This is a genomic window from Komarekiella delphini-convector SJRDD-AB1 (genome assembly GCF_014831675.1).
Classification (GTDB): Bacteria; Cyanobacteriota; Cyanobacteriia; order Cyanobacteriales; family Nostocaceae; genus Komarekiella.
This window is the reverse complement of the sequence record NZ_VJXY01000054.1, coordinates 1-42,560: the sequence shown is the minus strand read 5'-3', so window position 1 is coordinate 42,560 and position 42,560 is coordinate 1. Positions and strand designations below refer to the sequence as shown.

The 42,560-nt window shown below is 42.4% G+C and carries 38 protein-coding genes, 1 tRNA gene and 3 pseudogenes; 20 read left to right on the top strand and 22 right to left on the bottom strand.

The genetic code is table 11. The features are described 5' to 3' along the window. Positions 1–574: 574 nt before the first annotated feature. The gene (locus FNW02_RS31135; RefSeq protein ID WP_191761311.1) at positions 575–1,837 is read right to left on the bottom strand and encodes an HhoA/HhoB/HtrA family serine endopeptidase; all 1,263 of its coding nucleotides are present in this window, start codon (positions 1,835–1,837) and stop codon (positions 575–577) included. Between the two features lie 190 nt (positions 1,838–2,027). On the opposite strand from FNW02_RS31135, the gene FNW02_RS31130 reads away from it, so the two are divergent. Beyond that, positions 2,028–4,115, top strand: coding sequence for a caspase, EACC1-associated type (locus FNW02_RS31130; protein ID WP_191761310.1), 2,088 nt, complete (start codon positions 2,028–2,030; stop codon positions 4,113–4,115). Between the two features lie 484 nt (positions 4,116–4,599). Beyond that, entirely contained in the window at positions 4,600–4,827 is a 228-nt protein-coding gene (locus FNW02_RS31125; protein ID WP_191761309.1) for a hypothetical protein, read from the top strand. A gap of 54 nt (positions 4,828–4,881) precedes the next feature. Here the strand turns inward: FNW02_RS31125 and FNW02_RS31120 are convergent, their stop codons facing one another. Together FNW02_RS31120 and FNW02_RS31115 are read right to left on the bottom strand one after the other, a co-directional pair. Beyond that, on the bottom strand, positions 4,882–5,469 hold the full coding sequence (locus tag FNW02_RS31120) for a Uma2 family endonuclease (protein WP_191761315.1): 588 nt from the start codon (positions 5,467–5,469) through the stop codon (positions 4,882–4,884). A gap of 61 nt (positions 5,470–5,530) precedes the next feature. Beyond that, the gene (locus FNW02_RS31115) at positions 5,531–6,370 is read right to left on the bottom strand and encodes a prephenate/arogenate dehydrogenase (protein WP_191761314.1); all 840 of its coding nucleotides are present in this window, start codon (positions 6,368–6,370) and stop codon (positions 5,531–5,533) included. 166 nt (positions 6,371–6,536) lie between these two features. Here FNW02_RS31115 and FNW02_RS31110 point away from each other — a divergent pair, with 166 nt between their 5' ends. The 3 genes from FNW02_RS31110 (at position 6,537) to FNW02_RS31100 (ending at position 9,707) form a co-directional block, all read left to right on the top strand. Further along, on the top strand, positions 6,537–8,102 hold the full coding sequence (locus FNW02_RS31110) for a pentapeptide repeat-containing protein (protein WP_191761308.1): 1,566 nt from the start codon (positions 6,537–6,539) through the stop codon (positions 8,100–8,102). Positions 8,103–8,158: 56 nt separating this feature from the next. Continuing rightward, positions 8,159–8,752, top strand: coding sequence for a DUF1517 domain-containing protein (locus tag FNW02_RS31105; RefSeq protein ID WP_191761307.1), 594 nt, complete (start codon positions 8,159–8,161; stop codon positions 8,750–8,752). A 70-nt stretch (positions 8,753–8,822) separates the two neighbouring features. Beyond that, on the top strand, positions 8,823–9,707 hold the full coding sequence (locus FNW02_RS31100; RefSeq protein WP_191761306.1) for a hypothetical protein: 885 nt from the start codon (positions 8,823–8,825) through the stop codon (positions 9,705–9,707). A gap of 284 nt (positions 9,708–9,991) precedes the next feature. Here the strand turns inward: FNW02_RS31100 and FNW02_RS31095 are convergent, their stop codons facing one another. Then, positions 9,992–10,321 (bottom strand): hypothetical protein, encoded by a 330-nt coding sequence (locus FNW02_RS31095; protein WP_191761305.1) that lies wholly within the window; start codon positions 10,319–10,321, stop codon positions 9,992–9,994. A 609-nt stretch (positions 10,322–10,930) separates the two neighbouring features. Between FNW02_RS31095 and FNW02_RS31090 the strand changes: the two genes are divergently transcribed. Beyond that, complete coding sequence (locus tag FNW02_RS31090) at positions 10,931–12,052, top strand: Gfo/Idh/MocA family protein (protein ID WP_191761304.1); 1,122 nt, start codon at positions 10,931–10,933, stop codon at positions 12,050–12,052. Between the two features lie 649 nt (positions 12,053–12,701). Here FNW02_RS31090 and FNW02_RS31085 read toward each other — a convergent pair. The 5 genes from FNW02_RS31085 to FNW02_RS31070 all read right to left on the bottom strand — a co-directional run bounded on the left by FNW02_RS31085 (position 12,702) and on the right by FNW02_RS31070 (position 15,222). After that, the gene (locus FNW02_RS31085; protein WP_191761303.1) at positions 12,702–13,220 is read right to left on the bottom strand and encodes a hypothetical protein; all 519 of its coding nucleotides are present in this window, start codon (positions 13,218–13,220) and stop codon (positions 12,702–12,704) included. An 80-nt stretch (positions 13,221–13,300) separates the two neighbouring features. Then, positions 13,301–13,504 (bottom strand): ChaB family protein, encoded by a 204-nt coding sequence (locus tag FNW02_RS31080; RefSeq protein WP_191761302.1) that lies wholly within the window; start codon positions 13,502–13,504, stop codon positions 13,301–13,303. A gap of 83 nt (positions 13,505–13,587) precedes the next feature. Further along, complete coding sequence (locus tag FNW02_RS31075) at positions 13,588–14,235, bottom strand: aldo/keto reductase (protein ID WP_263627840.1); 648 nt, start codon at positions 14,233–14,235, stop codon at positions 13,588–13,590. Next, the gene (locus FNW02_RS39705; protein WP_263627839.1) at positions 14,222–14,707 is read right to left on the bottom strand and encodes an aldo/keto reductase; all 486 of its coding nucleotides are present in this window, start codon (positions 14,705–14,707) and stop codon (positions 14,222–14,224) included. Before FNW02_RS39705 ends, FNW02_RS31075 begins: the two co-directional genes overlap by 14 nt. A gap of 53 nt (positions 14,708–14,760) precedes the next feature. Continuing rightward, positions 14,761–15,222, bottom strand: a complete 462-nt coding sequence (locus FNW02_RS31070) for a pyridoxamine 5'-phosphate oxidase family protein (RefSeq protein WP_191761301.1) — start codon at positions 15,220–15,222, stop codon at positions 14,761–14,763. Positions 15,223–15,504: 282 nt separating this feature from the next. Here FNW02_RS31070 and FNW02_RS31065 point away from each other — a divergent pair, with 282 nt between their 5' ends. Beyond that, complete coding sequence (locus FNW02_RS31065; RefSeq protein ID WP_191761300.1) at positions 15,505–15,969, top strand: M67 family metallopeptidase; 465 nt, start codon at positions 15,505–15,507, stop codon at positions 15,967–15,969. Positions 15,970–16,080: 111 nt separating this feature from the next. Beyond that, positions 16,081–17,253, top strand: coding sequence for a molybdopterin-synthase adenylyltransferase MoeB (gene moeB, locus FNW02_RS31060; protein ID WP_191761299.1), 1,173 nt, complete (start codon positions 16,081–16,083; stop codon positions 17,251–17,253). A gap of 313 nt (positions 17,254–17,566) precedes the next feature. Here moeB and FNW02_RS31055 read toward each other — a convergent pair whose 3' ends face one another. Next, entirely contained in the window at positions 17,567–20,308 is a 2,742-nt protein-coding gene (locus tag FNW02_RS31055; protein ID WP_191761298.1) for a DUF3536 domain-containing protein, read from the bottom strand. 668 nt (positions 20,309–20,976) lie between these two features. Here FNW02_RS31055 and cax point away from each other — a divergent pair. Together cax and FNW02_RS31045 are read left to right on the top strand one after the other, a co-directional pair. Beyond that, positions 20,977–22,068, top strand: coding sequence for a calcium/proton exchanger (gene cax, locus FNW02_RS31050; protein WP_191761297.1), 1,092 nt, complete (start codon positions 20,977–20,979; stop codon positions 22,066–22,068). A gap of 560 nt (positions 22,069–22,628) precedes the next feature. After that, on the top strand, positions 22,629–23,180 hold the full coding sequence (locus FNW02_RS31045) for a peptidoglycan-binding domain-containing protein (RefSeq protein ID WP_191761296.1): 552 nt from the start codon (positions 22,629–22,631) through the stop codon (positions 23,178–23,180). 73 nt (positions 23,181–23,253) lie between these two features. Here the strand turns inward: FNW02_RS31045 and FNW02_RS31040 are convergent, their stop codons facing one another. Then, the gene (locus tag FNW02_RS31040) at positions 23,254–25,674 is read right to left on the bottom strand and encodes a sucrose synthase (RefSeq protein WP_191761295.1); all 2,421 of its coding nucleotides are present in this window, start codon (positions 25,672–25,674) and stop codon (positions 23,254–23,256) included. Between the two features lie 1,002 nt (positions 25,675–26,676). Continuing rightward, positions 26,677–26,749: transfer RNA gene (locus FNW02_RS31035), tRNA-His, on the bottom strand. 56 nt (positions 26,750–26,805) lie between these two features. On the opposite strand from FNW02_RS31035, the gene FNW02_RS31030 reads away from it, so the two are divergent. From FNW02_RS31030 to cobA, 3 genes are all read left to right on the top strand, one after another. Further along, positions 26,806–27,180, top strand: coding sequence for a DUF4359 domain-containing protein (locus tag FNW02_RS31030; RefSeq protein WP_191761294.1), 375 nt, complete (start codon positions 26,806–26,808; stop codon positions 27,178–27,180). Positions 27,181–27,440: 260 nt separating this feature from the next. Beyond that, entirely contained in the window at positions 27,441–28,196 is a 756-nt protein-coding gene (locus FNW02_RS31025) for a sirohydrochlorin chelatase (RefSeq protein WP_191761293.1), read from the top strand. Further along, positions 28,193–28,972: a uroporphyrinogen-III C-methyltransferase gene (gene cobA, locus FNW02_RS31020; protein ID WP_191761313.1), complete on the top strand. Its 780-nt coding sequence runs from the start codon at positions 28,193–28,195 to the stop codon at positions 28,970–28,972. The genes FNW02_RS31025 and cobA overlap by 4 nt, the downstream gene beginning before the upstream one ends. Here cobA and FNW02_RS31015 read toward each other — a convergent pair. Continuing rightward, complete coding sequence (locus FNW02_RS31015; RefSeq protein ID WP_191761292.1) at positions 28,953–29,390, bottom strand: response regulator; 438 nt, start codon at positions 29,388–29,390, stop codon at positions 28,953–28,955. The two genes, cobA and FNW02_RS31015, sit on opposite strands and share 20 nt — an antisense overlap. Before the next feature lie 41 nt (positions 29,391–29,431). Further along, on the bottom strand, positions 29,432–30,511 hold the full coding sequence (locus FNW02_RS31010; RefSeq protein ID WP_191761291.1) for a response regulator: 1,080 nt from the start codon (positions 30,509–30,511) through the stop codon (positions 29,432–29,434). A gap of 1,469 nt (positions 30,512–31,980) precedes the next feature. Between FNW02_RS31010 and FNW02_RS31005 the strand changes: the two genes are divergently transcribed. The 3 genes from FNW02_RS31005 to FNW02_RS30995 all read left to right on the top strand — a co-directional run bounded on the left by FNW02_RS31005 (position 31,981) and on the right by FNW02_RS30995 (position 34,405). Next, positions 31,981–32,676, top strand: a complete 696-nt coding sequence (locus tag FNW02_RS31005) for a Uma2 family endonuclease (protein WP_191761290.1) — start codon at positions 31,981–31,983, stop codon at positions 32,674–32,676. A 77-nt stretch (positions 32,677–32,753) separates the two neighbouring features. After that, positions 32,754–33,473, top strand: coding sequence for a Uma2 family endonuclease (locus tag FNW02_RS31000; RefSeq protein WP_191761289.1), 720 nt, complete (start codon positions 32,754–32,756; stop codon positions 33,471–33,473). Continuing rightward, a complete protein-coding gene (locus FNW02_RS30995; protein ID WP_431356829.1) occupies positions 33,470–34,405 on the top strand; it encodes an RluA family pseudouridine synthase in 936 nt (311 codons plus the stop codon). Before FNW02_RS31000 ends, FNW02_RS30995 begins: the two co-directional genes overlap by 4 nt. A gap of 327 nt (positions 34,406–34,732) precedes the next feature. On the opposite strand, the gene FNW02_RS30990 is transcribed toward FNW02_RS30995, so the two are convergent. The 3 genes from FNW02_RS30990 to FNW02_RS30980 form a co-directional block, all read right to left on the bottom strand. After that, positions 34,733–35,500, bottom strand: coding sequence for a phycobilisome rod-core linker polypeptide (locus tag FNW02_RS30990; RefSeq protein ID WP_191761288.1), 768 nt, complete (start codon positions 35,498–35,500; stop codon positions 34,733–34,735). 553 nt (positions 35,501–36,053) lie between these two features. After that, entirely contained in the window at positions 36,054–36,605 is a 552-nt protein-coding gene (locus tag FNW02_RS30985; RefSeq protein WP_191761287.1) for a hypothetical protein, read from the bottom strand. Continuing rightward, the gene (locus FNW02_RS30980; RefSeq protein ID WP_191761286.1) at positions 36,602–37,219 is read right to left on the bottom strand and encodes a phycobiliprotein lyase; all 618 of its coding nucleotides are present in this window, start codon (positions 37,217–37,219) and stop codon (positions 36,602–36,604) included. Before FNW02_RS30980 ends, FNW02_RS30985 begins: the two co-directional genes overlap by 4 nt. 304 nt (positions 37,220–37,523) lie before the next feature. Here FNW02_RS30980 and FNW02_RS30975 point away from each other — a divergent pair, with 304 nt between their 5' ends. From FNW02_RS30975 to FNW02_RS30960, 4 genes are all read left to right on the top strand, one after another. Then, positions 37,524–37,691, top strand: a complete 168-nt coding sequence (locus tag FNW02_RS30975; RefSeq protein WP_191761285.1) for an NblA/ycf18 family protein — start codon at positions 37,524–37,526, stop codon at positions 37,689–37,691. 546 nt (positions 37,692–38,237) lie between these two features. Next, a complete protein-coding gene (locus tag FNW02_RS30970; protein WP_191761284.1) occupies positions 38,238–38,795 on the top strand; it encodes a globin family protein in 558 nt (185 codons plus the stop codon). Between the two features lie 78 nt (positions 38,796–38,873). Then, positions 38,874–39,368: a globin family protein gene (locus FNW02_RS30965; RefSeq protein ID WP_191761283.1), complete on the top strand. Its 495-nt coding sequence runs from the start codon at positions 38,874–38,876 to the stop codon at positions 39,366–39,368. A gap of 428 nt (positions 39,369–39,796) precedes the next feature. After that, complete coding sequence (locus FNW02_RS30960; protein ID WP_191761282.1) at positions 39,797–40,411, top strand: HEAT repeat domain-containing protein; 615 nt, start codon at positions 39,797–39,799, stop codon at positions 40,409–40,411. Between the two features lie 50 nt (positions 40,412–40,461). Here FNW02_RS30960 and FNW02_RS30955 read toward each other — a convergent pair. The 5 genes and pseudogenes from FNW02_RS30955 to FNW02_RS40250 all read right to left on the bottom strand — a co-directional run. Further along, positions 40,462–40,858 (bottom strand): annotated as a pseudogene (locus FNW02_RS30955) (helix-turn-helix domain-containing protein). Positions 40,859–40,881: 23 nt separating this feature from the next. Then, positions 40,882–41,802 carry a HEAT repeat domain-containing protein gene (locus FNW02_RS30950; RefSeq protein ID WP_191761281.1) on the bottom strand — a complete coding sequence of 307 codons (921 nt, stop codon included), beginning with the start codon at positions 41,800–41,802 and terminating at the stop codon, positions 40,882–40,884. 23 nt (positions 41,803–41,825) lie between these two features. Next, positions 41,826–42,065 carry a hypothetical protein gene (locus tag FNW02_RS30945; RefSeq protein WP_191761280.1) on the bottom strand — a complete coding sequence of 80 codons (240 nt, stop codon included), beginning with the start codon at positions 42,063–42,065 and terminating at the stop codon, positions 41,826–41,828. A 155-nt stretch (positions 42,066–42,220) separates the two neighbouring features. Then, a pseudogene (locus FNW02_RS30940) lies at positions 42,221–42,424 on the bottom strand (DUF1838 family protein); the annotation flags it as partial. A gap of 24 nt (positions 42,425–42,448) precedes the next feature. Next, positions 42,449–42,560, bottom strand: a pseudogene (locus FNW02_RS40250) (IS982 family transposase); the annotation flags it as partial.

Below are 42,560 nucleotides of genomic sequence, written 5' to 3'. Positions count from 1 at the left end.
TCGTTCGCGTAGCGTGTCGTAGACAGAGGCTTCGCCTTAAGCGAAGCCATGCCGCAGGCTTTACGGCATGGCTTCTCTACTTTGAGGCTGCGCCAACGCTGAGAGCGAGTCTTGTCTGCGACACGCTACGCGAACGAGCGTCGGCAACCTCCGCAAGGGAGTGGCTCCCCATGAGCGACTGGCGTGGGCTAGGGGGGATCTAGGTTTCAGCCTTCAGTGCGTAAGTCCTATAAATGTTTTTATTTCATCGCTTTTTCAAATTGTCAAAGTTAACTCTAATAAAAATTTAAACGCGATTTTTAGTAGCTAAATTAATTTCAGGTAAGAATTACCTTAAAACTTCTACTACTGTTTGCTCAGATCTTGCACTTCTTCCCACAACCTTCTCAGAATTCATTCTGAGGCTAATAGTTAAAGTCTTCTAAAGAAAACTGAGTAAAGGATGTAGGTTGGGTTGAGGTACGAAACCCAACGCCTCAAAGTCTTGTAGGGGAAAGGGGTAAGGGGGAAAGGGAAAAACCTTACCTTTTAACCACCTTTAACCTTTTCCCTTCTTAAGAGTCCCCAGTCCCCTTTACTGAACTTGAGTCGGGAAAGCGCCAGGTTGCACAGCTAAGTTAAGATTTTGTCCATTGCGACGCAACTGTAGGCGCAAATCTCCGCCGACTTGGGTCTTTTCGACTGCCCTTTGGACACCGCTAGCATCTGTGACTGATTGACCATTGAGTGTTTGGATCACATCACCAGGGCGTATTCCGGCTCTAGCAGCTGGTGAATCTGGCATAACTCTCACAACTAATACACCTTGATCTTCAGCCACATTTAAACCGCTACTAGGGTCTGAGTTGATATTTTGTTTTAACTCAGGTGTTAGTCCCACCATCTGAATCCCCAGATAAGGATGCTGTACTTTGCCTGTAGCTATCAGTTGATTGGAAATGCGTTGAGTTGTGTTGATGGGAATGGCAAAGCCTATTCCTTGTGCTCCCCGGATAATGGCTGTATTCATACCAATCACCTCGCCACGGGCATTTAGCAGAGGGCCGCCAGAGTTGCCAGGATTAATCGCTGCGTCTGTTTGAATAAATTCAACTCGCTTATCGGGAGCACCTATTTGATTGCTAGTGCGTCCGGTGGCGCTGATAATCCCTGTAGTAACACTATTATCTAAACCGAGGGGGTTGCCGATCGCGATCGCCCATTCTCCCGGTTGTAGTTGGTCTGAGTTACCCAATGCCACTGTCGGCAGATTGTTTCCCTCAATCTTCACAACAGCGACATCTGTTAATGAGTCTCTCCCCAACACTTTACCAGGTAAGGTGCGCCCATCTTTAAGTGTCACTGTCACTGTGTCAGCACCAGCAACTACGTGAGCGTTAGTTAGAATACGACCATCGTCACTGATGATAAAACCTGAGCCAGTACCCCGTTCTACCCTTTCTCGTGATTCTGGCAATTGCGAACCAAAAAAGCGGCGGAAAAACGGGTCGTTAAATTCTTCTGGTATCTGGCTTCTGACTGTTCGAGAAGAGTTAATCCGTACTACAGCCGGCCCAACCTTTTGCACAACCCCAATCACAAAGTTAGGATCTGTAGCCGCTGGTAAAGGAGGAGCTGCATTTACTGGACTCACTGCCAAATTAGAGGCACTCTCAGATACCTTCTGAGGATTAGAAGCCAGATAGCCGCCTGTCAATGTCATCCCTGATCCCAGCAGCACCAGCGATAGAGAGGCAGCAGCCTTTTTCCAGGGAGATTGATTACGGTATTTGGCATCAGAAGTGTTATTTGAAATACTATTTAATTTGTGTTCTCTGTCGCGAGATTCGTTTTGCATTGCTGTCTGGAAGAATATTTAGATTTACTATTAATTGTAGATATGATTTTTGACGTTTTTGTTGCGAAGGTATTGCGCTGGTGTGAAAAGTTTGGTATGTAAACCGCGTATTTACTTGATTGACTAAGAAATAACCTATACAATTCCTCAAAGAGACTCTTGATACTAAAAAATACACAAGACAGCAACAATGGCTAAGGTAGCACTACTGATCGGGATTAGTGAGTATGAGCCTGATTTAAACCCGCTACCAAGTGCTGTCAAAGATGTCGAAGCGATGCGGCGAGTTCTGGTAAACCCAGAAATGGGCGACTTTGCCGAGGCAAATATCACGGTACTAAAAAATCCTCAACGCCAGGAAATAGAAGACGCTATCTACAACCTTTTCACCAATCGCCAAAAAGACGACTTACTGCTATTTTACTTTTCTGGGCATGGGATTAAAGATGAAAGAGGCAAGCTTTACCTGTCAACTCGCGCTACTAAAAAACAAAATGGCAAGCTGGTAACACCCTCAGCAGTCGCGGCTAATGTTCTGCACGACAATATCAACGATAGTCGTTCTCAAAGACAAGTTGTAATTCTGGACTGTTGCTTTAGTGGTGCGATCGCTCAAGGTATGACCGTCAAGGATGATGGTAATGTAAATGTGCAAGAGCAGCTAGGTGGTAAAGGAAGGGCAATCCTCACATCTTCCACTTCTACTCAATATTCCTTTGAGCAACAAGACTCAGAACTCTCCATCTACACACGCTATTTGGTAGAAGGTATTGAAAAAGGTGCAGCCGATAAAGATGGCGATGGCTGGATTTCCGTTGATGAGCTTCATGAATATGCCAGTACTAAAGTTCAAGAAGCGGCTCCAGCCATGACTCCTAAGTTCTATCCAGTTGAAGAAGGTTATAGGATTTTTATAGCCAAGTCGTCCAAGGATGACCCCAGTCTGAAGTATCGCAAGGAAGCGGAAAGCCGCGCCAAGTCGGGTAAGGGTAAGTTTTCTGTCTTTGCTATTGAAATAATGGAATCCAAGCGGATTGAGTGGGAGCTATCTGAGGATGAGGCAAAGGCAATTCGAGAAGAAGTTCTGCAACCATATCTGGAGTATGAGCGTAAACGGGTTCAGTATGAACAAGCGCTGATTCGTGCAGTCAATGAGGAATATCCTTTTAACGAGGATGAACTGCAAGAATATCAGCAATATCTAGGACTAAGGGATGAGGATATAGCTGCAATTAAACAACGAGTGCTTGCGCCGAAACAAGCTGAGTATGAGCGCCAGCAACAGGAAGCAGAAAGATTACGCCAAGAGCAGGAACAAGCCGAATATCAAAGGCAACAAGCAGAATTACAAAAGCAACAAGAAAGGACATCATCTACACCTGTTTTTCAGCCGCAATTTCCCCCAAGCATTCAAACTCAGCCGTTTGAGTTCGAGTTTGCAACCTTAACTCTAAAATCGTCGGGATTTTTGGGCATGGGGAAAACTTGTGAAATTAATCGCAGTTGGGGCCAAGCCGAGTTTTTCTCAGAAAGCCTGGGTAATGGTGTCGTTCTGGAGATGATTGCAATTCCTGGCGGTCGGTTTTTGATGGGTTCTCCAGAGAATGAACCAGAACGAGACGACTCTGAAAGTCCACAGCACACCGTCACCATTCAACCCTTTTTCATGGGTAAATTTGCGGTTACACAGGCTCAATGGGCAGCTGTAGCCATCCTGCCCAAGGTTGAGATTGATTTAAAGCCAGATCCATCCAACTTCAAAGGTGCTAAACGACCTGTTGAGTGCGTGTCTTGGAATGATACCATTGAGTTTTGTGCCAGATTGTCTAACAAAACTGGGAAGACTTATCGCTTGCCTAGTGAGGCAGAGTGGGAATATGCTTGTCGGGCAAGAACGACTACCCCGTTTTTCTTTGGCGAAACCATTACGACAGATTTAGCGAATTACAACGGAAACTATACTTACGGCTCTAGATCAAAGGGGAAATATCGTCAGCAAGCAACAGATGTCGGAAATTTTCCACCCAATTCCTTTGGTTTATTTGATATGCATGGTAATACATCGGAATGGTGTCAAGATAGTTGGCACAAAAATTATGAAGGAGCACCAGCCGATGGTGGTGCTTGGATAAATGGAAATGATCAACGGCTGCTGCGCGGTGGTTCATGGTACAACGGGCCGGGGCGCTGCCGTTCTGCTTACCGCGTTAGGCTCACGCCGGGCGGTAGGAACGCCTACTTCGGTTTTCGGGTTGTGTGTTCCCCTGCGAGAACTTAATGAGCATTTAAGTTAAGTTGCATAAAAGCAGGACTAGAGCCGCTTGCTACAAGCGAATCATTCTAGAAAAATGAATGACAATTAGCTCATTCATTAATCCAAGTACTCAGAAATTCTACTTGATTTTGCATTTATTCTACTGACTTAGCTGCAATTAACCTCAAAATACCGCGCATTAGTTCTCCCACTGAGTAACGTTGCTGCTCTGAGCGGTTAGCAAGATATTCATCTGCTGATTTTAACAGTTATATTTTTGTCAAGCCCAAAGTCTTTAGATTGTATTTCAGGGCAAACCCATCTAAATTTCACGCTTGTAGGGTGCGGCGCAGCAATTGAATTTAAGCACTAAAGTGCTTGCAAAACAAGGACTAAAGTCCTTACTACAAACTTGCTTGAGTGATCTCAGATCCCCGACTTCTTGAAGAAGTCGGGGATCTAGCAATCCATCTTTGCCTACGCAGTCCATGTTCCACAACTTACGGGAGTGATTCGAGGACTTACGGGAACGGTTCCACAACTTATGGGAGCGGTTCCACAACTTATGGGAGCGGTTCCACAACTTACGGGAACAGTTTCAGGACTTACGGGAGCGGTTCCAGGACTTATGGGAACGGTTTCAGGACTTACGGGAACGGTTTCAAGACTTATGGGAACGGTTTCAGGACTTATGGGAGCGGTTCCAGGACTTATGGGAGCAATAGCTAGTGATTAAATATCGAAAAATTACCAGTACTACCTGAAAATTTTACATAATTTATCCGTTGCTTTATTCCTCAATTAACTCAAAATTAACCCGCTCATAAATATCACGCAAGGCAATTTGGAAATCGATGGAATTCAGTACTAAAACTGCATCTTCCTCTTCATACTCCTTGAAAATCCATTGCCCTTCTGCTTGTTTGATAAATTGTTCAACTGTAAAACTGTATTGATCAATCATAATATATTCTTGAAACTCAGGAATTGAACGGTAATATTTAAACTTATCTGTTTTGTCATAATTTTTAGTAGAGTTTGATAATACTTCAATAATTAACAAGGGATTGATAATAGTTGTCGTACCACTTCCTTCATAGATAGGCTTACCTTTGACAACCATCACATCAGGATAGGTATAGACACGATAGCGAGGTATCCATAACCTTACATCCCCAAAATAAATTTCATAATCTTGCCCTTCTACTGTCACAGGAAATTTTTTATAACAATTCCCTGCTATTTTATTGTCGTTAGTTGTTCCCCCTGTCATGGGTATAATTTCTCCATCTCTGTATTCATTTTTATATTCAGCCTTTTCTTCTAATTCCAGATATTCTTCGGGGGTGTAATAACGCTTCTCTGTTTGTAAAACCATATTAATTAACTCATTAAATGTATGAATTGGTGCGTTATTAATAGCGTAACGCACCCAATAACTACTCCACAAAGTCAGGTCGTGCCTTCCCCGTTGCGGTCAATTTTTCTTCTAAATCTGTCCATTTTTCTTGCTCAATTAAGTTAGTCAATTCATCAAGATTATGGCGATACTGTTGCAGCGATCGCAATAATGCTTGGCGATTATACTGAGCCATCATAACGCCCAACTCTGGATTACCACCACCCACGCGACTGGTATCTCGAAAACCAGAACTAGCTAGCTTTTGGGCTAATTGCAAAACATCGGGGTCAGTTTCGCTGATGCAAGCAGCAATCAACGAGGAACTAACCATTACAGGTAAATGAGAAATCCAACTTACAGCGCGGTCATGCTGCTCTGGCTGACAATGGTAGATATTCGCCCCAAGCGATCGTACTATTTCCTCTACAACGTTAATTGCGGCGGTTGCTGTTGTCGCATCCGGTGTTAATACATACGGTTTGCCGACAAATAAATGTCGATGTGCAGCTTCAATACCACTGTCTGTGATTCCTGCCATTGGATGACCGCCGACAAAATGATCCCAAAGAGGAGAAATCGCCTTGACTATCGGTGCTTTCACCGAACCCACATCAGTCACAACCGTAGTCGGAGACAAATAAGCGATCATTTGCTCAAATTGGGGAACAATGAGGGCGATAGGTGTACAAATAAATACCACTTCTGTGGTTGCCAATAGGCTCATATCAAGTGACGCCTGATCAACACTGCCAAGAGCAACAGCCTTTTGACAGGTTGATTCACGGCGACTCACTCCCAGGACATGATGTCCTTGCGATCGCAAATCAAAACCCAAAGATCCGCCTATCAGTCCAAGTCCTAAAATCCCAATATTCATTTTTGATTTTGACATTTCATCTCTTACATATTTTCTGCATACTTTACCAACTATTAAAATCGGCATCTGATATCAAATCAATTGTTTGAGTTTTCTGTCGTAGCCTGTTGCTAATGACTTTCAATCTAAAATCCAAAATCCAAAATTGGTGTGAGGGGTAGCATCCATGACTGTAGAGGAATTGCTGGAAAAATATGCGGCAGGAGTTTTAGACTTTAGTGGTGTTGACCTCTCTGAAGCCAACTTGAGCGGGGCCAAACTCATTGGCGTGAATTTTAGCCAAGCTAATTTGAGTGTAATCAACCTGAGTGGCGCAAATTTGAGCGAAGCCAACTTGAGCAATGTCAAGCTGAATGTTGCCAGACTCAGTGGCGTGAATCTAAGTAGCGCCATCTTAAATAATGCTAGTCTCAACGTCGCTAATTTGATTCGAGCGGATTTGAGTCGCGCTCAACTCAGAGGAGCAACGCTGATCCGCGCTGAGTTGATTCGCGCTGACGTTAGTCGCGCTGATCTGTTTGAGGCCAATCTCTCCAGTGCTGACTTGCGAGAAGCGACATTGCGACAAGTGAATCTCCGTCACGCCAACTTGAGCGAAGCAATTTTGAGAGGTAGTTCCTTGACGGGTGCAAACTTGGAGATGGCTAACTTAAACGCCACCGACTTGAGTCGCGCTGACATCAGCGGCGCAAATCTGCGAGATGCCGAACTTAGACAGGCAAATCTTAGCCATGCTAACCTCAGTGGAGCAGATTTGAGTGGGGCAAATCTTCGTTGGGCAGATTTAAGCGGGGCAAATCTTCGCTGGGCAGATTTGAGCGGGGCAAAATTGAGTGGAGCTAACTTAATTGGCGCAGACTTAAGCAATGCGAATTTAACGAACACAAGTTTAGTACACGCCGATTTAACTCAGGCAAAATTAATTAGAGCGGAATGGGTTGGCGCTGACTTAACGGGAGCAATTTTAACTGGGGCAAAACTTTACGGTACATCCAGATTTGGTTTAAAAACTGAAGGTATGAATTGTGAATGGGTTGATCTCAGTCCTACAGGCGATCGCTCCATCATTCAAAAGTTCCATTCGGAAGACTCACGAGACTTTTTTAATGAAACATCGCCAACAATTCGCATAGTTGTTGATGCAGCCCTAGAACATGAAGCTAATTTTGCTCTTGCTGGCGCTTACTACCAAATTGCTCAAGAATATAAAGAGTTAAGACAACCGCCAAGTATGGAAAGCGGCCGCCGCCGGACTGTTTTTACTTTCCGCGTAGATAGCGACGAAGCTTTACTTCCTACGGCTTATATCGCAATTCTTCCTTTTTATGATGCGGTATCTAACCAAAAAAATATTTCTAGTATGGTGGAAATGATTAAAAATGAAGTTATTGCTAACCAGGATTTAAAATCCCCCCAGATGGTGAAACAATTAATCATGCTTTTAGAGCAAGCTATGAGTAAAGCTACCACCATTAAACAGATGAAAAAAAATTTGGAAGTAGCAGCAAAACTAAACTTTTGTAAAGCGCCTACCCAGACAATCTTAACTAATTCCAGTGCCCATACTTTGATTGTGCATGACAATCCCAACTTTGGTAAAAGATTTATTAATCGCTCTGCTCTTAATGCTTCAGTTTATGATGATATATCCAATGAAGCGACCAACTCTACAATGCCTTCGTTAAATATGGTTGTAGATTTTGTTAAAGGATTTCATTACATTAGTCATTAGTCATTCCAGCTTAAAACAAATGACAAAGGACAAAAATAATTTCTAGGAGGATAAAGATGCGCGATTCTTTTAATAGAATGATCGGTCGGACTCGCTATGTAGTTTTTCGCCTATTTCTGCATTTAGGGGGAGGTGAAGTAGCACCAATTTTGGGAGTATTAAATAGTGCTGGACGGGATGCGATCGACTCTGAGGGAGACTTGGACGTTTTGGGAGAAGCATTAGTAGAAATCTGCCAAACCCTATTGCAATATGATGAATATTGGCTTTCTGCTGCCAATGAAGGCGATGTATTTTGGGATGAAGGCGAAGCGGGAGATTACGTGAATGAATTATTTACTGACTCCGCCCAAAGATATCTTAGTGAACCAGATTACAGCCCTGACTCAGAACTTAATGAACCTTTATCTATTCCTGTGACGCGCAACGTAGTTGTGATGATTACAGTAGCTTATGAAGGAGAAGTTCCAGACTTGGAAACTGACTTTTCTAGCGTTCAGGCACTAAAGGAAGGTTTGAAAGCTTTAATCAATTTGCATTACAAACATAAACTCAAGGCAATCCAAGTGCATTTTTCCCCAGCGCAGTTAGGCGATGAACTCACTAGCGATCAGCTATTACAACATTACCCAGAATTGATTCCTTTATAATTTGTTGGGTAGTCCGTACTGACTGTTCACATCGATCACTTGTTAAGCTCGGAGATAGGACAATAATGCAATGCTCATGACTATAGTGCGTAAATTTACAGCTGTTTTTTTAGCCCTGAGTTTGTGTGTGACAACTGTCGCTTGTGGGGGAGGAAACGAAACTACCTCTTCTCCTTCAGCTAAGAACGTTAGCCAGACTTCAGCTACCACCAAACTCAATGATGGTGAGTACCAAATACAACAAGCTACATACGACGATGCAACTGGGGAGTATACGCTGTTTTTGCTCAACAACACGCCCCCTAGGTTTACAACCGAAAATTTGCAAATGGCACGGCTGACTGATGACGAAGTCAAGCAAGGTAAGAAAAGTTACTTGAAGGTAGATAACGGACAGCCAAGTTTATATCTGACGGAAGACTTCAAAATTGAATATGTCCATAACGTTACTGAGAACAGAACAAATCCCCAAACAGGACAACAAGAAACGGTTGTAGTCCGCCGTGAAAATGGCTTCTGGGCACCCTTTGCCGGGTCTGTAGCTGGTGCTGTGGCTGGTCAGGCGCTTGGTAGTCTATTGTTTAGACCCCAGTATTATGTACCCCCTGTCTATCAGCCAGGAGGAGTGATGACTGGCTACGGTGGATATGGTAGAAGCTATGACCAAGCAGTTAGTAGCTATCGCTCTCGCTACAATGCGCCACCCGCAGCCGTGAGGAATCGCACTGCTTTCCGCAGTACAGGAACAATTAGAAGGTCATATCCTGGTAATTCAAATGTACGGACTTCACCACGCACCACTACAGGAAACCGTCCTTCTGGTTCCGGTTTTGGCAGCAGCGAACTCAGACCATCTGGCAGAACTGGCTCAACCAGACGCAATACGGGAACTGGTTTTGGCACTAACCGACGTTCTTCTGGTAGTCGCTCATTTGGTACTGGTAGACGCCGTTAATAAATTTCAAGTTCAAACAATTTAGTTGCTCTTAAATGCTTTGGTGCTGAGTAGTTTTCACTCAGCACTTTTTTGATGAGGCGATGTTATACCAATTTAAAAAAAGAATGTGACAGATAAACCATTTAGAGACGCTGCAATGCAACGTCTCTACCAAAGGATTTGTTGCAATTGAATAGATTAATTTACAGGATATAAAAATTCGCTGAATCTATACCGATTAAGTTAAAAGATGAATCTAGAGTAACTCAAATTCCTCTAGAAGCTGGTTTTAACTAATCCAATCATGAGGCATAAGGGCAAAGTAAACCAGTGTAGCAAATACCATGTGCATGTAGATAAGTCAGATAGTAGGAAATACTAAAAGCAAACATTGCCAAGAGAACAGGAATCACCGTACTATACTCCAACTGCTGTTTTTTTAACATTCCTAAACAAGATATCGGAACTACTAAAGGCCAAAAAATAGTTGTGATCAAAAACATTACAAATGACAAGAATTTATCTTCTGGAGAAGAACTAGGATGACGCAGGGAAAATATTAACCAATTGCCCAAAAAATAGCATGTCATTAATAGATAACCAATAATTAAAGCCACTTGTATTTGATTCATTGTAAACGCTCCTTAAGTTTTATGAGATTCTTCAAATATCTGCATGAAGTTATACAGAGTTGGCTCAGGGTAAATTCAGGTGCTTGAACGACGAGAGTTTTCACATTGAATAACGCTGATGCTAATAGGATATTTCGCAATCATATAAATGTTAGTCGAAGCTTGAAAACACAAAAATCAGTACTTGCACCCAATTTAAAATCAAAACGATCAGGCTAGCAATTATACTCATTAATTGCAGTTAGTCTGTTCTTGGTATAGCGCAAATTTTAAAGCGTTTCAAAATCAAATGCATACACTACTAGCTGGATATAGGAATTTGCACCGCTGTATATTTTTAACAACGGCTGTAAATAAATATAAAAGACTTTACACCTATACCAAAAAAATTTCAAGATAAATGCATTCGCTTTAGTTCACCGTTGACACATAAAATTTGATGCACCCAACAGAGGGCCTATTTTTCAAATATGTTGGCGGATGCGATCGCTTCATTCACACTTAAGCATGATTAGAGCTTATCTCATTAGTAGGATTGAATATTTAATAAACTCCATCAAGCTAAAAGAGGGTTTTTTGAAATCAACTTATTCATTGAGAGGTCTAAAAATGACAGCTACAAACGGAAAGGGCAAAATTCGTTACGCCGTTGTTGGTTTGGGTTGGTTTGCTCAAGAAGCTGCTTTACCTGCGTTTACTCATGCTCATAACTCTGAATTAGTTGCTCTAGTTTCAGATGATCCCACTAAACGTGAAGAAGTTAGCAAACAGTATGGCATTCAACGTACTTATTCCTATGAAGAGTACGAGGACTGCCTTACAAGTGGTGAGATTGATGCAGTTTATATTGCATTACCCAATCACTTGCATCGCGATTACACTGTGCGGGCGGCTAATCAAGCAATTCATGTACTGTGCGAAAAACCAATGGCAGTCACCGAAGAAGATTGTGAGGCAATGATTAAAGCTGCCAAAGACAACAATGTGAAGTTAATGATTGCATACCGCTTACATCTAGATGAAGCAAATTTGCAAGCAGTTGAAATTGTACGATCAAAGCAAATCGGTGAAGCACGCATATTCAATTCAGTCTTCACTCAACAAGTGGAGGAGGGCAATACTCGTTTACGAAATGTAACTGGGGGTGGTACGCTTAACGACATTGGCATCTATTGCATTAATGCTGCACGTTATTTATTTCAAGATGAACCAATAGAAGTCTTTGCTGTAGCTGCCAACAAGGGAGAACAACGCTTCAGTGAAGTGGAAGAAATGACTAGTGCTATCTTGCGCTTTCCGAATGAACGACTGGCGACATTTACCTGTAGCTTTGGGGCAGCAAAAGTTTCGACCTATCAAATTGTGGGTACAAAAGGCGATTTACGAGTAGAATCCGCCTATGCTTGGCAGGGAGAATTGAAGCACTACCTCACAGTTAATGGTGAAACCCAAGAGCGCACCTTTGCTCCTCACGACCAGCTAGCGGCTGAATTCACATACTTCTCAGATTGCATTTTACAAGATAAAGACCCAGAGCCATCTGGGATGGAAGGATTAAATGATGTTCGGATTATTCAGGCGTTATATCACTCAATTGAGACAGGTCAACCTGTACAGTTAAAATCTTTTGAGCCGCATCAACGTCCCACATTAGACCAAGCTATTGAGCATCCTCCTCTTGAAGAGAAGCCAGACCTAATTAATGCTGCTCCACCTGCTGGCAAGTCGTAAGATAATTTTAAGTATTAATTAGAAATTAGCCTAATCGTTGCCAACTATCTAGAACACCGATTCAGTATTCAAGATAAAGGCGAAAAAAACCGATTATTTCGTAGAGACGTTGCATTGCAACGTCTCTACTGAATTGTGGTTATAGAACTGTGAAAAGTTATTAGGACTTACGCACTGAAGGCTGAAACCTAGATCCCCCCTAGCCCACGCCAGTCGCTCATGGGGAGCCACCCCCTTGCGGAGGTTCCCGACGCTCGAGGACTCGCTCTAAGCGTTGGCGAAGCCTCTCGAAGAGAAGCCATGCCGTAAAGCCTGCGGCATGGCTTCGCTTAAGGCGAAGCCTCTCGTTCACGAAGTGTCTCCGATAGGAGAAGAGAAGGCTTTACGCTGCGCTATCCGTTGTGGGGAGTGGCGTGGAAACCCCCTTGGCGCTAGCCTCTCCCTTTGGGAGAAGACCGCGCTGGCTCCCCTTCAAAAGGGGGGAATTTATAAAGCCCCCTTTTTAAGGGGGTTGGGGGATCTGAGTGCGTAAGTTCTGGTTATTTTGATATTTGGCTATCCTGCCTATTCCGTAGTTTTGAACAAAAGAATTTTTCACCATTTATAAATCTGCAATAACTTCTGGCAGTGAGGCTTCATTTAATCAAAGTTACGTACCGCTTGGTTCTTCTATATAGCCTTGAATATTTTCCGGTTCAAATTGACGAAGTAAGCGAGTTGCTTCGCGGATTAAATCTTCATTTCCGTTCACTACAATTAGGTACTTGCCAGCATTCAAACGGTTACGATAGGGTAAGGCATCGCCACTACCAACTGTTAAACCGACTCCTCGACCGATTAAAACAGCACCTAATGCACCGGATGCTGCTCCCATAAGACCAGCAATAATTTCATTACCGAAGGCAGTAGCTTGGGGAAAAATCTCAATTTGTGTGAGGAAATTGAAGGTATAGCCTGCTATAAATCCGAAGGGAACAAGCCAGTATAACAGCCGATTTGTCTGTTTATGAGCTTGCTTTTCGGGGTCAATTAATCCAAATTCATCGGCACTCTTATAACCCTTGCCCAAGATATTAACTTGTGACATTTGCATACCCGCTTCTTCTAGAGCAGAGTAGGCGGCTTCTGTTTGTCTTTTATCTGGTAAGACTGCAACAAGGTAATTCATAATGATAAAGTTTGAAATATACAGATCTACATCTAAATTTTGTCAAGCCAAACTCAGTTTTAGAAGTAATTTTGTCTTAGTTATTCTGGCTTTTTGTGCCATTGTTCATCATCGCCTTTTTCGTAATCGCGCTTGACTGCACTCCAAGCAACACGAAAAGCCCGTTCTTCTTCGCCATATTGTTCTTCAGCGCTGTTGAATGCAGCCCGAAAAATTTCTTGAGCGTGCTTGGGTAAGTTTTCTTTGACTGAATCTGGTAAGTCTTTAATATGTTTGTAAGGCATAAATTTCATTTCCTTACTTAACGTCCCAAAAACTTTTTTTTTCCTCTTACTCTCCTACTTTCCCCGGAGGTTTAGTCAAAATATTAAGTCTGCATCTGGCTTTGGGGTGGAAAGCCGTGCTGGATTCTGCCGACATCGCCATCAAATTTCATGGAAGTTTTGAAGAGTTCAAAACGCCCATCAGCGGCATACTGAGCGCAGCGATCGCGCAAAGCTTGCATTTGTTCTGCTGGCATCGGTTTAAAACTCCGAGCGATCGCTAAATTTTGACGCAATATTTTTAGTGAATCAATACCGCTAACAAGGGTGGCGATCGGTAAACTCAAGACATAACGCAAGGCTTCCTCTGGGGTTACTACACCTTTTTTAATGGCGTCGCCTGTACCGCTGAGGCTTTTCATGCCAATTGCAGCGATTCCCCGTTTGTTGAGTTCCGGTAGCACTTGTTTCTCAAAGCTTCTAAAGCTGGCATCAAAACAATTGAGGGGTAATTGCACCGTATCAAACGGATAATTGTAAGAGAGCATTTTCAGATGAATGGCCGGGTCTTTGTGACCTGTAAAACCAACAAACCTAACTTTACCCTCTTTCTTTGCCTGATCCAAAGCTTCAATTACCCCATTAGTACGGAAGATCCTTTCTGGATCGTTGTCGTAAACAACCTCGTGGATTTGCCACAGGTCAAGGTGATCAGTTTTGAGACGGCGTAGGGATTCCTCAAGTTGCTGCATTGCAACTTGGCGAGCGTCCGTGGCTACATACCTTCGTCATCAAAAAAACCTGATCTCGTCGCCCTTGCAAAACTTGTCCCATCCACTCTTCACTACGATGCTGGTTATACTCCCAAGCGTTATCCATAAAGGTAATGCCGTGATCAATGGCTTCTTGGATAATGCGAATCGTCTCTTCTCGGCTGTTTCCTTGGGCTACAGTTGCGCCTCCCAAAGCGATCGCTGATACTTGTACTCCTGTTTTTCCCAGTGGACGATGAGGAATTTCACCAGTAGTTTTGTTATTCATTGCAGTTGCAGATGATTTTTGGACTTGTGCCGCTTCTACTGCGGAATTACTATTTAGGATATGGTCAGCGATAATTGCTCCTGCGCCTGCACCAATAAAGCCTAATCCTTGTAAAAAATGCCGCCGTTTTAGCTCTGGAGACAGATGCTTTGAGGCGGCTTCATCATCATTGTTACCTGACATTGACTTTTGTAATTAAACTTACTTTTACAATTTCAGCTTAGGAATCCTAGTTCTTAAAGCTGTGATAATGTCAATAAATTAATTGTTTGTGGCTTAAAGCTTGATTGACTATCCCAGTAATCAACCTGATTAATATTTACCTTGAGCAAGGCAATATCAGCTTCGGCTAGTCCTTTAGGAAACCAGGTTTGAAGTTCCGGCTTCCATAGTTCTCGCATTTTGTTGCGGTCTTGCACTAATTGTGCTGTACCTGATATGGAAACGAATCTTTGCTGATCCGGTGATGAGTAACTGACATTGACTTGCTGATGGTGTTCAATATCAGTCACTTTGTGAGATTTAGCATAGGTAAAAAACCAAAGTGTGGCATCAGAATTAATCTCACCACTTGTTGACATAGGATAACTATGCAAGCTTCCATCATCATTAACTGTAGTAAACATCCCATAATCAATATCTTTGATTAGTTCACGCAGTTTTTGAATTTCTGGCTCGCGGTCTGTAGAAGCTGTCATTGTTTGTACTCTTTTTTCTTTTTTTTCTGGAGTCTAATTTTTGATGACAACCAGTTTTAAAGCTGTAAAGCTATTATTTGTTAGTATTAACGTTTTTTATTTTAAATACGTGAGTCTAGAGGTGTAATTCTGATATATTTAGCAATTTTGATTATGTCTGTAGAGAGAGATATTAATTAAGAGTGTTGTCTGAAGACAAAAACTACCACCAATAACTGGAGAGTGTCGCAGCAAACCAAGATTGAAACAAGCATATAAATAACCAAAATTAGGAATGCAGACATGATCAGAGTCAGCCAAGAACATTTGCAAACTATCCGCACTCATGCCGAAAACATTTACCCTGATGAGTGTTGCGGTATAATTTTAGGCTATCTGAGCAGTGAGGGTAAAACTGTGGTTGAAGTAATGCCAACAGAAAATGCTTGGAGTACAGAGGCGGCTGATTTCCTAGGTGAGTACACACCAGAAAGTAAAAGACGGCAATATGCGATCGCACCCCAAGTTATGTTACAAGCACAAAAAGCAGCACGCGATCGCTCACTAAACATTATTGGAATTTATCACTCGCACCCAAACCATGCCGCCATACCTTCAGAATGCGATCGCCTATATGCTTGGCAAGGATACTCGTATATAATAGTTTCCGTCCAAAATGGTAAAGCTCAGGAAGTCCAAAGCTGGAGTCTTGATGATACTCATCAGTTCCAAGCAGAGGCAATTGAAATAGTAAACAGTAATCAATGAAGAACTAATAACTGAATAATTGATTGAAAATATAATTTAACGGCTTAAGTTCAAGACAGATATCGTTTTTCGATAGGATTAATATTCCCGCTCTTTCACATTACAACTCTTATGCTCAATCCGAATCTGGATGAAATCCAGTTGACAAAAGACGATTACGAACGTTACTCCCGACATTTAATTTTGCCGGAAGTAGGAATGGAAGGACAAAAGCGCCTAAAGGCAGCCAGTGTATTATGTATCGGTACAGGTGGATTAGGTGCACCACTGCTTTTATATCTCACAGCGGCGGGTGTCGGTCGTATTGGTATTGTTGATTTCGATGTTGTTGATACTTCCAACCTGCAACGCCAAGTAATTCACGGTACATCCTGGGTAGGTAAACCCAAAATTGAATCAGCAAAGCAGCGAATTCTGGAGATCAATCCCTATTGTCAGGTTGATTTGTACGAAACTCGCCTCACTTCCGAAAACGCCTTAGATATCCTCCGTCCTTACGATATTGTGGTGGATGGTACAGATAACTTCCCCACGAGGTATCTAGTTAACGACGCCTGCGTATTGCTCAACAAGCCTAACGTCTACGGTTCAATTTTCCGCTTTGAAGGGCAAGCTACTGTATTTAACTACGAAGGTGGGCCGAATTATCGTGACCTGTACCCAGAACCACCACCACCAGGAATGGTTCCATCCTGTGCAGAAGGTGGCGTACTGGGAATCTTGCCAGGGATTATTGGTCTAATCCAAGCAACGGAAACTGTCAAAATCATTATGAAACAGGGTAATACCCTGAGTGGGCGACTGCTGCTGTATAATGCTCTAGAAATGAAATTTCGGGAGTTGAAGCTGCGTCCAAATCCCATCCGCCCAGTAATTGAAAAGCTCATAGACTACGAACAATTCTGCGGTATCCCACAAGCGAAGGCAGAGGAGGCGAAACAGCAGATGGAAATTCAAGAAATGACCGTTAAGGAATTGAAGGAATTGTTGGATAGTGGTGCAAAGGATTTTGTACTGCTGGATGTCCGCAATCCCAATGAGTACGATATCGCTAAGATTCCTGGTTCAGTTTTGGTACCTTTACCAGATATTGAAAACGGAAATGGTGTTGCTAAAGTCAAGGAAATACTCAATGGACACCGCTTGATTGCTCATTGTAAGATGGGTGGGCGATCGGCAAAAGCTCTCGGCATCCTCAAAGAAGCTGGGATTGTCGGTACAAATGTTAAAGGCGGAATTACTGCTTGGAGTCGGGAAGTAGATTCGTCAGTTCCAGAGTATTAAAAACGAACCGCAGAAAAAGTAGATAAGAGTCGGGGAGAGGTAGGAAGAATAATTCTTCCCCCTCTCCCCTATTCTTTTAGTAATTGAGTTAGCGATCGCATCTGTAAGCCTAGCACCTGGGGCGATCGCTTTCAAAATTGGTGTTAGGGCATTGATTCAGTAATTGTAAAAACCCGATTTATTTTCGGTAAAACGATGATTTTTCGTTAACTGTAGAGACGTTGCCATGCAACGTCTCTACGAAATAATCGGTTTTTTCGCCCCCGTCTTGAATACTGAATCGGTGTTCTAGTAGAAACTATGTTTCGGCTGTCTATGCAAATTTATTCCAAATCATGGCGACATCAACGGCTAACTTTTGCCCCAACTTGAGCAACTGTCGGCAATGATGAGTATCTTCGTCATTGTCTAGGGTGGTAGCACACAGAGGCACTATCTGACTTTGCAGACAGCTGAAGTACAGTTCTTGGGATCGCTGTAATGAGATATCAATATTGAGATGATCCCCAACATCAATCAATCGCTCCAACTGTTGGATATCTGCATTGAAACTACCATTAGCATCATGTAGTAATTGCCAGAGTAACCGCGCAATTAACTGTTCTAACATTTGCTTGCCTTCGGGAATATTCAACCGACAGCGCAGATGTTTTGCTTCAGTGGCGATCGCCTCCAATTCTACTATGTGATTCCACATCTTTTGGGGTTCGGTGATGTCTTGCTCTAGCGATCGCAATATCATCATACAGCGATGTCCTAAAGCAATCTCCGCCGCTACCTGCAATTCTTGCGGCACTGCTAGCTCATCTCGATGAAACGCCATCAGAACGCCGTAATTATCACGGTATGCTTGAGTATAAAGCTGACCTAAACGTGTCAGTGTTTCCTGACTGAGCAGCCGCATAATTCTATGACGTTCTTCAGCAAATAGATTTTGCAAGCTGAAAGCTTCTTCCCCAAATAGCTGTGTCATCGCCAAGATAGTATGAGCCGCACTTGCTTGTTGCAGTGCCCCAAACAGCTTTTCTTTTAATTGGCTGTAGTCACGCCGCCCGGTAAATTGTTGAATACAGCAATGAAAATCCCAGCCTCCCAGATGCAGCACAGCAAACACCAAATGCTCACTTTCCCAGGTAATTTCTGACACTAGCTTCAAATGTCCAACTACCAAAGTCAATGCTCCCATACGTTGCAGTTGGTAATCTAGCTCATTGGCGGTGTAGCAATAAACTCGTTTATGGGAAGTCTGAGAGTGTTTAGCGGCATCTTGTCCAGACTGAAAATTGCGCTTCTCCGTAGGTTTGTGATTAGCAAACAAGGAAGTAATAGCGTAGTGTGCTGCTACTTCTTTGAAACCAACCTGAGCAGTTAGCACCAGCTGGCGATATATTTCCGCACCGTGCTTGAAGTGATCGACATTACTGGGGGCTAAACCAAGGCGTTTAAGGAAACCTTTTTCCAACTGCACGCCAGCCACTTCTCCCGCCAGTTCCAAAGCACGAGCGGCATAGCGTAGAATCTGCGTTCCCTCTGGGCGGGAAATTTCTTCAAAAAACCAGCCGCAACTGGTAAACATCAGCAAAGCGTGACGCTGCATTTCCAATAGACGTAGGGCGTCTACTTGTTCTGCGGCTGTTAGTTTGCGGGTTTGATGGCGGGATAGAAAACGGCTAACATTGGCAGGAGAGCGATCGCGCATCACTTGGATATATTCATCTCGTGCTTGCCAGGGATCACGAAATAACTGCCTACCATTTTCCTCATATATTTCTATTAGCTGATCCCGCAGCCAATTCAAGGCATCCCGCAAAGGACGACGCCATTTTTGATGCCAAAGACTGCCTTCGCCACCGCAACCACAGTCATCTTGCCATCTGCCGACACCGTGAGCGCAACTCCATGCTGTGATTGACTTTAATTCCACTTCCCAAGCAGGAGAATTTAAGCTGAGGTAGTGAGCAAAGTTTGTCACCGTCCAACCATGTTGGGGAAACTCGTTGATAAAGGCAAAGGCTAGAGTTTTTTCGGTTCCCTTCTTGTGGTGTCCAAAGGTTTCCCCATCCGTCGCTACAGAAATTAATTGTGCTGGACGATGATCCCCACGCACGGCTGAACCGATGCGTCCGGCAAAGTGATGAGAATTATAAACAACATCGCTAAAACCCATATCCCGCGAGATTGGGCCGTCGTAGAAGAAGATATCTATATAAGGCAAGCCCTCTGTATTACCTTCTTCGTGGGGAGACGAAGAATGGTCAGTCTTGCCATTACTAGTAGCCATCACACTCAGAGGTGAAGATGTGCTGAGTGTAGGCTTCAAATAACAACGATAGGGACGTGTGGGATCAATCTGACTACCACCAACTTCGTGCCATTGGGGATGGGGATCATCCTGATTGGGCAGGGGACGACAACGCTGTGCCTGAGATGGTGCAAGGATAATGAAACGAATATTTTCGGCAACTAAAGCCTCTAGAGTGGCATAGTCTACACCTGTTTCCGCTAGCCAGATACCTTCGGGATCGCGGCCAAACCGGGAACGGAAGTCTTCTTTGCCCCAGCGAATTTGAGTATATTTATCGCGTTCATTTGCCAGGGGCATGATGATGTGATTGTATACTTGCGCGATCGCATTCCCATGACCATGCAAACGTTGGGCACTCTTAGCATCTGCCTCCAAAATCCGCTGATAAACCTCCACATCGTAGCGTTCTAGCCACGACATCAGCGTCGGCCCAATATTAAAGCTCAAATACTCATAATTATTCACGATCCCCGCCACTTCGCCTCGGTCATTTAAGACTCTGGCAAAAGCATTTGGGCGATAACATTCCCAATGAATCCGCTCATTCCAATCATGGAAAGGTGCAGCACTCGGTTGACGTTCAATCGCGTCCAGATAAGGGTTTTCCCTTGGCGGCTGGTAAAAATGACCATGTACCGTCACATAAACACCGATAGCCTTTCTCAGGGGATCAGTCTGTTGGGTGTTTGTAGAATCTGGATTTAATGTGAATGTTGAGCCAGAGCTAGCTGGCATTTCAGCAGAAGTCATGTATATATATCCAAAACAAAAAACTTGCAGTTGCGTCGAAAATATTGTGCGTAGACCTTTCTACAACAGTTTGGACACAAAATCCGGTATAGACGACAACTATGTGATTCAAGCAAATTTCCAAGGAAGCGGTCTTAGTATAGTGGGAAATCTGCGTTATCGCACAGCCTTTTCCCTAAAGGCTTAAAGTAATCAGCCATTGAACGACGCCTCAATTAGGATTTCTTCGTTGGCAGCGCCAATAAAAAATTTAATTGTCTTTTAATACATTAAACCCCATTGTTGGTGTAAAATTTTGGCTTAAATTCATAGTTTTGCAACAAAAGATTGCAAAAACACAATAAAACGCAATCTTATTTTACATATCTAGCATAAGACTGAAAACAGTAAAATCTCTGAATGGGTCTACAGACTGTTGAGAGTATCCTGTGGGAGTGCTGAAGCGCGGATAGCCAGCTATGGTTTAGCCCGTGCTGAGATTTGAGTAAGTGAAAGAAACGAAGCAGTCGCTAGCTAAACATGAATAAATTAAAGTTTGGAGTTAGTGCAAAAGCTCTAATTTCAAGCAATGAAGTATCTTTAGTGAATTATGTTTACTTAACACCATTTCTTTACTCTTCACTCAGTACTCACAACTCCGATAGGATACCTTCAACTCAAGGTGACAAATGTCAGGTAAAAACATTGTTTTTCTCGTTTTATTGCTGTTTATCCCGATTTCTTTAGCAGCCCACTTTTTAGAATGGGGTGAATTGATAGTTTTCATTACAGCAGGATTAGCAATTTTGCCCCTAGCAGCTTGGATGGGGACAGCTACAGAAGAAATTGCTGTAGTAGTTGGGCCATCATTGGGGGGGTTGTTGAATGCCACCTTTGGCAATGCTACGGAACTGATTATTGCCCTAATTGCTTTGAAGGCTGGATTGGTAGAAGTAGTCAAGGCTAGTATTACGGGATCGATTATCGGCAATTTACTGCTAGTGATGGGTCTTTCCATGCTTTTGGGTGGTCTGCGCCACAAAGAGCAGACATTTCAGCCAATTGTGGCGCGGGTGAATGCTTCTTCTATGAATTTGGCAGTGATTGCAATTTTGCTGCCAACAGCAATGAAATTTAGCTCTCAAGGAATTGGCGAGGAAACGTTGCAAGATCTTTCCGTTGCTGTTGCTGTAGTGTTAATTCTCGTCTACGCCTTAACGTTGCTATTTTCGATGAAAACCCACTCCTATCTATATGATGTGGGTGTAGCAGAAATAGAAGCCGAGGATAACTCTCATGCTAAACCAAATATTTGGTTGTGGAGTGGGGTATTGCTAGTATGTACCCTACTAGTAGCAATTGAGTCAGAACTACTTGTTGACTCTTTAGAAATAGCCACATCTCAGTTGGGTTTAACGGCACTATTTACAGGGGTGATTCTTGTACCCATCATTGGCAATGCTGCCGAACACACCACAGCAGTAACAGTGGCAATGAAAGATAAGATGGATCTTTCTGTTTCCGTGGCTGTGGGATCGAGTATGCAGATTGCCTTATTTGTCGCTCCCGTTTTAGTTATTGCAGGGTGGATAATGGGTCAGCCTATGGATTTGAATTTCCATCCCTTTGAATTAGTAGCTGTGGTTGTGTCGGTGTTGATTGCCAATAGCATCAGTTCTGATGGTAAATCCAACTGGCTAGAAGGCACGTTGCTATTGGCTGCCTATGCGGTTTTGGGTTTTGCCTTCTACTTTCATCCAGTTATCGATGGCGTAGGGTAGTCAACTGTAAAAGCGATCGCTTGTTGTAGTTTAACCAAAAGCGATCGCTTTTAATTAGAGGCGATCGCATATCTTACTCTACAAAAAGTTTCTAACCACCATCTGCGGGGGGACAATTTTTTTTGAATCTAGAGTCTATCATTGTTGTCAAACTGTGCATTGATCATTGCTTAAAAGAACTGACTCGGTACATCCAGTAGTGTTATTGGTAGCAGTATAAACATGCTAAAAACCGCATCAGCAGACCAACTACGATCTCAAGATAATTCTGCAAATTTGCTTGATGGCATTTCCATGAGATCACATAGTATGTTATTGTCTAAACCGTCGATTTAGGAGCAATATTTTATAAATTAATGGCTTGATTACAGCTCAAAAAAGTACAAAGCATTAAGCAAAGTAGTCTAATTAGACGGAAGAATGAGGAAAGAAAATGAGAGAATGAAGGTTTATCTGAAAAAATTAGTACATATTTTTTAATTAATTCAGTATGCACTATTCCGGAATAGCAGCATTTTTGTTCGTCAAAAGAAATATTGGTCTTAGTAAAATGAACTACCATGACTGAAATCGGCCTGCTGATGACGAGCGTGTTAACAACAAGACAAGCATCTGGGCCCAATTTGCCGGAGCAGCAATTATTTCAGATGGAAAATGGCGTGCATCAGTCAACAGATCAGTTATCTCTAACTGCTCAAGTCACACCACCTGAATTTATGCAGGCAGATGCAACTCCCCAGGCTGGGATGTCAGCGCTCACAATAGATAAAGAAAATACACTTAAAAAAATCAGAAAAAATAATCAGTCACTAGATTCTTCTGACTTAGCTGAACCCCAGAAGTATGCCCAGTCCGTAGGCAAAAGCCGTAAAAAGGCTTTGGGAAAATTTCAGAAGTTTAGTAGCCAACCTCTGCCAAATCTCTATTTTGGTAGCTCTGGTGTTGCCGTTAGAGCCTTACAACGATTGTTAATCTCTAACGGCTATGCTGTCCGCATTGATGGTATTTTCGGCGCACTGACAGAAACAGCTGTCAAAGCCTTTCAAAACCAGCAAAATTTAGCGGTGGATGGAGTAGTTGGTCAGCGAACCTGGCGAGCGTTGACAATTTAGTCATTTGTCCTTAGTCATCTGTCTTTTGTCCTTAGTGAATACAAATGACAAATGACCATTGACTAATGACTAATTATCGATACTTGTGCTGCTCTAATAGTTGTTGCGCTCTTGGCTTGTAAATTAAATAGAACAAAGCCTCAATATAGCGCAACAAATCTTCCCGGTTCTCCTTCGAGGTAAAGTTCCAGAAGCCATAAATTCGTGCTAATGAGAGCAGCTTGGTAGTGTGAATTTTCCAAGTATAAGTGCTATAAACTCGGTCAATTGCTCGCTGAGAGATTTCACCCCAGTAGTTAGGATTCTGTTCGCATTTAGTAACAAAATCTACAATTTTTGTGGCTGTCTCTTCTAAATTGGTCGGGTTAATGTAAAATCCATTAACCTTGTCCTGAATAATTTCTAATGGCCCACCAAACTGTGTGGCAAAAGTCGGTATTCCTGAAACCATTGCTTCTAAGATTGTCAAACCAAAAGCTTCAAATAAAGCTGGTTGCACAAAAATTCCTTGGTGATCGGCGATTACTCGGTAGATTTCACCAGAATCAGTTTTAGATAGACGTACACCAAGCCAGCGAATTTTCCCATGAAGATTGTACTCGTCAATGATTTGGTAAAGTCTGATAATTTCGTCACGTTCTTCGTTGTCGCCTGATTCTTCCACGCGCAACTTACCTGCAACTAAAATTAAGTTGCAATGCTCTTGTAATTCCTGACTTTTACCATAGCATTCGGCTAAACCTGTGAGGTTTTTGATCCGGTCAAGACGTGCCATTGAAAATAGAGGGCGCTTACTGGGATCGTCGAGTTTGCCAAATATTTGGATCGGATCTTCTAAGGTAAATAGCGTTTCTGCAAGACGTTGGCGATCGCTCTCAACTCGGTCTTGAGTTTGAGAATAGGGGAAATAATAATTCTCGTTTACCCCAGGTGGTACGACGTTAAATTTGGGACTAAATAATTCAATCCCATTCACTACGTGGTATAACTCCGGCATAGTGAAGCACTTGTAAGACTCGTACTGTCCCACACTATCGGTTGTTCCAACAATTTCTTGGTAGGTGCTGCTAATGACGAAGTTAGCAGCATTCATTGCAATCAAATCAGCTGTGAATTGCAATGAAAAATGATATTTATCCTCCAAATCTTGCCAGTACAGGTTACTAAACAAGTATTTAGATTTCTCTAAAGCATGGGCGACATTGCATTGAGTGACTTTCATCCGCCGCGCTAGCAGAAATGCCACTAAATTCCCATCAGTATAGTTACCGACAATTAAGTCAGGTCTACCTTGAAATTCTGCTAACAGTTCTCTTTCTGAGTCAATGGCGTAGGTTTCTAGATAAGGCCAAAACTCAAATCGGGAAATCCAGTTTTGAGTCATGTTGGGATTGAATTCCCGCAAAGGTACTCGTAAAATCCAGGCGTTTTCAGTACCGTGGACTTTTTCTAGTCGTTGATTACAAAGAGTACCATCACTATTGGGAATCAGACGGGTGAGGATAATCACCTTTGGCTGGACGTTTAGTTTCTCTAAACCAGCTAGAAGGGCATCTTCTTGCAACTGCTTTTCTAGACTCTTAGCCTGATCAAGTACGTAAACCACCTGACCACCAGTATCGGGACGCCCCAAAACGCCTTCTTGCCCAAACCAACCGTGGGCTGAGACAAGGACGATTCTAAAAATCATCGGGACGCGAGAGATGAAGGCTTCTAAAGTCTGGGGATCGGGAGAGTCTATCAATTCGTCGAGAATATTTAAAGTATCTCGCACACGCTGGGCTGTGTTACCCCAACCCGGTTCAAAACCCATTGTTTGCAATTGGAACCGGAAGTCTTCGTAAGGTTCTTCATTGGGGCGATCGCTAACAAATGTGATCGCTTTTTTAACTTGCTGCGAAAGTTGTTGCTGGGATTGAATGCGATCGTTGACTAATAATTGAACCCCGTTATATTGGTGCAGACGCAAGAAATTTAATAAGCTTTCCAGCAATTGTTTGGAGTCTTGAAATATTTTGCTGGATAAATAGCGATTGAGAAATTGCACACCCTTGCCAATATTTTTGGGATCGCGGATCACAGGGGTGTAGTCATAAAAAGGCCCAAAATCTAACTCTAGCAAGTCTCCTTCGTTAGGCTGAAACTTGTTCACTAAGCGATCGCGTAGATCCAGCAGTTCTTGCACCGTCATTGGCTCAACACTCAAGTCTGATGTTAACCAATAAATTTCTTGACTAGCAATCTTAGAACGGATAATGAAACAGAAGTTTGAGTCCTCCTGAATAATTTCCTGAGTGTAGTAAATTAATTTGCCTAAATCAGAAGTAGTACAAAACGTCTCAGATTTCTGGTACTTGGAGCAGTATTCACTGTATACATTCAATATGTCGTTCCGCAACAAATACTTTTTGTCTTGTTGACGTAGTTCACTGACGAAAGAACGCAAATCACTCTTTTCTTCACTATCTAGGACTGCTTGGAATAATTCAGACACGGCAACCCCGCTAGAAAATTTTACATTGTTGGCTCCCAAGGCAAGAGCGGTAAGCTCCTACCTTGTTTGCATAATATAGAACCACGAATCAATACAGATAAATTATCTTTACCTCTGCATTTAAGGTTAACTACTTTTTAGCAGATACCTAGATCGTGTTCTTCTTTACTTAAAGTATCTATTACTCAGTATTTTTTGATCTAACTAAAGGAATACAATTCTTGTTTCTTTTGATAGAGGTTAGAAAATATTGATACAACGGCACTAAGAGCACTATCACTTAAGTTATCAATGGTTGCATGTATTTGTTTACCATATTGTTTATTCGTGTGTATTTTATTGTCAGTTGACTTACGATATCAAGATTTACTTTATAGCTTGAGCAGACTTGTCAATGAATAGTTTTTTTTGTAAAAACCTATTCTTATGTAGTGCGCTACTACCTTCCCAATTTTTGAAACAAAAGTTAATTTTTTGCTTGAGCCTATAACTGTGTATTTTAACTTAAATGAATTAAAATCAATTTTTTAAGTTATCTAGATCAAATGCTTATTTACTCTAGCTATAATTTCAGCATAAAGTTGTTTAAATAGGGTCGGTTAGTATGGCTGACAATATAAATAAGTTAACAGCTTCAGACCACAGCGTAGGTAACATCATGATTATCTCTTTACTTGCCTTCTGTGGATTGACTTTTCTCATTCTTTTAGGACTTTTCTAACAGCTTACTGTGCGTTAAAAACTTTTTTTGGAAGCAGATACAGCTCATCTGCTTCCATTATTCATGCGTTAGCAGAAAAATAAAAAAGTAACAATTTACTATTATCATTGTCATAAATTCGATATTGAAATAGAGGAGTTAGCCAAGTTTATCAAGTACTTGTGCTTATATACATCAAAATACCTATAAGCTAAATTAATATTAAGCTGTACTACCTTATCTAGGCTGACTCAAGTGTAGATAAAAATTATTGCCAAATAAGATACTGTACTGTAATATAGGGCGAACGATGGGACTCGAACCCACGAATGGTGGTACCACAAACCACTGCCTTAACCACTTGGCTACGCTCGCCATTCAACAATTTGGATTATAACAAGTTTTGGGGAAGCGATCAAGAGTGTTTGTTAATGGAACCTATCGCATATCTTGGAGCAGCAGCGGGACTCGCCGCTTTAGGGGTGACAATGGCGAAGACCAATCCCAGTCAGGCTGAATATGAAGAGTATGCAGTACAGCGATTGGCTAAGTACTTAAAAACTGACGTATGTAAAAAAACAACGAATATCTTAGAAAATTTAATAAATTTAAATTGTGATAAGTTGGTTGATTCGGTTAATCCACAAATGCAGGAAATTCTTGCCAGGACTACAGAAAGGCAAAATTATATTATTTTTAGTATTTACCGTACAGATTTAAAACTAAATTCTTGGATACCTTCTTACAGATTTGAAACGGTGGGAGCATTGAATCAATTTTATACTTACACTGCTCAAGAACAATAAGGCAAGCGGCACAGGGAAGAACATGGAATAGCTTGCACATACTTTTGTATATAAATTTCTGGACAATCGCTACCCTGTTCGGTCAATTTTTTGATATTTTGCGATCGCCAGCAAATAAACCAGTAGTCTCTAAAGCACAGTTGTAATAAGCCTAACTACGATGCCTATTCTTGCTGCGGTTATTTAAATATCCCACAATCAAGTCCTTTTAATCTTAAGTAAGATAAAAAAAATAGCAACAGAGAGTTAAATCCTTGCCAATGTCATCTGCTTATCTGCTGGTATCCCACGGAAGTCGCGATCCGCGTCCAGAAATTGCCATGCAAGAACTAGCACAGCTACTAAGTAATAAACTGGATAATAGCTATAATCAAGCAGCTTCTACTGGTGGTGTATCTCCAGATTGTAAAAATCAAGTAGGTGTAGCTTACTTGGAAGCAAGTTCTGAGCCATTACACGAGCAGATTCGACAATTTGCCAAGAGCGCTTTAGTCGCTGGGTGCAATCATCTAGAAATTATACCGCTATTTTTGCTGTCGGGAGTGCATGTAATGACAGATATTCCGGCGGAAGTAGCGCTAGCACAACAGGTTATTGGTCAAGATATGATGATTGAGCTACGACCATACTTAGGCAGCCACCCAAGTTTAGGGAAATTACTAACAAAGTCAATGGCTGCTATCAAAGCACAAGCATGGATTTTGTTAGCTCATGGTAGCAGTCGCCCTGGTTCGCAACAATCAGTAGAAGCAATGGCGGCAAGTTTAGAAGCAATGGTTGCTTACTGGGCTGTCCCTCCTAATTTAGAATCACGAGTGAAGGAATTGGTAGTTGCTGGCTATCGGGAAATTGCAATATTGCCATATTTTTTATTCGCGGGTGGAATCACCGATGCGATCGCTCGGTCAATAGAGGAGCTAAAATTACAGTTCCCTATGGTGAATTTCCAACTGGCTCAGCCTTTAGGAGCAAGTGCAGAATTAGCCGAGCTAATTTGGGATTTAGTAGAAAAATAAATTGCACACAAACAGAGGGGAGAAAGTATTTGGGAAAAGTTTATTTGGTGGGTGCGGGGCCCGGAGATCCGGGACTAATGACCCTCAAGGGTAAAGGGTTGTTGGAATGTGCAGATGTAGTCATCTATGATGCCTTGGTGAGTCCAACAATTTTAGCAATGATTAATCCCCAAGCAGAGCAAATTAACGCTGGTAAGCGCATGGGGAGACATTCTTTGTTGCAAGATGAAACAACTCAACTGCTAATTGATAAAGCGCAGGATAATGCAATTGTGGTGCGCCTCAAAGGTGGCGACCCCTTTATCTTTGGTCGCGGTGGTGAGGAGATGGCAGAATTGGTGAAAGCTGGAATTTCAGTAGAAGTTGTACCAGGTATTACATCTGGGATTGCAGCAGCAGCTTATGCAGGTATACCTTTGACTCATCGACTGTATAGTTCATCCGTAACATTTGTTACTGGGCATGAGGCTGCGGGTAAATATAAACCGATAGTAAATTGGAATGCGATCGCCCACAGTTGTGAAACCATTGTAATTTACATGGGAATTCACAATCTGCCTTACATTGTAGAACAGTTGAGCGCAGCTGGGCTGAGTTTAGAAACGCCGATTGCTTTAGTACGTTGGGGTACGCGACCCGAACAAGAAGAATTGATTGGGACGTTGAAGACAATTGTAGAACAAGTAGAGCAAACTGGATTTGGTGCGCCGGCGATCGCGGTAATTGGTCAGGTAGTAAATATGCACGCTATTTTGTCTAGTTGTCGTCCAGTTTGATGGTTAGTTTGCAGCTTCTTTGAAAAATCGAGTTGTGGCTTTGTACTTCTACTGATTGAATAATACTTAGTAACTGTTCAGAGGTGTATGGCTTAGTTATATAGGCGTCAGCACCTTGTTTCCTTGCCCACAAGTGATGAATTGCCTCATTTTTACTACTACAAATTACAATCGGCACTTTTTGATTAGTTGGATTTCTGTTGAGGAAGCGACACAACTCAAATCCACTCATTCCTGGCATTACCACATCGGTAACAATCACATCAGGTTTTTCTTCTAAAACTATTTCTAGAGCTTCTTTAGCACTGGTGGTTTTAATGATGTTATAACCTCTATCTCTAAGAAAATGACTGATTAATTCCAATTCACTCAAAGAATCTTTGACAACTAGAATTGTACTAATCCAAGTAATGCTCAATCTTTAATCTCCAAGGCTTAGTTATTTTTGTTTTACAAAGATTAAACAATGTGTTGAAAGATTACTTTCAGTAAATCTCCTTGTGTAAAAGGCTTAGCCAAATAGCCTGAAGCCTTGACCATCTTGGCTTTAGCTCGATCTACAAAACCTGTTTTTCCTGTCACCATAATCACAGGTGTATTTTTAAAATACGAGTGTTTACGCAGCAAAGAACATAGCTCATATCCGTCTAAGTTAGGCATTGAAATATCCAACAAAATTAAGTCGGGTTTAGCACGGATAATGTGCATCAAAGCTTTCAAGGAATCGGTGACTCCCACAACCGAAAACATTTGCTCATCTAAATAATTTTTGATCGCACTCAAAACTGTGGGGCTATCATCAATACAAAAGATTGTGTAGAGTTTTTTGTCAGCAGGCGGCGGTATAATTTGCTTGCTGCTATGATCGATAGTATTAATACTGCTAGTTAAAGGGCGGTTAGCGGATGCTACTGGTTGATTGCCGTTGTCTAGCTTAAGCAACTTTTGAGCAGCCTTGGTTCGAGTTTGTGGCTGATTTGTTGGCAAAAATTGCGAGGGTTGCACTGGAGAAGTAGGCGATCGCCTTTGACACCGTTCGACTAGTAAGCGAACATTAAGATGACAGAACTTTGGCATGTCATCCAAAAAGCTTTCAGGAATAAATTCGTAACTTCCCTCTTCTAAGCTCAGAAATGACTCCAGGACTTCTAGAGCTAATTGTTCTATCAGCAACGCTGCTTGAGAAGGACTAAGATATTTCTGATTGACTAACCAGCAAATAGCTAAGTAATCTGGATTTGGTATTGCCTGATTTTCAATACCCGTTTCAAATATCGCCCGCAGCTGCTCGTGAATTCCGCGAGGAAGGGTAGAAATTTGCAGGCTTAAGCGTTGCAAGTTTCTGTACAAGGGTTCAAACATTTTCTCTGAGTAGCAGGTATAGATCAATTTACCTTCGTCTATGTATATTGACCAAGAACCTGACGTACTAAAGACCTGTAAACAACCAGTAACAGACTTACTAGTAATTTTTTTTAATAAAGATAAGGGCTGGAGTTTTTGGAAAAATCTATATCTACTAATAGGAAGTGTCTTCATCGGGACGGCTCTGGATTAAATTTATATTCGCAGTCAAAATTCGTGAATTACCTTTTCAGAATTCACAGCGACATTATCGTAGGCACTGTCAGATCAATATAGCGGTCACATTTAAGTTAGTACAGAGATTCCACACCCCCCAACACCTAATTCGCCAATCTCTGCTAAGCTATAATGCACAAATCACGACTCGCTATGTCAAACCAAGCTCTACTGTTGCCAAATAGCGAAATAGCTTAATTTGTTTCCTGGAAACAGTGTTCCAAAAATCAGATTTACTTTCTGTATCTTTTGCTAATCTGACTGCCTCACTGTAACTCAACTACAGTTGTAAACCAACGCTTCAGAACCGCAAACAGAGCAAAAACCGTAGTTCCGCTTTGCTCGGACTTTACTGCTTCAGCCGAAACGCGTAAATTCAGAGTTTAGAACTTCAGACACCTTCTTGAGGACAGCTTACGCAGTTTTAGTGTGTTTTATGGAACTAAGTATCTATAATTGTTCAAGGTTTTACTTAAGTTCTGGATTGTAGAGCTTTTCTTTACAAGACTTGAGTAAATTTATCCCTTGAGCAATAGAAATGGCAAAGTCTCATTAGGGGTGAGTCAGAGAATAACTGATGCAGTGATGGTATGTAGTGAGATGCAACCACGGCTGACTCAGTGGAAGGTAATCTGTTCATAAGTAATGAAAACACGCTCTAAATTTGTGTTGCGATGAATAGTTACCTAGCATAATTCTGAACACTAAATTCTCGAATTGACAGTAAAACTCAAAAATTAGAATTCATACCTAAAAAATCACAGTCTTTAGTTAAATGGTAGATGGAAAGTAAATTACTTACTAAAACTTAGATTACTATAAATTTCAAGTAAAAGTAAAAATAGTATGTAAATTTTATAATAAGTCATTAAAGAAAATATGAATGAAAATTAATATTTTTTTTAGGGAATTGTTATAGATATTTGTTCGTTGAACTATCCTGATATATGGAAAATGTGCAGTAAAGCGTACTTTTATTATGTGATTAAATTACGCTTGTAAAGTAACGAACTATTTTGTACTGGCAATTTAACATAAAAATCTAAAGTCTTAAGTGGAACAGATATAATATGTTGGATAAAAGTTAGTAAATACACCAAATGATGTGATAAAACGTTTGCTGTAATTAGCGGAATATGAGAAACAAATTATCTAAATCTAGATACAGGAGTAGCCATATTAGAAAATGTGACTATTGCTATTCGCGACAGAGTAAAAATTAAGTAAACACAGCGCGATCGCAAGTATTAGCTCAGCGAAAAACAATGGCTTTTTAGGGGAGTTTTGCGACTGGCTTAATTGCAAGCCTAATCCTCTGGAGTATCCTGCACCGATATAGCCTCATAACTCGCTTTCGCCGCTAAATCTCTCTCTTGCTTGCAATTCGTTAAAATTAATCATCTACCTGTCGAATGGGAATCACCGCAATGGTCACACAGTTACCATCTTCCACCCAAAAAGGCATCATCTACCCCGACAGTGACGGACAGCCAATGGCAGACAACACCAAGCAGTTTGAATTAATTGTCTGGATTAAAGATAATTTAGAACTGCTGTTCGCCAACGATCCTAATGTGTTCGTCGCTGGTGACTTGTTGTGGTATCCCGTGGAAGGTGATAACAAGCTCCGCCAAGCTCCCGAGGTGATGGTAGTATTTGGTAGACCGAAAGGATATCGAGGTTCTTATCAACAGTGGTTTGAAGACTATATTCCCCCACAAGTGGTTTTTGAAATTTGGTCGCCTGGAAACCGTATCTCCAAAATGGCGAAAAAATTTGAGTTTTATGAACGTTATGGTGTAGAAGAATACTATTTATATGAACCTGATGTAGTGGACTTGACAGGTTGGCAGCTTCGTAACTCACGATTAGAAGTAATTGACCAAATGGCTGGTTGGGTAAGTCCTAAATTAGGAGTGCGCTTCGAGTTGTCTGAGGAAAAACTAGAAATCTATCGCCCTGATGGCGATCGCTTTCTTACCTATTTGGAATTAGATCAGCAACGACAGCAAGAAAGACAACGAGCTGAACAAGCAGAAGCAAGAGCTGAACAAGCAGAAAGTAAACTAGAAGTACTCCGCGCTTTACTTCAAGAACGGGGAATTAATCCAGAGCAATTGTGACCGAATTTAATTTACAAATTGAAGAACCTTCAGTTAGTTAAAATTGACAATACACTTGTGAAATTGGACTTATAGCAATGGTCACTCAGCTACCATCTTCCAACAGCCAAAAAGCCATTGTCTACCCCGAAAGCGATGGACAGCCAATGGCAGAAAATACAAAACAGTTTGAGTTGATTGTGCTGATTAAAAAGAACTTGGATCTTTTATTTGCTGATGACCCTAATGTATTCGTTGCCGGCGATTTATTTTGGTATCCTGTTCAGGGGGATAACGTTACCCGCAGAGCGCCTGATGTCATGGTAGTCTTTGGCAGACCAAAAGCAGACCGAGGTTCTTATCTAGAATGGCAAGAAGATAATATTCCCCCGCAAGTGGTGTTTGAAATTCTCTCTCCTAGCAATAGTGCTAAAGAGATGATTGCTAAATACAAATTTTACGAGCGTTATGGGGTAGAAGAATATTACTTATATGATCCAGAGACAGGTGAGTTAAGCGGTTGGTTACGTTCTGGTAGTGAACTAGCTGAAATTCCCCAAATGACTGGTTGGGTAAGTTCTCGTCTTGGTATACGCTTTGAATTGTCAGATAACGAACTTCAGATTTATCGTCCTGATGGGCAACGGTTTCTGACATATATAGAACTAGCGCAACAACGGCAACAAGCGCAAGCTCAAGCTGAACAAGAACGCCAACGAGCTGAACAAGAACGCCAACGAGCTGAACAAGCAGAAAGTGAACTAGAAGCACTCCGCGCCTTACTTAAAGAACGGGGAATTAACCCAGAGCAATTGTGACCGAATTTAATTTACAAGTTGAAGAAAATAACGAACGCCTAGATCGCTATCTTTCCCAAGAATTACCAGACTTATCCCGTTCCCGCATCCAACAGTTAATCGAACAGGGTAACGTGCAAATTAACGGCAAAGTCTGCATATCTAAAAAGATTAATGTCAAAATAGGCGATCGCATCACTCTCGAAATCCCAGAAGCGCAACCCTTAGAACTGCAAGCAGAAGATATTCCTCTAGATATTCTCTACGAAGACGACCAGTTACTCATTCTTAACAAACCCGCAGGCTTAGTCGTGCATCCCGCACCGGGTCATCCAGATGGTACTTTAGTAAATGCCTTATTAGCACACTGTCCCAACTTACCAGGAATTGGGGGAGTCCAACGTCCAGGAATTGTCCATCGACTGGATAAGGATACAACAGGGGCGATCGCAATTGCCAAAACAGATATTGCCTATCAAAGCCTACAAGCACAGCTCCAAGCAAAAACCGCTAGGCGAGAATACCTAGGCGTGGTTTACGGTGCGCCAAAAGTTGAAAGTGGTACTATAGACTTGCCCATCGGTCGCCATCCACAAGACCGCAAAAAAATGGCTATTATACCCGTTGAACAAGGTGGACGATCTGCCATCACTCATTGGCAATTACTAGAGCGCTTGGGTAATTACACATTAATCCACTTCCAATTAGAAACTGGACGTACCCATCAAATTCGCGTCCACAGCGCCAAAATTGGTCATCCAATTGTCGGCGACCCAGTTTATGGTTCTGGTCGTTCAGTGGGGGTAAATTTGCCCGGTCAAGCACTACACGCTTGGCGTCTAAAGTTGCAGCATCCCTTATCTGCGGAGTCGATTGAGGTAACAGCTCCTCCTCCCAGAACATTTACAAAGCTTTTGGAAGTTTTACAAAGACGAATTGCACTGTCAAACTGATACCAAATTATGTTTACTCGTAATCAAGAGTGCTGAGTAATAATTCCAACCATTTCAAGATGTGATATGGTGCATTCTTCTTAGTGTCTTTGTAGTTAAAAAATTTACTTTTTAACCACCAAGACGCAAAGACACAAAGGTGAAAAGGCTGATGCTGACTACTATCTTTTGACTTCCAACAACTGATAAACAATTAGCGTGCATCAGGCATGGGATAAAGTCTGTTTCACTAGTTATACCTAAATGAAACTCCTACATAACCCAGGACTTATGCACGCTATAAGATGATTTTAGGCAGTGTACTAGCCAGATGCAGACAATAAATCGTTACTTAACGCCTGACAGTTGTCTATAAGGTACAGACTTTTCAATATCAATGTTGTATGGCGAGATCCGTTGTGGAAGATTGCCAGTTGCATTGATATCTTGTGCCATACCCAGGAATAGAGCAGGATCGCCAGCTTTGGGCTTTTGGTCTTGTGGGGTGTATCTCCGTACTTCTACCTGCCAAATGATTTGTGGGAAACCCAGTTTAGCACGGTGATAAGCATCATATCGTGGAGATTTGATGTTGAAAGGTAACTCACCTTCAGCACGGGATGGTAATACTCGACGCCGCTGATAGGGAACTGTCGAGTATCCAAAATTGCTCAGGTACTCTTCAGTGTTGAGCAATTCATCAACAAAACCTTTAATACCCTTGGTAGCAACTACAATTGACCAGGCAATTTTTTCCCGCTCGTTGTAAACATCGCGACCGAGAACCTTCTGCACGCAATGTTCAACAAAACGGTAGTTGCTGTTGAGGTCGTAGAAGCTTTTCTTAAAGGTATTGGAAAGCAGTAAACCACGAATAAAGTCTCGTACTGTAATCTGTCCATTACGGAGTTGAGACTCTAGGAATGGTTCGCGATCAGCTGCAAAAGCATGGAAAAAAATCTGACGATATGCTGCTTCGATCAAATTACCTAAATCTGATGGAGAAAGCAGATTGTCTGTAGAGAAAATCCTGGCTTGTTCATCACCCGGTACTTCATACGCCTCTACACGCTGGTTTTGACTTGAAGGGTCATATGTTAATAGAGGAAGTGGCACTCTAAAGCCTCCATGTTCTTAATTAAAATTAACAACTTTAAATCACATATTAAGGGAGTAGTTGTATCAGAACCTCAGAATTCTGATTAAATTTCACGAAACTTAACCAAGGATAAGTTTTCGTAGCAGTAGGCTTAGTTTACGGTATTTAGTCCATAGCCTAGCAGTAAAATGACTGTGGCTATCCAGAAAAGGAAGTAGCTTTATACACGCTAATTTTGAGATAAAGCTAAGTAACTTAATAAAGGAATCAACTGTCAAACTTAATCTAGTTGCTAAATTCTCACTAAAGATAACAAGAAATCACAATTAGATAGCTTCCCATTAAAAGCTTTGTCCATTTTCAGATTAGGGGATTCAGTTTCACTTTTTTGAAAGCAAGCAATAATCTTTAACATTAGGGATTGGGGACTCGGAACAGACGAAGGGTAAGGGAGACAAGAGTCATTAATTATTCTCTTTCCTTGCCCTTTTGCTCCTCTGCTTCCCCTGCTTCCCCTGCTTCCCCTGCTTCCCCTGCTTCCCCTGCTTCCCCTGCTTCTCCTTTCCTTAATCAATACCCTTGACCTATCCAAAATTCCAGAGGATCTATGGTTGAGTTACAGTAAGGCCAGTTACGCAAAGTTGCTTCCATCCCTGGCTCCCATTCAGGCGGTTCCAATCCCAGTCCTAAGCACAGGTGAGATAGAATTCTGACAAACTGCTGGTTATGACCGGAGTCTCCTAAATGAGCATGGGCGTATTCATGAGCAACGATACTTAACCAGTCTATAGGTGCAATTCGTCCGACATCTACCAGAATGGTGATTGGGGTTGTGAAAATGTTGCACAGACCGTCGATGCCAAAGGATTGAGCTATGGGTACTGCAAAAATTTGGATGTGGGGACGATCTTGGGGATGAAAGCAATCATGACAAGCTTCAAGATAGATCTTAAGCTGAGCATTAATAGTGTCAATATTATCGCCGATCCAAGTGCAAATAGAAATGCGATCGCGCAGATTATTGATTACATCCACCATACCCGGCTCTAGAGCAAGTTCCTGTATCAGGCGTACATACTCTAGACCACGAGTAAAAGCATCAGTCTGCTTCAGATAATTCACCAGCCCAAAACTGAATAAAACTGTCTTGCTTCCTGAACATCCTCTGTTTGTCTGGAGGTTACTTCTTCTGTACTGGAACCTTCTGAAGATGTCTCAACGCGGGCCTCAGTACAAAACGATGCCGTGCTGAAACCACCAAACCGTTTCACTGTACTGGTTCTTAGTCGGAGATTTGGGCTGGCGAACCAGAATCGCTCAATGGAACTCATTGTTTCATATTCAGTGGTCAGCACTAGCCCATCTTGATCATCCATATGATATAGACCGACTACAGGCACAATTTCTGCGTAACCTCTCTCCCGGAGTAATCTACCTTGCCTGGGGTTATCAACATCAGGCACGATCGCAAATATGGTTTTACCCTCATGGTTTTCATCAGCATCTCTATCCCAAGCCATTGTGCCCAGCCAACGCACGCGCGAGCCACCCACTGACAGACTAGGGTCAATCTGATGATACTGGCATAGTTCAATGATTTCTGGGTGATCTTCAGCCAGAGTTTCTACTTGAATGTCTGATTCTCCCGTCTCTGAGCGCTTGAAGGCAAGATGATGGGTCGCTCGTTGCGATCGCCATTTGCCAGCACTTAACTTAAAAAATTCCATCGCATCCATCAATCTTCTGACTCCTACTTATTACTCTTACGGATGATGTTTTACGGATTTTTTCTTTTTAAAGTTATTGGTATATAGACATTCTAAACATTACAGCGATCAGCGGTTAGCTTTCAATCAGCCTCCCGACAAAGGGATTTAAATCGGTATGTTGCTATACAATTGTAAACTTTTATGGTGGCAGTTGCTTATAGCTTGACAAAGTAGACAGTTTAATATCTTGTGCTAGATTAGTAGAAATGCTGGTTTGTACAAGCAGTATTAACTAAATACCCTTCGATTATGTGAATCAGAGGAGTGAATCATGGACTTCCCAATCGAACTGACCTTAGAGCAACAGTTCCGTTTACAAAACTTAAAAGACCAGGTTAAAGATTTGAGTCGCGAAGAGGCTCAAGAATTTTTGCTAGAAGTTTTACGGCAAATGATGGTAAAAGACAATTTGGTCAAGCATTTAATTAAACAAGCTTGACACTTAGTCAAATTTAGTCATCCAGACGCGATTTATAAGGCAGCGTTTTACGGATAAAACCGTAAACAGTAAAAGTTAGCTTATTGTGTGGTTCCCCAATAAGGCGGCTTTGAGACTTCGGAGAATTGCTTATGCCAATTAGTGCAGTTGTTCTCTACAGCAAGGCAAAATGCCTACAACGAAGTCAACCATTGCAAGTGACTGTTACTACTACATACATAAAGAGTTGATGGTTTTCACACTTTAATTCAAACTTGATCTAAGTACAAAATCTCATAGTGTCCTAAATAACATCAGCCTGGGTGAAAGTGGTAAAACTCACCCAGGCTCACGTTTTTGATTAACCACAAAAGAAAGTTGGGTAAGCAAGAGGAGAATGTGGAAGTAACTAAGTGCTAAGTGGAAAATATTACAGATTATTACTTTCTCTCTCATAGAAAAGACGAGAGTACTATTAATCCCCTATGTTTTTCTTGGCTGCTCGCAATTATTTCGAGAACACGCCAAAAATAATATCCACCATTTGTGAATATCAAGGGGAACTCAATGGTTCTTGATGCTTTTTCTAGAGCTGTAATTACAGCAGATGCAAAAACTGCTCCTATCGGTGGTGCTGATTTGGCAGCCCTCAAGTCTTTTATTGCTGATGGTAACAAACGCCTTGACGCTGTGAATGCGATCGCTAGCAATGCTAGTTGTGCTGTTTCTGATGCTATTGCTGGTATCGCTTGTGAGAACACAGGTTTGCTACAAGCTGGTGGTAACTTGTACCCCACTCGCCGGATGGCTGCTTGCCTGCGTGATGCTGAAATTGTCCTGCGCTATGTAACCTATGCGCTGTTGGCTGGTGATTCCTCTGTGTTAGATGATCGCGCTCTGAATGGCCTCAAAGAAACCTATTCAGCTTTGGGCGTACCTACCACCTCTGCTGTACGCGCTTTTCAAATCCTGAAGTCTATCAGCGTTGCCCACATCACCAACACCAACACTGAAGCTAACGCTGGTAAAAAGTTCCGCAAACTGGAAGTTGTGCAAGGCGACTGCTCTGCCTTGGCTTCAGAAGCCGCTAGCTACTTCGATCGCGTTATTTCTGCTCTGAGCTAACAGCTCATGGCTAACGGCTATTAGCCAAGCAAACTGAAATCCAAATCCGAGCAAATGCAATCAGGAATATAAAAAGCAATGAAATCAGTTATCACCACAGTTATTACATCTGCTGATGCAGCAGGTCGTTTCCCCAGCACCTCTGACTTAGAATCCATCCAAGGTAGCATTCAACGTGCGTCTGCTCGTCTGGAAGCTGCTGAAAAGCTAGCTTCTGGTATCGATGCCGTAGCCAAAGAAGGTTATGACGCTGCTTTCAAAAAATATCCTTACCTCAACCAAGAAGGTGAAGCTGGCGACACCCAAGTCAAAAAAGACAAGTGCCTCCGCGACATCAAGCACTACCTGCGTCTAATCAACTACAGCTTAGTTGTTGGTGGTACTGGCCCTCTGGATGAGTGGGGTATTGCAGGTGCTCGTGAAGTTTATCGCTCCTTGGGTCTGCCCACTGCTCCCTATGTTACTGCGATGACTTATACTCGCGATCGCGCTTGCTCTCCTCGCGATATGTCTCCTCAAGCGTTGGTTGAATTCCGTTCTCTCCTCGACTACGTAATCAACTCCCTGTCATAGTGAGATGGATTAACTAGACGAGCGATCGTCATACTCTAAAACTAAGGGACTCTCAGTATATTGCTTTGCCTAAATTAGGGTAAGCGATCGACTAAGAGTCCCTCAGTTGTATCATTAGTCAAAAGTCAAGGGTCAACCGTGCTGAGTGCTGAAGCGCGGATAGCTATGGTTTAGCCCGTGCTGAAGCGCGGATAGCTATGGTTTAGCCCGTGCTGAGTTCTGAGTCTTGAGTCAGTATTTATTCTCCCCCTACTCCCCTGCTCCCCTGCTCCTCTGCTCCCCTGCTCCTCTGCTCCCCTGCTCCCCTGCTCCCCTGCTCCCTCTGCTCCCTGTGCTCCTTAGCTTCCCCAGTCCCCAATCCCCAGTCCCCAATCCCCAGTCCCCAGTCCCCAATCCCCAGTCCCCGCTGACGATATAGAAATAAACTTATGACAATAGATTCTTTATTTGAACAATTGAAACATCCCAACCCTAATCTGCGGGAACGAGCGATGCGGGAACTGGCTGATGTCCGGGATGAAAATACTATTTCTCGCTTGATGGGCATTTTGGATGATGAAGATGTTACCTATCGGCGAGCTGCGGTAAAAGCACTGGGCGCTATTGGGCCCGATGCCGTGCCTTCACTGGTAGAGTCATTGTTAAACAGCGATAACGCGACTATTCGAGGTAGTTGTGCTAAGGCTCTGGCTCAGGTCGCTGCCAACCATCCAGAAGTTTCCTTTCCTACCGATGGCTTACAAGGATTAAAAACAGCCCTCAATGACCCAAATCCCGTTGTTTACATTGCCTCCGTGATGGCGTTGGGCGAAATTGGTTCTCCTGCTTTTGAAATTTTGGCTGAGGCGCTGAGAACGACGGATAATGTTGCGGTAGCTGTGGCGATTGTGAATGCACTCGGTTCGATGGGTGATATTCGGGGGGTAGAAGTGCTGACGGCATTGACTAGTGATGAATCTGTCGATCCATATATTCGTGAGTCAGCAGTGAGTGCATTGCCGCGATTAGATCAGGTGATTAATTATTCTAAGAGAGTGAATTAGCGATCGCACTTGAGGAGTAGGGGCTAACTTGTACTGGTAAGTAATATGGATTAGATGAACAGGCTGGGTGTCACCTTGAAGTAATCTCCGAGTGCTTTAGCTTGTGCTTTACTAATCGACCGCTTGCCGTTCACAACCTCAGACACCACGCCGCTAGACCCGATTATGCCCACTAAGTCAGCTTGGTGGGTGTAACTGACTTCCAATGTGTTGGAGAATTTCATCCGGTGCAGATTCATCCATTGGATAGTTTTGTGCCTCATACGCTTCAATCAGCGTTACTATCAGCTTATGTATAGCTTGTTCTTCTAGAGTTCGGTTCTTGGCAAAGGTTAGGCGCTCTGCCAGTACTAAGGCGTGATTGTAATCTTCTTCCGTTTCAATCACCTTGGGAACGACTTCAGCTAGCAGATTACTGTAAGCAGCTTGGTCAAAAGTAAGAGTCATTTTTCCATTTGCCTTTCATCGTCTTATTCCCAAATGTCTTCTTCTGAATGCCTCTCAATTTGAGAAATCGCCAACTTGATCACAGCTTGAACCGCCGCTTCTTCTTCTATTGTTAATGCAACTTGTAGGGATTCTAAAGCAGTGCGATCGCCTATTTTCATTAATGCTAGAGCCGCAGCCCTCCGAGTTTCCCAATCAGCATGATTTTTTAGCAAATCAACTAGCTGGGGAACCGCAGGACGATACTTGAGGTTACTCAAGGCTGTTGTGGCTTCGCATCGTACGGATGAAACCGGATCAGCTAGAGCATTCATCAGGATATCGAACGCTCCCGCTTCTGGATTTTCCTGAGCGATCGCTGCGATTGAACCAATCACGGCAGCACGAACTTCGGGCGAGTCAGAGTCAATTTCTCGATATACATACTCCTTGGCTTCTGCACCAATAAATGCCAACGCCCATGTCGCTAGACCCTTGGAACTTTCAGGATATTCAGTTGATGCTAAAATTTCTAGCAATGCTGGTACTGCTGCCTCACCCGTTCTAGCGAGCGCTCCAACACAGGAGTTTTTGACAACAGTATCCTGATCATTTAGGAGGGCGTTGACTAAAGTTGGAACTGCTTTTGGATCAGCAATGAGTGTCAAGGTTTTAGCACTGGCTCTCCGTACAACTGGATTTGGGTGATTTGCCACAGCCTCCAGCAACAACGGGGTAACAGGCTTGCCAATTTTACCCAATGCCTCTGCGAAACTCAAGCGTACCATTCCCCGCGAGTCTCCCAGACTTTCAACCATTCGCTTCAGGATTTGTTGGTCATCAGGGTTGAAAGTGTTCAGGCTTAGTTGTTCACTGACTACCTCAAGTAAGGCATCAGTCTCCGTCTGGGAAAGATGTAGCGAACTTCCCCCCGATTGAGTTTCGGAGTTGAGCATATCACTCATAGCTAAATTATTCAGATGGATTACTAGTTACTAACCATCAGGCTGGCCTGCTGATTGCGGAGTTCCTCAAGTGCAGAGTCAATCTTAGCAAGCTCAGGCTCCAGTTGCCCCATTAAGCTTACCCTCATCACCTTAGCTCGTTTTGCCACTTCCGTAGTTTCTCTAACCAGACGTTCCCGATATTGCTCCAGTTCTTCAATGACCTCTGCCAGATCTTGAGCGGTTACATTATCGGTTAATATGATTTCTGAGGTTTCATCCATATCTGTTGCTTCCTAAACCCGGATCTATATGATGGTTTGTTGCTAGTGTTCAAATGTCAAATGCATATATTCTGATCTTCTCAGATCGCGTTACCACTAGTAAACCTTTTTGAACAAGTAGTCAGAAGAAGACCGTACTGGCTCCTCCTGAATCCTCAAGCAGTTTCCTCTAGCGGGAAAATATCCCCCCGCAAGTATGACTCAAAGTGTTTCTTAAAGTACTGAATACTCGTCATATTCGGTTCATCGCTTTGTGTGGGTGTGAATTCATAAATTGGTACTTTTTCTCTAACCAGTTTGACCAATTGAGGATGAAGCTGCTCAAAAGAATCTACTCTAAATATTGTTGTTTCAAATCTTAATTTAGCTAACCTGAGTTCGGGTTAAAGATAAGAAGGCAAGAGCCACTCCAGTTGAAGACTAGGTTTCTTAGGTTGATGACAATAAGCGATTAATCCGCATAAAACGTTAACACAAAAATTAACGGGGCTGCGA

What these genes read in the sequence shown, in the direction of transcription:
- FNW02_RS31135 (WP_191761311.1), bottom strand. Translation starts at nt 1,837, where the DNA reads ATGCAAAACGAATCTCGCGACAGAGAACACAAATTAAATAGTATTTCA.
- FNW02_RS31130 (WP_191761310.1), top strand. Translation starts at nt 2,028, where the DNA reads ATGGCTAAGGTAGCACTACTGATCGGGATTAGTGAGTATGAGCCTGAT.
- FNW02_RS31120 (WP_191761315.1), bottom strand. Translation starts at nt 5,469, where the DNA reads ATGGTTTTACAAACAGAGAAGCGTTATTACACCCCCGAAGAATATCTG.
- FNW02_RS31115 (WP_191761314.1), bottom strand. Translation starts at nt 6,370, where the DNA reads ATGAATATTGGGATTTTAGGACTTGGACTGATAGGCGGATCTTTGGGT.
- FNW02_RS31110 (WP_191761308.1), top strand. Translation starts at nt 6,537, where the DNA reads ATGACTGTAGAGGAATTGCTGGAAAAATATGCGGCAGGAGTTTTAGAC.
- FNW02_RS31105 (WP_191761307.1), top strand. Translation starts at nt 8,159, where the DNA reads ATGCGCGATTCTTTTAATAGAATGATCGGTCGGACTCGCTATGTAGTT.
- FNW02_RS31100 (WP_191761306.1), top strand. Translation starts at nt 8,823, where the DNA reads ATGCTCATGACTATAGTGCGTAAATTTACAGCTGTTTTTTTAGCCCTG.
- FNW02_RS31095 (WP_191761305.1), bottom strand. Translation starts at nt 10,321, where the DNA reads ATGAATCAAATACAAGTGGCTTTAATTATTGGTTATCTATTAATGACA.
- FNW02_RS31090 (WP_191761304.1), top strand. Translation starts at nt 10,931, where the DNA reads ATGACAGCTACAAACGGAAAGGGCAAAATTCGTTACGCCGTTGTTGGT.
- FNW02_RS31085 (WP_191761303.1), bottom strand. Translation starts at nt 13,220, where the DNA reads ATGAATTACCTTGTTGCAGTCTTACCAGATAAAAGACAAACAGAAGCC.
- FNW02_RS31080 (WP_191761302.1), bottom strand. Translation starts at nt 13,504, where the DNA reads ATGCCTTACAAACATATTAAAGACTTACCAGATTCAGTCAAAGAAAAC.
- FNW02_RS31075 (WP_263627840.1), bottom strand. Translation starts at nt 14,235, where the DNA reads ATGCAGCAACTTGAGGAATCCCTACGCCGTCTCAAAACTGATCACCTT.
- FNW02_RS39705 (WP_263627839.1), bottom strand. Translation starts at nt 14,707, where the DNA reads ATGTCAGGTAACAATGATGATGAAGCCGCCTCAAAGCATCTGTCTCCA.
- FNW02_RS31070 (WP_191761301.1), bottom strand. Translation starts at nt 15,222, where the DNA reads ATGACAGCTTCTACAGACCGCGAGCCAGAAATTCAAAAACTGCGTGAA.
- FNW02_RS31065 (WP_191761300.1), top strand. Translation starts at nt 15,505, where the DNA reads ATGATCAGAGTCAGCCAAGAACATTTGCAAACTATCCGCACTCATGCC.
- moeB (WP_191761299.1), top strand. Translation starts at nt 16,081, where the DNA reads ATGCTCAATCCGAATCTGGATGAAATCCAGTTGACAAAAGACGATTAC.
- FNW02_RS31055 (WP_191761298.1), bottom strand. Translation starts at nt 20,308, where the DNA reads ATGACTTCTGCTGAAATGCCAGCTAGCTCTGGCTCAACATTCACATTA.
- cax (WP_191761297.1), top strand. Translation starts at nt 20,977, where the DNA reads ATGTCAGGTAAAAACATTGTTTTTCTCGTTTTATTGCTGTTTATCCCG.
- FNW02_RS31045 (WP_191761296.1), top strand. Translation starts at nt 22,629, where the DNA reads ATGACTGAAATCGGCCTGCTGATGACGAGCGTGTTAACAACAAGACAA.
- FNW02_RS31030 (WP_191761294.1), top strand. Translation starts at nt 26,806, where the DNA reads ATGGAACCTATCGCATATCTTGGAGCAGCAGCGGGACTCGCCGCTTTA.
- FNW02_RS31025 (WP_191761293.1), top strand. Translation starts at nt 27,441, where the DNA reads ATGTCATCTGCTTATCTGCTGGTATCCCACGGAAGTCGCGATCCGCGT.
- FNW02_RS31010 (WP_191761291.1), bottom strand. Translation starts at nt 30,511, where the DNA reads ATGAAGACACTTCCTATTAGTAGATATAGATTTTTCCAAAAACTCCAG.
- FNW02_RS31005 (WP_191761290.1), top strand. Translation starts at nt 31,981, where the DNA reads ATGGTCACACAGTTACCATCTTCCACCCAAAAAGGCATCATCTACCCC.
- FNW02_RS31000 (WP_191761289.1), top strand. Translation starts at nt 32,754, where the DNA reads ATGGTCACTCAGCTACCATCTTCCAACAGCCAAAAAGCCATTGTCTAC.
- FNW02_RS30980 (WP_191761286.1), bottom strand. Translation starts at nt 37,219, where the DNA reads ATGGATGCGATGGAATTTTTTAAGTTAAGTGCTGGCAAATGGCGATCG.
- FNW02_RS30975 (WP_191761285.1), top strand. Translation starts at nt 37,524, where the DNA reads ATGGACTTCCCAATCGAACTGACCTTAGAGCAACAGTTCCGTTTACAA.
- FNW02_RS30970 (WP_191761284.1), top strand. Translation starts at nt 38,238, where the DNA reads ATGGTTCTTGATGCTTTTTCTAGAGCTGTAATTACAGCAGATGCAAAA.
- FNW02_RS30965 (WP_191761283.1), top strand. Translation starts at nt 38,874, where the DNA reads ATGAAATCAGTTATCACCACAGTTATTACATCTGCTGATGCAGCAGGT.
- FNW02_RS30960 (WP_191761282.1), top strand. Translation starts at nt 39,797, where the DNA reads ATGACAATAGATTCTTTATTTGAACAATTGAAACATCCCAACCCTAAT.
- FNW02_RS30950 (WP_191761281.1), bottom strand. Translation starts at nt 41,802, where the DNA reads ATGAGTGATATGCTCAACTCCGAAACTCAATCGGGGGGAAGTTCGCTA.
- FNW02_RS30945 (WP_191761280.1), bottom strand. Translation starts at nt 42,065, where the DNA reads ATGGATGAAACCTCAGAAATCATATTAACCGATAATGTAACCGCTCAA.